The organism is Neobacillus niacini (genome assembly GCF_030817695.1).
Classification (GTDB): domain Bacteria; phylum Bacillota; class Bacilli; order Bacillales; family Cytobacillaceae; genus Neobacillus; species Neobacillus niacini_F.
Map to the genome: position 1 here is coordinate 1,438,016 of NZ_JAUSZQ010000002.1, position 57,671 is coordinate 1,495,686.

The 57,671-nt window shown below is 38.9% G+C and carries 50 protein-coding genes, 3 pseudogenes, 1 riboswitch and 1 other annotated feature (2 of these 55 running past the window's edge); of the genes and pseudogenes, 37 read left to right on the forward strand and 16 right to left on the reverse strand.

What is annotated here, in order from left to right; all coding sequences use genetic code 11:
- The 6 genes from QFZ28_RS07360 to QFZ28_RS07385 all read left to right on the forward strand — a co-directional run.
- Positions 1–165 carry the 3' end of a glucose-6-phosphate isomerase gene (locus QFZ28_RS07360; RefSeq protein ID WP_307194044.1) on the forward strand. The gene continues 1,182 nt to the left of window position 1, outside the view, so only the last 165 of its 1,347 coding nucleotides appear in the window; its start codon lies beyond the left edge, outside the window; the stop codon is at positions 163–165.
- A gap of 134 nt (positions 166–299) precedes the next feature.
- Entirely contained in the window at positions 300–704 is a 405-nt protein-coding gene (locus tag QFZ28_RS07365; RefSeq protein WP_307194045.1) for a YugN-like family protein, read from the forward strand.
- A gap of 138 nt (positions 705–842) precedes the next feature.
- A complete protein-coding gene (locus QFZ28_RS07370) occupies positions 843–1,007 on the forward strand; it encodes an aspartyl-phosphate phosphatase Spo0E family protein (RefSeq protein ID WP_307194046.1) in 165 nt (54 codons plus the stop codon).
- Positions 1,008–1,171: 164 nt separating this feature from the next.
- On the forward strand, positions 1,172–2,845 hold the full coding sequence (locus tag QFZ28_RS07375; RefSeq protein ID WP_307194047.1) for a DUF6044 family protein: 1,674 nt from the start codon (positions 1,172–1,174) through the stop codon (positions 2,843–2,845).
- A 19-nt stretch (positions 2,846–2,864) separates the two neighbouring features.
- Positions 2,865–3,902 (forward strand): glycosyltransferase family 2 protein, encoded by a 1,038-nt coding sequence (locus QFZ28_RS07380; protein ID WP_307194048.1) that lies wholly within the window; start codon positions 2,865–2,867, stop codon positions 3,900–3,902.
- Positions 3,903–4,043: 141 nt separating this feature from the next.
- Positions 4,044–4,670 carry a LysE family transporter gene (locus QFZ28_RS07385; RefSeq protein ID WP_307194049.1) on the forward strand — a complete coding sequence of 209 codons (627 nt, stop codon included), beginning with the start codon at positions 4,044–4,046 and terminating at the stop codon, positions 4,668–4,670.
- A gap of 39 nt (positions 4,671–4,709) precedes the next feature.
- Here the strand turns inward: QFZ28_RS07385 and QFZ28_RS07390 are convergent, their stop codons facing one another.
- Together QFZ28_RS07390 and QFZ28_RS07395 are read right to left on the reverse strand one after the other, a co-directional pair.
- Positions 4,710–6,071 carry an amino acid permease gene (locus tag QFZ28_RS07390; RefSeq protein WP_307194050.1) on the reverse strand — a complete coding sequence of 454 codons (1,362 nt, stop codon included), beginning with the start codon at positions 6,069–6,071 and terminating at the stop codon, positions 4,710–4,712.
- Complete coding sequence (locus QFZ28_RS07395) at positions 6,055–6,228, reverse strand: hypothetical protein (RefSeq protein ID WP_307194051.1); 174 nt, start codon at positions 6,226–6,228, stop codon at positions 6,055–6,057. Before QFZ28_RS07395 ends, QFZ28_RS07390 begins: the two co-directional genes overlap by 17 nt.
- A gap of 230 nt (positions 6,229–6,458) precedes the next feature.
- On the opposite strand from QFZ28_RS07395, the gene QFZ28_RS07400 reads away from it, so the two are divergent.
- The gene (locus tag QFZ28_RS07400; RefSeq protein ID WP_307194052.1) at positions 6,459–7,214 is read left to right on the forward strand and encodes a TraR/DksA C4-type zinc finger protein; all 756 of its coding nucleotides are present in this window, start codon (positions 6,459–6,461) and stop codon (positions 7,212–7,214) included.
- A 44-nt stretch (positions 7,215–7,258) separates the two neighbouring features.
- On the opposite strand, the gene QFZ28_RS07405 is transcribed toward QFZ28_RS07400, so the two are convergent.
- Positions 7,259–7,486 (reverse strand): YozQ family protein, encoded by a 228-nt coding sequence (locus tag QFZ28_RS07405; RefSeq protein ID WP_307194053.1) that lies wholly within the window; start codon positions 7,484–7,486, stop codon positions 7,259–7,261.
- A gap of 90 nt (positions 7,487–7,576) precedes the next feature.
- Between QFZ28_RS07405 and QFZ28_RS07410 the strand changes: the two genes are divergently transcribed.
- The 7 genes from QFZ28_RS07410 (at position 7,577) to QFZ28_RS07440 (ending at position 13,257) form a co-directional block, all read left to right on the forward strand.
- Positions 7,577–7,720 (forward strand): hypothetical protein, encoded by a 144-nt coding sequence (locus QFZ28_RS07410; RefSeq protein ID WP_307194054.1) that lies wholly within the window; start codon positions 7,577–7,579, stop codon positions 7,718–7,720.
- 26 nt (positions 7,721–7,746) lie between these two features.
- Positions 7,747–8,631: a cation diffusion facilitator family transporter gene (locus QFZ28_RS07415; protein WP_307194055.1), complete on the forward strand. Its 885-nt coding sequence runs from the start codon at positions 7,747–7,749 to the stop codon at positions 8,629–8,631.
- A 206-nt stretch (positions 8,632–8,837) separates the two neighbouring features.
- Entirely contained in the window at positions 8,838–9,776 is a 939-nt protein-coding gene (locus QFZ28_RS07420) for a magnesium transporter CorA family protein (protein ID WP_307194056.1), read from the forward strand.
- Positions 9,777–9,937: 161 nt separating this feature from the next.
- Complete coding sequence (locus QFZ28_RS07425) at positions 9,938–11,203, forward strand: S8 family serine peptidase (protein WP_307194057.1); 1,266 nt, start codon at positions 9,938–9,940, stop codon at positions 11,201–11,203.
- 149 nt (positions 11,204–11,352) lie between these two features.
- Positions 11,353–12,576 (forward strand): helix-turn-helix domain-containing protein, encoded by a 1,224-nt coding sequence (locus QFZ28_RS07430; protein WP_307194058.1) that lies wholly within the window; start codon positions 11,353–11,355, stop codon positions 12,574–12,576.
- 11 nt (positions 12,577–12,587) lie between these two features.
- Positions 12,588–12,743 carry a hypothetical protein gene (locus QFZ28_RS07435; protein ID WP_307194059.1) on the forward strand — a complete coding sequence of 52 codons (156 nt, stop codon included), beginning with the start codon at positions 12,588–12,590 and terminating at the stop codon, positions 12,741–12,743.
- Between the two features lie 103 nt (positions 12,744–12,846).
- Positions 12,847–13,257: a cytosolic protein gene (locus QFZ28_RS07440; RefSeq protein WP_283861974.1), complete on the forward strand. Its 411-nt coding sequence runs from the start codon at positions 12,847–12,849 to the stop codon at positions 13,255–13,257.
- A gap of 41 nt (positions 13,258–13,298) precedes the next feature.
- Here QFZ28_RS07440 and QFZ28_RS07445 read toward each other — a convergent pair whose 3' ends face one another.
- The 9 genes from QFZ28_RS07445 to QFZ28_RS07485 all read right to left on the reverse strand — a co-directional run bounded on the left by QFZ28_RS07445 (position 13,299) and on the right by QFZ28_RS07485 (position 25,616).
- Entirely contained in the window at positions 13,299–13,862 is a 564-nt protein-coding gene (locus QFZ28_RS07445) for an FAD-dependent oxidoreductase (protein ID WP_307194060.1), read from the reverse strand.
- A gap of 120 nt (positions 13,863–13,982) precedes the next feature.
- Positions 13,983–15,185 (reverse strand): MFS transporter, encoded by a 1,203-nt coding sequence (locus tag QFZ28_RS07450; RefSeq protein ID WP_307194061.1) that lies wholly within the window; start codon positions 15,183–15,185, stop codon positions 13,983–13,985.
- A gap of 13 nt (positions 15,186–15,198) precedes the next feature.
- Positions 15,199–15,612 carry a MarR family winged helix-turn-helix transcriptional regulator gene (locus QFZ28_RS07455; protein WP_307194062.1) on the reverse strand — a complete coding sequence of 138 codons (414 nt, stop codon included), beginning with the start codon at positions 15,610–15,612 and terminating at the stop codon, positions 15,199–15,201.
- 167 nt (positions 15,613–15,779) lie between these two features.
- The gene (gene metH / locus QFZ28_RS07460; RefSeq protein WP_307194063.1) at positions 15,780–19,229 is read right to left on the reverse strand and encodes a methionine synthase; all 3,450 of its coding nucleotides are present in this window, start codon (positions 19,227–19,229) and stop codon (positions 15,780–15,782) included.
- The gene (locus QFZ28_RS07465) at positions 19,207–21,069 is read right to left on the reverse strand and encodes a bifunctional homocysteine S-methyltransferase/methylenetetrahydrofolate reductase (RefSeq protein ID WP_307194064.1); all 1,863 of its coding nucleotides are present in this window, start codon (positions 21,067–21,069) and stop codon (positions 19,207–19,209) included. The genes metH and QFZ28_RS07465 overlap by 23 nt, the downstream gene beginning before the upstream one ends.
- Positions 21,070–21,071: 2 nt before the next feature.
- Positions 21,072–22,259, reverse strand: coding sequence for a cystathionine beta-lyase (gene metC, locus QFZ28_RS07470; protein ID WP_307194065.1), 1,188 nt, complete (start codon positions 22,257–22,259; stop codon positions 21,072–21,074).
- Positions 22,259–23,374, reverse strand: a complete 1,116-nt coding sequence (locus tag QFZ28_RS07475) for a methionine biosynthesis PLP-dependent protein (protein WP_307194066.1) — start codon at positions 23,372–23,374, stop codon at positions 22,259–22,261. The genes metC and QFZ28_RS07475 overlap by 1 nt, the downstream gene beginning before the upstream one ends.
- A 267-nt stretch (positions 23,375–23,641) precedes the next feature.
- Positions 23,642–23,757, reverse strand: a riboswitch (SAM riboswitch).
- 71 nt (positions 23,758–23,828) lie between these two features.
- Positions 23,829–24,533: a DUF421 domain-containing protein gene (locus tag QFZ28_RS07480; RefSeq protein ID WP_307194067.1), complete on the reverse strand. Its 705-nt coding sequence runs from the start codon at positions 24,531–24,533 to the stop codon at positions 23,829–23,831.
- Between the two features lie 27 nt (positions 24,534–24,560).
- A complete protein-coding gene (locus QFZ28_RS07485; protein ID WP_307194068.1) occupies positions 24,561–25,616 on the reverse strand; it encodes a lactonase family protein in 1,056 nt (351 codons plus the stop codon).
- Positions 25,617–25,770: 154 nt separating this feature from the next.
- Here QFZ28_RS07485 and QFZ28_RS07490 point away from each other — a divergent pair, with 154 nt between their 5' ends.
- Positions 25,771–26,484 (forward strand): DsbA family protein, encoded by a 714-nt coding sequence (locus tag QFZ28_RS07490; protein WP_307194069.1) that lies wholly within the window; start codon positions 25,771–25,773, stop codon positions 26,482–26,484.
- Complete coding sequence (locus QFZ28_RS07495) at positions 26,477–26,899, forward strand: disulfide oxidoreductase (protein WP_307194070.1); 423 nt, start codon at positions 26,477–26,479, stop codon at positions 26,897–26,899. Before QFZ28_RS07490 ends, QFZ28_RS07495 begins: the two co-directional genes overlap by 8 nt.
- A 27-nt stretch (positions 26,900–26,926) precedes the next feature.
- On the opposite strand, the gene QFZ28_RS07500 is transcribed toward QFZ28_RS07495, so the two are convergent.
- Positions 26,927–27,373 (reverse strand): Dps family protein, encoded by a 447-nt coding sequence (locus tag QFZ28_RS07500; protein ID WP_307194071.1) that lies wholly within the window; start codon positions 27,371–27,373, stop codon positions 26,927–26,929.
- A gap of 359 nt (positions 27,374–27,732) precedes the next feature.
- On the opposite strand from QFZ28_RS07500, the gene QFZ28_RS07505 reads away from it, so the two are divergent.
- Both QFZ28_RS07505 and QFZ28_RS07510 read left to right on the forward strand, forming a co-directional pair.
- Complete coding sequence (locus tag QFZ28_RS07505) at positions 27,733–28,326, forward strand: cell wall hydrolase (protein ID WP_307194072.1); 594 nt, start codon at positions 27,733–27,735, stop codon at positions 28,324–28,326.
- A 158-nt stretch (positions 28,327–28,484) separates the two neighbouring features.
- Positions 28,485–29,342 carry an MBL fold metallo-hydrolase gene (locus QFZ28_RS07510; protein WP_307194073.1) on the forward strand — a complete coding sequence of 286 codons (858 nt, stop codon included), beginning with the start codon at positions 28,485–28,487 and terminating at the stop codon, positions 29,340–29,342.
- A 106-nt stretch (positions 29,343–29,448) separates the two neighbouring features.
- Here the strand turns inward: QFZ28_RS07510 and speB are convergent, their stop codons facing one another.
- Positions 29,449–30,378, reverse strand: a complete 930-nt coding sequence (gene speB / locus QFZ28_RS07515; protein ID WP_307194074.1) for an agmatinase — start codon at positions 30,376–30,378, stop codon at positions 29,449–29,451.
- Between the two features lie 353 nt (positions 30,379–30,731).
- Between speB and QFZ28_RS07520 the strand changes: the two genes are divergently transcribed.
- The 13 genes and pseudogenes from QFZ28_RS07520 to QFZ28_RS07580 all read left to right on the forward strand — a co-directional run bounded on the left by QFZ28_RS07520 (position 30,732) and on the right by QFZ28_RS07580 (position 46,500).
- A complete protein-coding gene (locus tag QFZ28_RS07520) occupies positions 30,732–32,078 on the forward strand; it encodes an APC family permease (protein ID WP_307194075.1) in 1,347 nt (448 codons plus the stop codon).
- A gap of 188 nt (positions 32,079–32,266) precedes the next feature.
- Positions 32,267–33,557: pseudogene (locus QFZ28_RS07525) on the forward strand (Glu/Leu/Phe/Val family dehydrogenase).
- Between the two features lie 27 nt (positions 33,558–33,584).
- On the forward strand, positions 33,585–33,875 hold the full coding sequence (locus tag QFZ28_RS07530; protein WP_307194076.1) for an SAV0927 family protein: 291 nt from the start codon (positions 33,585–33,587) through the stop codon (positions 33,873–33,875).
- Between the two features lie 21 nt (positions 33,876–33,896).
- Positions 33,897–34,145, forward strand: a complete 249-nt coding sequence (locus tag QFZ28_RS07535; RefSeq protein WP_307194077.1) for a hypothetical protein — start codon at positions 33,897–33,899, stop codon at positions 34,143–34,145.
- 99 nt (positions 34,146–34,244) lie between these two features.
- Positions 34,245–36,381 (forward strand): annotated as a pseudogene (locus QFZ28_RS07540) (sigma 54-interacting transcriptional regulator).
- Between the two features lie 183 nt (positions 36,382–36,564).
- Entirely contained in the window at positions 36,565–38,058 is a 1,494-nt protein-coding gene (locus QFZ28_RS07545; RefSeq protein ID WP_307194078.1) for an aldehyde dehydrogenase family protein, read from the forward strand.
- 21 nt (positions 38,059–38,079) lie between these two features.
- Complete coding sequence (locus QFZ28_RS07550; RefSeq protein WP_307194079.1) at positions 38,080–39,453, forward strand: putrescine aminotransferase; 1,374 nt, start codon at positions 38,080–38,082, stop codon at positions 39,451–39,453.
- Positions 39,454–39,485: 32 nt separating this feature from the next.
- The gene (gene gabT / locus QFZ28_RS07555; RefSeq protein WP_307194080.1) at positions 39,486–40,853 is read left to right on the forward strand and encodes a 4-aminobutyrate--2-oxoglutarate transaminase; all 1,368 of its coding nucleotides are present in this window, start codon (positions 39,486–39,488) and stop codon (positions 40,851–40,853) included.
- Between the two features lie 40 nt (positions 40,854–40,893).
- Positions 40,894–42,316: pseudogene (locus tag QFZ28_RS07560) on the forward strand (NAD-dependent succinate-semialdehyde dehydrogenase).
- Positions 42,317–42,478: 162 nt separating this feature from the next.
- Positions 42,479–43,663 (forward strand): CaiB/BaiF CoA transferase family protein, encoded by a 1,185-nt coding sequence (locus tag QFZ28_RS07565; RefSeq protein ID WP_307196975.1) that lies wholly within the window; start codon positions 42,479–42,481, stop codon positions 43,661–43,663.
- Positions 43,664–43,675: 12 nt separating this feature from the next.
- Positions 43,676–44,884, forward strand: a complete 1,209-nt coding sequence (locus QFZ28_RS07570) for an acyl-CoA dehydrogenase family protein (protein ID WP_307194081.1) — start codon at positions 43,676–43,678, stop codon at positions 44,882–44,884.
- An 18-nt stretch (positions 44,885–44,902) separates the two neighbouring features.
- The gene (locus QFZ28_RS07575; RefSeq protein ID WP_307196976.1) at positions 44,903–45,220 is read left to right on the forward strand and encodes a DUF3870 domain-containing protein; all 318 of its coding nucleotides are present in this window, start codon (positions 44,903–44,905) and stop codon (positions 45,218–45,220) included.
- A gap of 140 nt (positions 45,221–45,360) precedes the next feature.
- Entirely contained in the window at positions 45,361–46,500 is a 1,140-nt protein-coding gene (locus tag QFZ28_RS07580; RefSeq protein ID WP_307194082.1) for an HAD family hydrolase, read from the forward strand.
- A gap of 32 nt (positions 46,501–46,532) precedes the next feature.
- Here the strand turns inward: QFZ28_RS07580 and serA are convergent, their stop codons facing one another.
- Positions 46,533–48,167 carry a phosphoglycerate dehydrogenase gene (serA, locus tag QFZ28_RS07585; protein ID WP_307194083.1) on the reverse strand — a complete coding sequence of 545 codons (1,635 nt, stop codon included), beginning with the start codon at positions 48,165–48,167 and terminating at the stop codon, positions 46,533–46,535.
- Between the two features lie 429 nt (positions 48,168–48,596).
- Positions 48,597–48,804 (reverse strand) — a binding site (T-box leader).
- A 257-nt stretch (positions 48,805–49,061) separates the two neighbouring features.
- Here serA and QFZ28_RS07590 point away from each other — a divergent pair.
- From QFZ28_RS07590 to thrB, 3 genes are read left to right on the forward strand one after another with little or no spacing between them, the layout of a single operon-like run.
- Complete coding sequence (locus QFZ28_RS07590) at positions 49,062–50,357, forward strand: homoserine dehydrogenase (RefSeq protein WP_307194084.1); 1,296 nt, start codon at positions 49,062–49,064, stop codon at positions 50,355–50,357.
- Positions 50,354–51,415 carry a threonine synthase gene (gene thrC / locus QFZ28_RS07595; protein WP_307194085.1) on the forward strand — a complete coding sequence of 354 codons (1,062 nt, stop codon included), beginning with the start codon at positions 50,354–50,356 and terminating at the stop codon, positions 51,413–51,415. Before QFZ28_RS07590 ends, thrC begins: the two co-directional genes overlap by 4 nt.
- Positions 51,412–52,311 (forward strand): homoserine kinase, encoded by a 900-nt coding sequence (gene thrB, locus QFZ28_RS07600; RefSeq protein WP_307194086.1) that lies wholly within the window; start codon positions 51,412–51,414, stop codon positions 52,309–52,311. Before thrC ends, thrB begins: the two co-directional genes overlap by 4 nt.
- 51 nt (positions 52,312–52,362) lie before the next feature.
- On the opposite strand, the gene QFZ28_RS07605 is transcribed toward thrB, so the two are convergent.
- Positions 52,363–52,506: a hypothetical protein gene (locus tag QFZ28_RS07605; RefSeq protein ID WP_307194087.1), complete on the reverse strand. Its 144-nt coding sequence runs from the start codon at positions 52,504–52,506 to the stop codon at positions 52,363–52,365.
- A gap of 145 nt (positions 52,507–52,651) precedes the next feature.
- On the opposite strand from QFZ28_RS07605, the gene QFZ28_RS07610 reads away from it, so the two are divergent.
- The 3 genes from QFZ28_RS07610 to QFZ28_RS07620 form a co-directional block, all read left to right on the forward strand.
- Positions 52,652–53,401: a glucose 1-dehydrogenase gene (locus QFZ28_RS07610; protein WP_307194088.1), complete on the forward strand. Its 750-nt coding sequence runs from the start codon at positions 52,652–52,654 to the stop codon at positions 53,399–53,401.
- 97 nt (positions 53,402–53,498) lie between these two features.
- The gene (locus QFZ28_RS07615) at positions 53,499–56,747 is read left to right on the forward strand and encodes a BTAD domain-containing putative transcriptional regulator (protein ID WP_307194089.1); all 3,249 of its coding nucleotides are present in this window, start codon (positions 53,499–53,501) and stop codon (positions 56,745–56,747) included.
- Between the two features lie 179 nt (positions 56,748–56,926).
- Positions 56,927–57,671: the 5' portion of a substrate-binding domain-containing protein gene (locus QFZ28_RS07620; protein ID WP_307196977.1), read on the forward strand. The gene runs 437 nt beyond the window's last position; only the first 745 of its 1,182 coding nucleotides appear in the window; it begins with the start codon at positions 56,927–56,929; its stop codon lies beyond the right edge, outside the window.

Here is a 57,671-nt window from a genome sequence, read left to right on the forward strand (position 1 = left end):
TACCTAGTCTATTTCTTTGAAAAAGCATGTGCAATGAGTGGATACCTGCTAGGCGTAAATCCATTCGACCAGCCAGGCGTTGAAGCTTACAAAGTAAACATGTTTGCTCTGTTAGGCAAGCCAGGATTCGAAGAGAAAAAGGCTGAGCTAGAAAAGAGATTGTAATAAATTTTTAGCACTCTGTTAATTGGAGCGGAAATTAACAGAGCAATTAAAAAAGTAGAGTACTGAAAAATTCAGTACTCTATTTTTTATTTTTTGGGAAAACTAATAAATAATCATGAAAAGGGGGCTGTATGATGATTGAAATACCATCAAGCGTAGAAGGTAAGCAGTTTGATTTGTATAAGCTCGAACAAATGCTAAAACCAATCGGATATTCAATCGGCGGTAACTGGGATTATGATCACGGTGCCTTTGATTACAAAATAAATGATGAAGTGGGCTATCAGTTTTTAAGGCTGCCGTTTTCAGCCATCGATGGTCAATTAGACGCACACAGCTGTACAATTGAGCTTGGAAGGCCATTCCTATTGTCTCATAAGTATCAAATTGGTCTTGATGACCAAGTCTCAGCCGGCACCTTAAATCAGTTCTCTGAACCCGTTGATAAGGATGCCAGTTTTCCCGAACAGTATATTGAAACAGGAAAAATTCTTGTCAAAGAGCTCGAATCCATATTGATTTCTGACCATCCATCATAGAAATGTGAATATTTTACTAGTATAATGTTCACGAAAGTTACAATTATTTTTATGTAGACTACTTGTTTTAAAGTGAAAAATTTCTTAAATTAAGGTTAATAATATTAATATGTTATAAACATGAAAAGAGGTTGAGCCGTGGAAACGAGCATGAACTATTTGTTATCGGATATTGAAAAAACACGAATGGAAATGATTAATTTAGCCCGACAATATGGATATTCAAATCCAAATGTTGTTCAATGCAGCCAAAAGCTCGATTTTCTTTTAAATGTTTACGAAAATAAACAGATAAAACACTAAATCAATACTAAAGATACCTTCCAATAACATGGAAGGTATTTTTTGCTATGACCGTTATTTGTATTAAGGCATGAATTTGGAAAACAATTGTTTAAAAGGAATAATTTCCACCCTAGATGCTAACTTTATTAAACAAGAGAAAGAAGGCTTACGAGGTGTAATAAGTGTTCACTGATAAGAAAAAAGAGCTAAGATGGATCATTTTTGCTTTACTAATTCTAACACTATATCTTTCCCCACTCTTTATTCTCCAAGAAAATGCTCATATACGTGTTCATGATAACTTGGATTCGAATTTAGCGTGGTACAAAGTTCTTGCGAAGAGTGGTCAAATGTTTGGGGATGTAGATGCAGTAATCCCCCAAATTATTAACGGGGTGCCAAGAAATGCATTTGGAACGGAATACAGCATCATAGTCTGGCTCTATGCGTTGTTTCCAACCATGATTGCGTATGGTCTCAGTCAAACTTTAACCAGGGTAGTTGCCTTTATTGGTATGTATTTACTATTAAAAAAACACTTCCTTCCTGGCCAAAAATGGGGCTTCCTACAAGTGGGCGTATCGCTGGCATTTGCCTTAACCCCGTTTTGGCCATCAGGCATGTTAAGTACGTTAGGAATGCCGCTGGCACTGTGGGCTTTCCTAAATATTCGAAATGGAGAAGGAACAAAGAAAGATTATATTGTCCTAACGCTAATTCCTTTTTATGCCAGCATCGTCTTAGGCTTTTTCTTCTTCTTAAGCGCAATGGGAATCTTTTGGCTTACAGATGTTCTTAGAGGAAAAGGGTGGAATCTTCGTTTCTTCTTATCTATTGCCTATATGACGTTTATTTTTATGCTTGTTGAATATCGATTGGTCAATTCCTTTTTGTTTTCGACCGAACCAAACAGCCGAGATGAATATTTTCATGCTTCCTTACCCTTATGGAGAGTAGTCAGGCTGACCTTTAAAAATTACGTTCTAGGACATACGCATGTAATGACTGTACACGGTCTATTTATTCTGCCTGTGATGTTCATAGCGCTTTATTTTGTTTACTCAAAAAAAACCTGGAAACAGGAGAAGTTATTTGTCTTTTTATTTAGTTTAAACTTTTTGCTATCTCTTTGGTATGCGTTTTGGTTTTATAAAGGCTGGCTGCCTTTAACTAAAAAATTTCATTTTATGGACACCTTCAATTTTGCCCGTTACCACTTTTTAAGGCCAATGGTCATTTATGCTGGGTTTGCCCTATCGTTAAAAATACTTTCACTTCAAGGGAGCAGTTGGGCGAATACTGCCAAATGGTTTGCCATCGCTCAAATCCTCTTGTTATGTTTATTTAATGATGAGATTATCTACCACAATAAACCAAGTGTAGGAGAATTTTATGCAGAGGAATTATTTACAGAGATAAAAGAACACATTGGTGAAGAACAAAAAAATTACCGGGTTGCCAGTATTGGCATTCATCCTGCGATATCACAGTATAATGGCTTTTATACATTGGATACCTATAATAACTTTTACCCATTATCCTATAAACACCAATTTAGGAAAATAATTGAGGTAGAGTTGGCAAAAAATAAAACCATTCGCAAATATTTTGATCAGTGGGGAGGCCGCTGTTACATCTTTACAGCACAGCTTGGAAAAAAATATATGATTAAAAAGGACTCCGAACGGAAATTAAAGGACCTGCAATTAAATACAACGGTATTTAAAGAACTGGGTGGTAAATACATATTGTCAGCACTGCCTATTTCTAATTCGGAGAGTATACAGCTAAAACTAGATAAGATATTTGAATCAAGAAATTCAGCATGGAAGATTTATTTATACAAGACTTTGTAAACAGCGGGGGTTATAACGGATGATGGAACCTGTCCTTACGATTGTAGTGCCTTGTTATAATGAAGAAGAAGTTTTACCTGAAACGATTAATCAGCTCGACCAGCTCGTAAAACAGTTAATAAGCGAACAGCTTGTTTCCAACAGAACAAAAATTTTGTTTGTGGATGATGGGAGTAAGGACCGAACCTGGGAAATGATTTATAAAGCGGGGTTAAGAAATGAGCGTGTTCGAGGTTTAAAATTATCAAGAAATGTGGGCCACCAAAACGCGTTATTAGCAGGTTTGTTCGCTGCTAAGGAGACTTCCGATTGTGTTGTCTCCATAGACGCTGACCTACAGGATGATATTGAGGTTATTCGTGAATTTATTCATAAGTTTAATGAAGGAAATGAGATTGTTTATGGCGTTCGAAAGCGCAGGGATAGTGATACCTTTTTTAAGCGGAGCACGGCTCAAGGTTTTTATAAGTTAATGAATAAACTGGGCGTCAATCTTGTTTATAATCATGCGGATTTTCGTTTAATGAGTAAACGAGCATTAATAGAATTAGAAGAATTTAAAGAAGTTAATCTTTTTTTACGCGGAATTGTTCCACTCCTTGGATTTCGGTCAGAAATCGTTTACTATGATCGCAAAGAAAGACAAGCAGGTGAAACGAAGTATCCGTTAAAAAAAATGCTTGCTTTTGCTTTTGATGGAATTACATCATTTTCTGTTACACCGATTCGGTTTGTATTATTTATCGGGTTTGTTTCCTTTTTCTTAAGCCTGTTATTTGGGTTATACTTCTTAATGTTAAAAGCATTGGGGGAAACTCAGACAGGCTGGACGTCAGTTATCACTTCTATCTGGTTAATTGGCGGCTTACAGTTGATTGCGATAGGTTTAATTGGAGAGTATGTAGGGAAAATTTATAAAGAATCAAAGCAGCGTCCCAAGTTTATTATTGATATTGATACCTTCTCAATGCCAGCATCTCGTCATCATTTAATTAGGGATAGTGATGAACAGGAGTTTTTTAAAATGGAGCATAGAAAATTATCTGAGACAAACTAACTCCTATACGTAACTTCTGCTTAAAGGAGTCTTCTTATCTAAAGAAGGCTCTTCTTTTTTTGAAATAAAAGTGGTACAAACCCTCTCTCCTGAATAAAAATTGATAGACAGGCTTCTATCTTGATTCAGGGAGAGATTACAATGAATGTATTTTTGAGTTATATTTTGCTGGGATTGTCGCTTGCTGCTCCGATTGGTCCAATTAATGCAGCTCAAATTGATAAGGGAATAAGACATGGTTTCATGCATTCATGGCTTATTGGAGTGGGGGCTGTCGCAGCAGATGGCGTTTATATGATGGTTGTTTACTTTGGAGTTGTTCACTTTCTAGAAACTCCTTTTATGAAAACCTTTTTGTGGTTATTTGGCTGCTTTGTGTTAATTTATACAGGAATTGAAACGATGCTATCAGCAAATAAACTGAAAATAGGAGAAAAAAGGCAGGAAGAGCCATTAGTAAAATCCTTTTTATCTGGTTTCTTTATGTCCATATCCAATCCGTTGACGATTTTATTTTGGCTTGGGATTTATGGCTCTGTTCTTGCCAAAACAGCTGCTACCTATGAAACGAGTCAGTTAATACTTTATAGCAGTGCGATCTTTATTGGATTACTATTATGGGATATTACAATGGCAGGTATAGCTAGTAATTTCCGTAAATATTTAACCTCCCGGCTGCTAGTAGGGATTTCACTTTTATCTGGAATATCATTGATTGGATTTGGTATTTACTTTGGATTTCAAGCATTCAATGTATTATTTGGATAACAAAAAAAGCCAGCATAGCAAACGCTGGCAATCGAGATTTCAAGCGGTTGGCCAAGGGCTAAATACCTTTCCTTTTTTCTTTTTCTTTTTCCATTTAAGATTCATAATCAAGGTTATGCAGCCAATAATACCCACGAATGCAAGACTGATAAAAAAGCCAGGCCGGCTTGTCCCATGAAATAGGGTACCACTAACTGCAACTAGTATGAACAGTATCCCTAAAGAGTATTTTATTTTATCCTTTGCGGTAACCTCTAATAGTTTCCACGAAGAAGCTAAGATAAAAATCCAATTGTAGAGAAGCATAAGCCCGGCAGCAGTAGTGATGTACTCATACACATGTCCCGGCATTAATAATGCGCAGACAATTGACGCTGATATTCCTAGTACTGTAATTAGCAAAGTAGGGATTGGAACCTTTAGTTTTCCTTGTTTGCAAAATAATCCAGGTGCATCCCCTTCTTCAGAAAGTGTAACAAGTATGCTGGTAACCGCAAAAAGGGAAGCAACCATCGTTGAAAATCCGGCAATAATTAATGCTCCATTAAAAAGATGAGGAATAAAAGTTAAATTGTAATTATCTAATGCGTTAACAAAAGGACTTTTCTCGCCATTAAATTGATTCCAAGGCACCATTAAGACAGCGAGACCAATCGAGAGCATGTAGATAATCATAAGCGTCAATAACATTACCTTTCCAGCCTTTGGAGCTTCCTTCGGATCCTTTAACTGTGTGGCCATTAATCCTAATATTTCGATGCCTCCAAACGCATAAAAGGCAAAAATAACCCCAGACCATAATCCTAAAACACCATGTGGAATTAAATCCTTTTGGCTGTCAGGATATTGTATTGGTCTGTCTCCATCAATGACTCCGAATATCGCCAGTAAAGCAATAATTACGAACATTAATATCGCTGCTATTTTTAAAATGGCAAGAACATTCTCTAATTTGTTTAGAATGCTTACGCCGATAAGAACGACAACAAGTCCTAGTAGGGCATACATTCCAGCAAAGATCCATAGAGGAATTTTGGGGAACCAGAAACGTGAAAAAATAGAAAGTGCAGTCATTTGACTCCCCATAATTAATACCTCTGACATCCAATAGACCCATCCGCTGCTAAAACCAGCCCATCTCCCGAAAGCTTTTTTCGCATAGGAACGAAAACCGCCTTTTAGTGGTTCTTGTGCTGTCATTTTTGCAAGGGCATCAAAGACAAAATAGGTTCCTGCGGCTGCAAGAATGAAGGCAATTAAAATGGCTGGACCAGTCATTTTTATGGCGATACTTGACCCTAGGAAGAATCCTGTACCAATTGTACACCCCACCCCAAATAACGAAAGCTGCCACCACTTCATATTGCCTTTTTCTTCTGCACCGCTACTCGGTTTTCCCATTATTGCCTCTCCCAGTTGCTCCTACTGCTTTATCCGTAATTTCCTGATTATTATAGTCAGGATCATTCTTCCCACGCTGCCGGTTGGCACCGCCTAAATATACACTTTGATGTTCCTGCTGTTCTTTCCTGAATTTATTAAAATTTTCATTTACCATGTATGTCCCCTCATTTCCTTTCTAATATCTTTCTATATGTTAAGATACACGCTCACAAAAAAGTTATTCAGTGAGTTCATGAGAGGAATTTAGGATTTTGTTGGAATCAGGAAATTGATTACATAATCGGCGGCTAAATCATTGAAAATAAAAAGGTACTAGACAAAGTTGAAATATATAAAAATGGCGATACTGAGAAGAAGCAATAAACCTTGAAAGGGGTTAATTATATGTTAACGACAGAGCAGCTTGCTGGGTTTCGTTTGCAATTATTAAAGGAAAAAGAGGAAATAGAAGAACGCCTCGAGCAAAATGATCACTATGGTTTTGAACGAGGGCATTATCATGAATCGATGGGGGAGTTATCTAGTTATGATAACCATCCCGCTGACGAGGGTACAGATTTGTACGAGCGTGAAAAGGATATTGCATTAAATCAACATACAGATTTGCAGCTATTGAATATAAAAAGAGCGCTAGAGGCAATGGAAAATGGGACGTATGGACAATGTGAGGTATGCGGGAAAGAAATCTCTTATGAACGTTTAGAAGCATTACCTAATACAACATATTGTAAAGAACACAGTCCAGATCAAGATATCTCACATGACCGTCCTATCGAAGAGGGGGTTTTAATGCCTCCATTTGGGAAGTTTGATATGGATTCGAAGGATGAGAATGTTGCTTTTGATGCGGAGGACTCCTGGCAGATTGTATCTCAATGGGGAACATCCGATACACCATCAGACTTAGCTTTTCCTCAGGAACATTATAACGATGTTAATAATGAACCTGATGAAAATGAGGGGTATGTGGAGGACTTTGAAAACTTTGTAGGTAATGATATGTATGGAAACAATATCACAGTGTATCCAAATCCACAGCATGAACGGTATGAAGAACAGCTAGACGAAGAAGGAATCATGACAAGCTTTGGAGATTTGCCAGCATACGAACATGCTCCATATGTCGAAGACGATAAATAAAAAAGAAAAAACAGCTTTCGATTGGAAAGCTGTTTTCTCTAATTTTATTTGTTTCTATAAGGTTTTTGAGCAATTGGCAGGTCCTTGGCATTTAAATCATCATCAACATCATCGATAACCGTGCCAATCTCACCTTCGGTATACGCATCTGTCGCCTGTTCGTGTGTGGTTGCTAAACCAGTAGAAATTATGTCGTTTTTTTGGTAGTCGCTCGTTTCATAAATACGTCCTGCGAGTTCAGTACTATTGTCGGCAGAATTCTTTTTATCCATGCTGCACACTCCTTTTTAAAAATAAGGTACAACCGTATTTTCTACTTATTATTCGAGGATTACTCATAAAAATATCAGGAGCTGAATTAGATGAACAAAGATAAATATCCATCAAGGGAAGAATTGGACGAAGCATTTCATTTTCTTCATGACGCTATTAACAGGATTACAGTCGAAGAAGAAGAGGAAGAAATGAAAATGGAGGCAAATGGAAATAATCAGATAGAGAAATAGATTTTTTTTTGAGGTGGACTTAAAAGATGAGGGAATCCCTAGCGAAGAAAATTGCCTGGATAAGCGTGATTAGTAATATCATCTTAACATTAGGAAAACTTTTTATCGGCTGGTATGGAAATAGTGATGGTGTTTTTGCGGATGGAATCCATTCAGCTGCAGATGTTTTTGCATCGGTCATCGTCCTCTTGGTGATTAAAATTGCCAACAAACCAGCTGATACAGAACACCCTTATGGTCATGGAAAAGCAGAGGTCATTGTATCAGGGATCGTAGGGATTTTGCTTTTTCTCGTTTCGATATATGTTGTATATGAAGGAATCATGGGCTTCTTCCATGAGGTAGAAACACCAAGCTTTTTAGCCATGTGGGTAGCCATTATTTCTTACATTACAAAAGTTATTTTGTATCGTTCATCATTAAAGGTGGCTAAGGAGCATAATAGTAAGGCAATTGAAGCGATTGCCTTCGACCATAAAGCTGATATTGTTGCTTCGATTGCGGCAGCTATCGGGGTTCTCCTTTCGATAATTGGTGAACGTTTTGATATTTTATTCTTGCATTATGGCGATAAAGCAGCAAGTATTTTTGTAGCCTACTTGATCTTTAAAATTTCAAAAGAGATGTTAATGGAAGCTTTTGATATCTTACTCGAAAGGAATATTGACGCAGGTACTCTACAGGAATACATTAATGTAGTGAATGAATTCCCAGAGGTGAAGAGGATTGATCGACTTAGAGCGAGGGAACATGGTCATTATATTTTAGTTGATCTTAGAATATCCATTGACCACTTTAAAACCATTAAGGAAGGTCATGACCTGGCCAAGTCAATCAAGGGGAGATTGATGGAGAGGTACGATAATATTGACGAGGTATTAATTCATTTAAATCCCTATTTTCCAGAATAAAATCTTGTTTGTACTTTTTTGATTTTGGGTTTATGATAATGAAGTAATTAAATGCTAAGGAGTTGATATTTTTGAGTTATGCAATAGACCCGGACCCTAGTAGTAAGGGGAAGTCAGCGTTATCTTTGAATTGGATTCTTCAGGAATATCAGCTCTTAAGAAGGTAGTTTGGCTTCCTCAAACAAAGTAAGTGAGGAGGTTTTATCATGTTGGAGATTTTTAAAAGCAGCGAAACAAAAGTCCTGGAACAGGTTGAGAAAATTTCAAAAGGCTGCTGGGTAAATATGTATGCCCCAACCGAAGAAGAAATTAACAGGGTTGCAGATGAAGCCAACATCTATGTTGACTTTATTAGAGACGCCCTTGATGACGAAGAACGCCCGAGAATTGAGCGTGAAGATGGGCAGGTTTATATCATTGTCGATTACCCTTATATTACGCACGATGATGCAGGATTTCCTATCTATGAAACGATCCCAATTGGGATTGTTTTAACAGATGAGTGTATCTTGACTGTATCTTTAAAGGATACGCCAATCTTAGAAGTTTTTAAGAATAATAAAATAAAAGAGTTTTATACTTTCAAAAAGAACCGATTTGCTCTTCAAATTCTGGCTATCATAACATCTTATTATCTTCGTTATTTAAAACAAATTAATAAAAGAACCAATGAAATTGAAAGAGAACTTCACCAATCGATGAAAAATAAAGAATTGTATGCCTTTCTAGCATTAGAAAAAAGTCTAGTCTATTTTACAACATCCTTGAAGTCGAACAAAGTGGTCTTAGATAAAATCCTTCGTTTTAGTTATATCAAAATGTACGAGGAAGATAAGGATTTATTAGAGGATGTAATGATTGAGAAAATCCAGGCGATAGAGATGGCTGAGACGTACAGCTCAATCCTCAGTGGAATGATGGACGCTTTTGCATCGATTATTTCCAACAACGTAAATATTGTTATGAAATTTTTAACATCATTCACGATTATTCTTTCTTTTCCAACGATCGTATTCAGTTTTTACGGCATGAATGTTGATTTACCCTTTCAAAATAGTCCACATGCCTTTTGGATATCCATAACCGTTGCCTGTGTTTTATCTACATTAACAGCACTAATTTTTTGGAAAAAGAAATACTTTTAACCAACAAAAAAAACCGTCATCACTCGTTGACGGTTTTTTTACTGGAATCAAAAAAATTTCCCAACTTTTCTGGGTAGTTTTTCATTTCTGTTTTCGGAAAATTCCGAATAAAATAAAGAAACAGGTACAGGCCTGGAGTTGAAAAATAGGGGAGAATGTGGATGAAAAAGAGAAAGGTAATAGGAGCGTCCGTACTTAGCCTTGTAATGGGGGTATCCATGTTTGCAACTGCAGCCTTCGGCCAGCAGCCGAACAGTCAGGAAGAGTCTATGCGCGTTGTTATTCAAGGAGCATCCGCTGATAAGGCTCAAGCTAAGAAGACTTATGGGGTACGCTGGGACTTTGGATCAGAGGGTTTTACCACAACTGTTAACAGCAAGCAATACCATGCACTATTAAAAAACAAAAATCTAACCATTGAAAAAATAGAGGAAGTTCAACTTACACCTAACATAGAAGCTGCAGCTAGACCAGGTGGTTCTACAAGTTCTGGTCCGAGTGATCAAACACCATGGGGAATTCAAGCCATATATAATGATTCTGCTATTCAGACAACCTCTGGAGGCAATGGAATAAAGGTGGCAGTCCTTGATACAGGTGCCAATACAAGTCACTCCGATTTAACAAATACAGTCGAGCAATGTAAGGATTTTACACAAGCTAAAACACCGCTTATCGACGGAAGCTGCTCAGATGGAAATGGTCATGGAACGCATGTTGCTGGTACAGTCCTAGCGGATGGAGGCAGCACTGGACAGGGGATATATGGTGTAGCGCCGGAAGCGGGTCTTTGGGCATATAAAGTATTAAATAACCGTGGCTCTGGCTATTCAGATGATATTGCTTCTGCCATTCGTATGGCAGCTGATGAGGCAACTAGAACTGGTTCGAAAGTAATTATCTCAATGTCTTTAGGCTCAAGATCAAAAGACTCATTAATTTCTAGTGCTGTAGATTATGCCTATGGTAAAGGAGTATTAGTAATTGCAGCCGCTGGAAATGATGGTCCTACAAGCAATACAATTGGTTATCCAGGAGCATTAGTCAATGCTGTAGCAGTAGCTGCTTTGGAAGATGTTCAGCAGAACGGTACATATCGTGTCGCTGATTTCTCTTCACGAGGAAATCCAAATACAGATGGTGACTATATCATTCAAGAACGTGATATAGAGGTCTCTGCCCCTGGCAGGGCAATTGAGTCCACATGGAATGATGGTTCCTATAATACAATTAGTGGAACGTCAATGGCTACACCACATGTATCAGGATTAGCTGCTAAAATTTGGGCTGAAAGTCCTTCAATGTCTCACACGCAACTTCGAAAAGAGCTTCAAGACCGTGCAAAACTATTCGATATTAAAGGCGGTACTGGGGCGGCAACTGGTGATGATTATGCTTCTGGATTCGGTTTTCCCAGAGTAAAATAATAGACAAAAGCCATCTGTTTATTGCGAACAGATGGCTCTTTTCTCTACTTTACAATTTTAAAAATTGTCTGAACAAATAGATGGAAGAGGTGGATTAGATGTTATAAAATGATAGGAAAAGGAAGAGCTTCTAGAGGGTGGTTTTTTCGATGGAATTTGGACCATTAATCAAATATTACAGGACCCAAAAAGGAATAACACAAAAGGAACTTGCTGCTGGAATTTGCTCTATCCCTCATTTAAGTAAAATTGAAAACAACTCAAAAGACGCAAATGAAGAGACTATTTCCTTATTGCTAGCAAGGCTGGAAGTCAGCTTTGATGAAATGGAGGAAAAAGAAGAATTAATTAAAACCTTATTAAGAGACTTTGGAGAAAAAATTAACTTTTATTTACGAGAAGAAATTGAAGAGATTTATCAAAAGTTAAAACAAATTGAACATGTTGTCCCTTTCTCTGCATATATGTATACATACGAATTATATAAATATCGGTATCTACTATTCAAGGGATTATTATCAGAAGCAGAAGTACAACGAGACATATTACATAAACAAAAGAAAAATTTTTCCCAACATGAGAAGTATTTATTTCGCTATTATAATGCTGTATTTTTAATATTAAAGGGTCAGTATAAAAAAGCAGATGCAATCTTCGATGAATTATTTGTTGAAAACAACAATGGATTTATAAATGGTGAATTTCTTTACCACTGGACTTTTGTAAAAAGTTCACTTGATCAACCCGGCCATGCTATTCACTTTGGCAGGCAGGCGCTGCAAATTTTTATGAATCAACATAATTTCTATCGAATTCTTCATACGTTAATGGTGTTAGGTATTAACTATTCTCGTTCCAGTATTTACGAAGAAGCTCAGGTCTGTTTTAACCATTTAATAAGGAATGCTGAACTTCTGAAGGAAGAAAAAATACTTCCACAAATCTATCATAATATGGGTTACCTGCAGAATAGAATGAATAACGTGAAGGATGCCTTAAGGTATTATGAAAAGAGTCTATCTTTACAGCCTATTAAAAATCAGCATTATTATGTAACTTTATATGCAATGGGCGAAATATATTATAATTTGAATATAATAGAAAAGGCAAGGGAATGTTTTCTTCTTATCAGTTCTCAATCCAAGGAGATTGTTGGCGTGAAAAAACAAAGTCTTCTGTCTACCTTTTATCTCATTCATATGGAATCACCTGAAAAAGCAATGAAATTTTTAGAAACAAAGGTAATTCCTTATTTAGAGAGTGCAAAAGAACATAAGGACGATTTAATCCGTTATTACAAACTACTTTCAGAGCACCACAATCAAAATGGAAGGTACTTGGAGGCAGTAAATTATCTATCCAAAATTACATGAGGAGGAAGAAAATGAAAAAGTCTATTATACTAATATTCTCACTCTCTTTACTTATACTTTTATCACCTGCTGCAAAAGATGTTAGCAGTCCATCTTCTTCGAATGAACTTGCGGCCAAAAGTATTCAATATCAACAAGCAGACCCAATTCACCCTCCTGTTGGATAAATAAAAAAATCCTTTTAGACTTTTTGTCTAAGAGGATTTTTTTTATTAAATTTAAAAATTAGGGGATAGTAATTTATATGTGCTTAATAAGGAGGAAAATTTTATGAAATCATTTGTTGTTGGCTTTCATCAAGAAGATAATGTGGATTCCATGCAGATTCAAAAGCTAAGCCAGGAGGATTTTGAAAAAGCAACAGAAGGGGGCACAAGGCATTTATTTGATTTAGATACTAACATTGGCTTTTTTGTCTTTTTTGATGCAGAGGATGCAGATGGAGATGTTTCCTATATGGTTCTTCAATATGAGGATCCAACTGGTGAGGATGGAAGTGAGGATCCAGTCGCATGCTATTCCTTCCAGTTGAAGGATTTTTATGAATTTACAGCCCTTTATCTAAACGATTTAGAATTCAACGAAGAGGTAAGCGAAGAGGAAGAAGATTATGGACCAATACATCATTTAGCTCATCTCCTGTTCCATATTGTGGAAGAAGGAAAAGATTTAGAGGTGTAAAGAGGGTGTCCCAAATCGGGACACCCTTCTTATAAATGAAATTAAGCTTTTAATACATCGTGGTCAACATAGCGCTCACCGTTTAATTCGCTAATCACATTGATCGCGACTCTCGCTCCGTCACCTGCTGTAACAATGGTATGTACGCTCACACCAGCAACAGTACCAGCTGCCCAAATGCCATCCACATTTGTTTTACCTTGTGCATCTACATCAAGGATCGTTTTTACTCTTGGCTCCGTACCAGGCTTGGTAGTTAAACCTGCTTTTTCAGCTAGGTCTACAAGGAAACCTGTAGCAACAATTACATGCTTTGCTTCATAATCACCATTTTCGGTTTCCACCTTAAAACCTTCGCCAACTTTGCTAATATTCGTAACAGTAGTTTGGACGATTTCTCCGCCAAATTTACTTACCTGCTGCTTGCCAATTTCAACCAGGTCAGGTCCAGAGATTTCCACCACGCCATAGTGGTTCTCCACCCAAGCACGTTTTGTAACTGTTTTGTCATTATCGAGCACCAATGTTTTCTTTCCTGCTTTAGCAGTCAATAACGCAGCACTCGCTCCCGCTGGTCCAGCACCAATCACAACAACATCTAACATGTAAAAACCTCCATTCGGAAATAAATATACAAAAAAAGTGTAACCTAATAAATCAGAAAAGTAAAAATCACTGCTCAGAATGTAGAAAAGAACCATCAAGTAAAAGATGGTTCTAGTCAATTATTGCTCTTTTGCTTTCAAATATTGCTGGCGCTTCATTACTGGTTTTCGCACTTGCATGAAATAGTATAGAACAGCTCCGATAAGAATATAGAAAGAACATAGGAAGTACAAGGAACTAAAGTCCATTTTTGCAGCGATTAATCCTATCAAGAATGAACCTAATGCAATACCAGTATCATAGATTGATAGAAAAGTAGCTGTAGCTAAACCACGTTTTCTAGGAGCGGCATTTTGGATGGCAATAGTTTGAAAGGTTGGAAAAAGAGTACCCCATCCTAAGCCAATCATCCCGGCTGAAACGAGGAAAGTAATCGCGCCTTCACTTTGGCTCAATACAAACATACCAATCGCAAACATGATGATAGAAGGGAATACAATCACATTGGGACCATATTGATCCAGCCATTTGCCTGTAAATGGTCTAGACATTAATAAAATAATCGCGTACACAACAAAGAAAAGACTTGAGACTTCTGAAACATGGATTTCATTTGCGTATATAGATACGAAAGAAAGCAGTGCAGAATATACAATGGCTAAAAAACCACCGACAATAGCAATTGATACTGCTGAAGGTTCAATAAAGTTTTTTAAGGAGAAGGCCGGAACAATTACCTGCTTTTTAGTTTCCTCTGCCTTTGATAACTTGACTGTGAGGCCGGTGATTAGCGCCCCTATGGCCACAATTACAGATAGGATGAACATTGTTTTTGCACCCCACTGCTGGATGGCTGTCAACCCTATAAATGGCCCTAGAACCATTGCCATGTTTGTCGACATTACAAAGTATCCCATTCCTTCTCCTCTTCTTGAACTAGGAATGAGGTCGGCAACAATGGCTCCTGCAGCGGTAGTGGCCATTCCAAAGCCCACTCCGTGTAATAAACGAATAACTAGGAATCCTGTTGCTGTTTTGGGGAAGAAGTATAATAGGGAAGCCGCAGCGAAAATAATAAGTGCGGTTAAAAGCACTTTTTTATTGCTGCCTCGTTCTAGCCATTGTCCAGCAAGCGGTCGTGAAAGAATAGCTGAGAGTAAAAAAACAGTTGTCATGAGTCCAGCTTGTGAGGCGTTGCTGTTAAATTCCTGTAATGCGTATATAGGCAGAGTTACGAGTAAAATATAAAAAGTTAAAAATAGGAAAAAATTACTCAAGGAAATATTAATAAAATCCTTCGTCCATAATTTAGGTTTGCTCATGTTTTTCACTCCTTTACAAAAGTTGTTTTAACCAAACACTTTGCAATTTTAATAATTCGTGTTGTGAACTTTCTGGGAAATGATTTAATAAAGTCTGATTACATTCCGAAACAGCATGCTCCCACTTAGGAAATTCACTCACTGCTAGCTCCGTTAATTGAATATACTTCTCCCGTTTGTCCTTGCCTGGTATTTGTGTTACATAACCTTGTTTAACAAGCCGTTGAATAGTACGAGTCATTGGAGGAGCTTCAACGAACAGATACTCAGAGAGTTCTTTTTGAGTTAGTGAACCTTTGGTATGTAAAACAAAGAGGACAGACCATTGGGCACTATATAATCCATATGGTTTTAGAGCTTCATTCAGTCTATTGGTCAATTGGCGGGAAAGTTGATGTAGAGTATGAAACAATGCGTGGTTGGTCAAATAAGTTCACTCCAGAATTAATATAGTTACGTTAGTTACCTGGGTAATCAAAATGTTTACCTAGGTAACTATAAAGGTTTGAGAGGAAAAAGTCAAGGAATGCTCACTACAGAAGCAGTTGAAAAAATTAAACAAAAAAAATCCGCGGAAAATTCCGCGGACTTTATTTATCTTAAAACATTAAAGTATCTTGCCTCAGGATGGGCAAATACCATGGCTGATACGGAAGCTTCTGGCTCCATCATACAGCCTTCTGTTAATTCAATCCCAATTTCCTCAGGATGGATCAACGCAAATAGTTTCTTCTGATCCTCTAAATCTGGACAAGCTGGATAACCAAAAGAGAAACGTTGCCCTTGATACTTAGCAGTAAAACGATCCTGCATCGTAAACGTTAGCGGATCTGGGAATCCCCAGCGATCGCGCATTTGGCGATGGATTAATTCTGCAAAACCTTCAGCAGTTTCGAGTGCTAAAGCTTGCAAGGCATGGCTCTCAAGAAAACGGCCTTCTGCCTTTAACTTATCAGCTTGTTCACGAATCCCTCTGCCAGCTGTTACTGTAAAGAAACCAACGTAATCTTTCTCTCCACTGTCAACGGATTTAATAAAATCAGCCAAGCATAAATGCGGTTCAGATTCTTGACGAGGGAAATCAAACGTCTCAATAATCCTAGCAGGATTTTCTGGATCGTAAATGTAGATTTTATTTCCGTCGGACTGTGCAGGGAAGAACTGATAGACCGCAGCTGGTAAAATCCAATTTTCTCTCTTAGCGTCGGCTAATAGTCCATCTACAACTTCTTTCACCTTTATTGCTTTTTCATCCTTTGCAGCAATCAGATTTGCTATTTTTCCTTTTACACCGAGATGATGGCCAATTAACATTTGCATATTAATATAAGGCTCAATATGGGATAAGGAGTAGGATTTTAAAATATGTTTCTTGGTATCCATCGGAGTGAAAACCGGAACTTCGGTTGAAACGGATGGCCTAGTTTTTACTGCTGTAGATACCGCTGAACGACTTGGCAGCTCCCGCGGCACTTCTAAAGCAGCAAGCTTTTCATTTTTTTCAGCAATCAGTTTTTCAAGCTCCTCCGGAGATTGAAGCTGATTCGCTAATGATAATCCTGTCATAGCATCCTTTGCATAAAGAACAAGTCCTTCATATTCCTTAGCAATTTTTGTATCAGTAAACTTTCTAGAAAGAGCTGCTCCACCTACAAGGATAGGTGTTGAAATTCCCGCTTCTTTCATATCTTGTGCTGTTATCACCATTTGCTGTGCTGACTTTACCAGCAAGCCTGATAATCCAACAATGTCCGGCTTTTCTTTTTGGATCGCTTGAACCAATTCATTAGGTGATACTTTGATCCCTAAATCTCGGACATCATAGCCGTTATTGCTAAGAATGATGTCTACGAGGTTTTTCCCAATATCATGAACGTCTCCTTTTACGGTTGCCAAAATGACTTTACCTTTCGAGGAAGAGACATCTCCTTTTTCCATATAGGGTTCTAGATAAGAGACAGCCGCTTTCATTACTTCAGCACTCTGGAGAACTTCGGCAACGATAAGCTGATTGTCATTAAATAGTCTTCCAACTTCTTTCATGCCTTCCATTAATGGTCCATTGATAATATCAAGCGGAGCAGGATAATTTTCAAGTGCTATAGCCAAATCAGGCAATAAACCTTCCTTTGTACCCTCAATCACATAGTAAGAGAGCCGTTCTTGTAAACTCATGTTAGGCACTGTACTTTTTGACTCTTTCTTTTTACCTCGATAAAATTCAGTAAAAGTGGCTAATGTTTCATCTGTTGTATTAAAAAGAAGGTCCTCAGCTAATTGTACTTCTTCCTTTGAAATAGAAGCGAAACGTTCTAGTTTTTCGGTGTTAACAATCGCGTAATCAAGACCAGCTAATGTACAGTGATATAAAAAGACTGAGTTTAGGATTTCTCTGCCGACAGGCGGAAGACCGAAAGAGACATTACTGATACCAAGAATGGTTTGTGTCTTAGGAAGATGTTCTTTAATTAACTTAATACCTTCTACGGTTGCTTTTGCAGAACCAATATATTGTTCATCACCAGTTCCTACAGGGAAGACTAGCGGGTCAAAAATAATATCCTGCGGCTTCAAACCATATTTATTGACTAAAATGTCATGAGATCGTTTAGCAATCTCTAATTTCTTTTCAGCTGTAACACCCATACCTTTTTCATCAATTGTACCAACGACGACAGCTGCTCCGTACTTATGAATTAGAGGAACAACTGCCTCAAATCTTTCTTCACCATCTTCAAGGTTAATCGAGTTAATAATCGCCTTTCCTTGTGAATATTTGAGTGCTTTTTCGATTACTTTCTCATCAGTTGAATCAATAACTAACGGAACCTTGATTTTTTTAACCACTTCTGGAATAAAATTCTCCATATCGCTAAGCTCATCACGATCGGGGTCTGCAAGACAAATATCAATAACATGCGCGCCGCCTTTAACCTGAGCCCGTGCAATCTCTGCAGCTTCTTCAATCTTACCTTCGTTAATGAGACGTTTGAATTTACGGGAGCCAATTACGTTTGTCCGCTCTCCAACCATGATTGGACGCAATGTCGGGTCATCGTAAACAAAGGGTTCAATCCCCGATACCATATGGAAATCAGAATGTTGTGCTTCCCGCGGTGAATATTTTTTCATTTCTTCTGAAATCGCACGGATATGACTTGGTGTCGTTCCACAGCAGCCGCCGACAATATTTAACCAGCCATGGGCTGCAAAATCAGCAAGCTTTTTCGCCAACGTTTCAGGTGTTTCATGATAATGACCTTCCTCATCAGGCAGCCCAGCATTTGGATAACAAATAATCGCGGTTGAAGAAAGATTGGAAAGCGATCGAATATGCTCCTGCATAAATTCCGGACCAGTCGCACAATTTAGTCCCACTGCAACAGGACTCATATGCTCTAAAGAAATGTAAAAGGATTCAATTGACTGTCCAGCAAGGGTTGTGCCCATCGGTTCAATTGTTCCTGATACAATTAATGGAAGAACTTTTCCTGTTTTACTAAAAGCATTTTTTATTCCAATAAAACCAGCTTTTACATTCAGCATATCCTGACTTGTTTCAAGAAGGAGAAGGTCGACACCACCGTCAATCAGCCCGATTGCTTGTTCTTCATAGGAAGCGGCGAGTGCTTCAAAAGTTGTCCCGCCCGTAACGCTTAAAGTCTTGGTGGTCGGTCCCATTGAACCTGCCACATATCGCGGCCACTCAGCTGTAGAAATTTTTTCAGCTTCCTTCTTGGCAATTTGACCAGCAATTTTATTTAATTCATAAGCCCTAAATCCTAGATTGTAGTCATCAAGAACAATGCTTGTGGCCCCAAAGGAGTTGGTTTCAATAATATCAGCACCAGCCTCCAAGTATTCACGATGAATTTTCGCGATTGTCTCAGGAGCTGTTACATTCAGATACTCATTACAGCCCTCGTATTGCTCACCGCCAAAGTCCTCTGCTGTTAAATTCTCCTGTTGAATCATGGTACCCATCGCACCATCCATCACAAGGATTCGTTTTTGTAGTTGTTCACTGAATGGAGCTTTCGACATAGATGTTCCCCCTAACTTGACTTGCACGCTGTCTGGCATATATTGCTAATTCTGTTGTTAGTTCGTAGCGTAAAAATGGTGTGATTAAATATATTCCATTGAATAAATCCAGTGCTGTGTCAATTAAAGATTTTGTTATTTCAATTCCTTCACGTGCAGCCTGTAATGGCTGATCCTTCAACGCTGCCATTCTGTCTCGAATCGGTTGCGCGATTTTAATCCCTGGTACTTCATTATGAAGGAATTCCGCATTCCTGCTGCCTGTTAAAGGCATTAAACCAATATAAATAGGAGCATTTAGGTGTTTTGTATGTTCATAGACTTCGATTAATTTTTCCTCAGAGAAGACAGGCTGTGAAATGAAATAATCGGCACCATATTCAATCTTCTTCTCAAGACGTTTAACGGCTTTTTCTACTGAACGGACATTTGGATTAAAGGCACCTGCAATACTAAAAGCAGTTTTTTGACCAAGGTCTTTCCCAGAGAATGACAAACCTTCATTTAACTGTTTAATCATTTGAATTAACTCAAATGATGATACATCGTAAACAGAGGAGGCACCCGGAAAGTCTCCGACTCGCGCAGGGTCACCGGTGATAGCGAGCACATCATGCATCCCAAGTGTATGAAGCCCCATTAGATGAGATTGCAAACCAATAATATTGCGGTCTCTGCAGGCAATATGGATCAGCGGGCGCATTCCTAATTCTTGTTTAACAAGATAACCTAAAGCTTCATTGGAAATCCTCACCTGAGCTAACGAGTTATCTGCCATCGTAATCGCATCAATTCCTGCTTCTTTCAATGCTTTTGCGCCTTCAAAAAATTTACTTGTATCAAGCTTTCTAGGAGTATCTAATTCTACAATAACTGACGGCCGTTCTTTCACAATTTCCTCAAGAGGCTGAAGTTCCCTTTTAGCAGCACTCTGTTCAATGATGATTTTTTTTGTTTCTAATCTAACCACTTTTTCGGTGACAGGCACGCTATTTTTTAGCTCTGCTGCAAAAGCCTGGATATGGGCTGGAGTTGTTCCACAGCAGCCGCCAAGCAAACGAACTCCCTCCTGACGGAAGCTTTGGGCCGATTTTTTAAAATAATCTGCATCCCCCTCATAATGGAATTTTCCATCTGTATAAGCTGGAAGACTCGCATTTGGGTAGGCCGAAAGATAAGCATGTTTAGGCAGTTCAATCTGCTCTAGTGTTTTCAACATGTGATGGGGCCCAAGCCGGCAGTTTAAGCCAATAACATCAGCACCGAGGTTTTCAAGAGTGGCAAAGGCATCATTAATCGGTGTCTGATCTTGTAAAATTCCTGGCTCATGAAGGGAAACCTGGGCAATAATTGGCAGCTTTGTTTCCTTTCGAGCAATCGTAAGGACCGTTTCTAGTTCCTCAAGGTCATAAAAGGTTTCTAATAAAATGCCGTCAACACCTTCTAGTAACAAACAGTACAGCTGTTCACGGAAACTGCGCTTTAATTCTTCTATTGATAAGGTACTAGGCTTAATCCCGCGGTTACCGCCGATTGTTCCCAGTACAAAAGTATTTTCTTGGGCTGCTAATTTTGCATTCTGGACGGCGGCACTATTGATTGCTTTAACGGAGTCCTCAAGACCATATCTTTGCAGTTTTAGATAATTCGCTGCATAGGTGTTGGTTTGAATAACATCCGCACCCGCTGTAATATAGGCTTTATGAATCTCTTGAACTTTTTCCGGATGAGAAAGGTTCAACTCTTCCAAGCAGCTATCTTTGCCGAATGAATAAAGAAGGGTGCCCATGGCACCGTCACCTATTAAAATTTGGCTTTTTAATTTTTCTAAGAAAGTCATGATTATTCTCCTTGCTGCAAGACCAATAGTTTTTCTTTCACCAGGTGTAAAGCCTGAGAGAAGTCATTAATGAGATCGTCTGGGTTCTCTAAGCCCACGGACAAGCGGATGAGGCTGTTTTTAATTCCTCGTTTTTCCCTTTCTTTTTGGGACATAGCTGCATGTGACATTTTTGCCGGATAGGACAGAATGGATTCGACCGCACCAAGACTAACGGCAAAAACAGGGATTTTTACATTGGAAAGAAAAACTTGAAGTGCTTGTTCATCCTCGAATTCAAACGACAAAACTGCACCTGGTCCAGCAGCCTGACTTTTTTGGAGCTCGTGCTGTGGATGATTTTTCAGTCCAGGGTAATAAACCTCTTCGATTAACGGATGATCCGCTAAAAATTCTGCTATTTTAATCGCTGATTTTTGTGACTGTTCGAGTCTGACATGCAGCGTTTTTATTCCTCTAAGCACGAGCCATGCATCCTGTGGCCCGAGTACAGCGCCAAAGGAATTTTGTAAGGAATACAGTCTTTTACCTAATTCTTCATCCTTTACAACCGCAAGACCTGCAACGACATCGCTATGTCCTGATAAAAACTTAGTGGCACTATGAAGAACAACATCTGCTCCAAGTTCTAAAGGTCTTTGGTATTCAGGGGTTAAAAAAGTATTATCTACATAAGTGATTGCGTTAATCTCTTTCGCCAAAGTTGTTATTGCTTTGATATCCGTCACCTTTAATAGAGGATTAGACGGTGTTTCAACATAAAAAGCTTTGGTGTTAGGCGTAATTGCCGTTTTTACTTGATCAAGGTCTGTCATATCAACAAAGGTATGTTCAATTCCGAAGCGGGTCAGTACCTGAGTGACCATTCGATAGGTACCACCATACACATCATCGGTAATGACGATATGATCACCGGATGAAAGAAGGAGGAAGGCTGTTGAAATAGCAGCCATACCTGATGAAAAAGCAAAGCCTCTCGTTCCACCCTCTAATTCCGCGATAACATCCTCTAACGCTTCTCTCGTAGGGTTTCCACTTCTAGCGTAATCGTATTTTCCGTAACTTTCTATATCAAATTGATGGAAGGTAGAAGCATGTTGAATTGGCACGCTAACTGCTCCCGTAGCCGGATCGACTTTATGCTGATTATGAAGGAGCTTGGTTTCAAAACTGTAATTTTCTGAACTCATTATCCAATCACTCCTTCTTTTAATTTTGCTAATGCTTGTTGCAGATCTTCAATAATGTCTGTTGGATCTTCAAGCCCTACTGAAAATCTTAATAGTCGATTACAAACACCTGACTGAATTCGAATCTCTTCTGGAATGTCAGCGTGGGTTTGTGTTGCTGGGTAGGTAATAAAGCTTTCTGTTCCGCCAAGGCTTTCAGCAAATGAAATGAGAGAAAGGCTTTGAAGGAATGGATTCACGCAAGCTTCATCTTGTAAGCGGAAGGAAACCATTCCTCCTTTTCCTGGATACAGCACATCTGTTATACCGTCATGGTTAGAAAGATATTCAACAATTGCCTTCGCATTGCTTTCATGTCGTTGCATTCTTAGTGATAAAGTTTTCATTCCGCGCATTACCAGCCAGGAATCAAAAGGACTTAGGACTCCGCCAGCCCCGTTATGATGAAAAGCGAGCGCCTCGCAAATTTCCTTTCCTTTTGCAACAACTAGTCCCGCTAGGACATCATTATGGCCGCCTAAGTATTTCGTCGCACTATGAATGACAATATCCGCACCCAATAGGATTGGCTGTTGAAGAAGCGGTGTATAGAACGTATTATCAACAATTAGAATAATTCCGTGCCTTTTCGCAATTTTTGACACAGCTGCTATATCTGACTGCTGCATAAGTGGATTGGTTGGAGTCTCAAGAAAAATCGCCTTGGTTTGAGGGGTAATCCTTCTTTCAATCTCTTCCGGGCTACAAGTATTCACATATTGGGTATTCAAGCCCCATTTTTTAAATCCTTTTTCTAGTAAACGATACGTTCCTCCGTACAAATCCTCACTCACAATCCATTCGTCCCCAGACTCAAAAAGAGAAAGAATCGTAAAAATCGCCGCCATACCTGAGCTACAGGCGAATCCTTGATCAGCACCTTCTAGGTCGGCAATCGCCTTCTCAAGAAGCTGGCGGGTAGGATTACCTGTTCTTGTGTAATCATACCCTGTTGATTGCCCGATTCCCTCGTGACGGTAAGCTGTTGAAAAATAAACAGGAGGATTAACGGTGCCTGTCACCGTATCGCTTCTATTTCCAATTTGAGCTAACTTCGTATCAATTTTATAAACCATTGCCTGTATCCTCCTTTTATATAAAGCTCTTTTCTTAAACAATGTACTTTTGGGGATTAAATACCCTTGAATGAGCTATAAATTGTCCAAAAGAACTTCCATTGTAGAAAAGAGCTTGCAAACTTAATTTCGAGCACAAAATAGTTTGTTCCGCGTTAAAATCGGCTTTAGGATTTTAACAACAAGATTAACGATACAATCTAATAAAACAAAAAAAGTCTTCTATAAGAAGAAGACTTTTGGATGCTTGGTACGCATAGGTCATTCTCCTTATCTCACAAGTTAACAAGTAACTTGATGGACTTAGCACCTTTTCAATGTAAATTCCATTGGAGGTTGCTGAGACTTCATAGGGCCATTCCCTCTGCCTCTCTTGATAAGAAAACAAGTATTTAGATTATTTATAAAATTTACTACACTAAAGCAGAAGTGTCAATTACTATTTTACGGAAAGCTATTTATATAAGAAAACTTTTAATTTATCTTTTCGATCAATAGTAGCGAGTAATACATTTGTAATAACTGTTTGATACTGATTTTTAAGCGTGGTAACAAGCCAATCCTCTTTCTTATTGAGTTGTGTTAATACTTCGAAATTAATTCTTCCTTCTTTAATGATTGTTTTAGGAAAATCAAATGGCTCAGTAGTTAAATTATATGTAGATGGGGTAATAGCTTCGTATTTTGGATCCAAAAAAACGGATAATTTCCCATCAGCCTCCCACAAGGCTAATGCAACTTTCTTAACATCTTCTACTTTTTCTTCCCGTAATTCTTCTAATAAAATATCGATAGATATTCTTGCTTTATTTAACCCTTTAATGATAATTTCTCCGTCTTGAACAAGTGTAATGGGTGCAGGAGTAATTAGCTTTCTTATCCGTGGAAATTTTAATATTGTATAAACACTGCCAATATACAATAGCACCAAAACCACTGTAGTCGTCAGAGAACCCTTTAATCCAAGGTGTTCATCTGACAGTGGATGGGCAATAATGTTCCCGATTATTAGAGCCATAGCAAAATCAATCAATCTGAGCTGAGCAATGGAACGCTGTCCCATTGCTTTTGCCACTATAATCAAAAAGAAATAGGCAACAATAGCACGTAGAATCCATTCGAATGTAGTTAAGGATTCCTGACTATGGAAGAAATTCATCGAAGACACTTCCTTCATTCGTTAAGTTTATTTTCCTAAAAACTTAACACAAACCGGGTGTGGTACCTTAATATCAGATTGTAAAAGAGTTAATTTTCCAGTATTTTCATCTCTCTCAAATAGTGTCAAGTTGCTGGATTCTTGATTAGAAGCAACAATAAATTTCCCGCTCGGATTGATTTCAAAATCCCTTGGCCAATCTCCTTCGGTGGAGGTATGTTCTAAGAAACTTAGTTCACCTGTTTCTTCTACATGAAAGACAGCAATACTATTGTGACCGCGATTTCCTGCATAAACGAAGCGTCCGTCCGCTGAAATATGGATAGCACTTCCTTGATTGTTTTCATTAAACTCTTCAGGAAGGGTAGAAATATATTGTACCTCTGTAAAATGACCATTTTCCGGATGATAGCGCAGAACAATTACCTCTGAACTAAATTCAGTCATTAGATATGCAAGTATTCCATTAGGATGAAAAGTTAGGTGACGAGGACCGCTGCCAGCTTTTAAAGGCAGAAGATGCACTTTTGTAAGTTTTCCATCTGGACTTACTTCATAAGTAGTAAGAGAATCTGTTCCTAAATCTACTGCGGCAAGATACTTTTCATCAGGTGTCAATCCAGCATAGTGAACATGTGGTTTTTCCTGTCTAGGATCTGGTCCAGAACCCTCATGCTGAATAATAGAAGATGCAGACTGTATTGAGCCGTCTTCCGGGTTAATTAAATAGGATTCAACCGTTCCTTTATGATAATTTCCACTAAATACAAACCGATTCTTACTATCAACGCTCACATGGCAAGGAGGAGAGCCCTCTGATAATTGATTATTAATTAGTGTTAGTTCTCCGCTATCAGTAATAGAGTAGGAAGCAAGTCCGCCAGAGTTACCTTCCTTGCCTACAGAGTATAAATATCTTTGATTATTGGACAGGGTTAGATAGGTTGGATTCTCAAGGGCAGCAACCGCTTTAATATCCGTTATTTTTCCTTCAGCAGTATTTAATGTGAAGCTGTAAATTCCTTTGCTTTCTCCTTTAGTATATGTACCAATATAACCAAGCTGTAAATGATTTGATTTCATATTATAAACTCCCTTAAAATTATTATTTCTTTATTTTAACCTTAGTATAGGACTTCAGTCTAATATGTGGAATTTTTATTTAACTCACTATATAGTTAATAACATAAAGCAGTGATTTAACAGATAAAAAATATATAGAATAAGGAGTTTCATTATGGCCCAGAAGAAAAAGAAAGTTAACAAACCACCAAAATCTTCTTCATCAAAATTTGTTTTTTGGATTATTGGATTAATCGCAATCGCTATTATTGGATTTATTTTTCTAGCCAACAACGAGAAATCAGATGATAGTGCAAAAGAAGAGATTGATTATGCAAATCAGCCATTTCTAGGTGAAGAAGACGCCCCTGTTTCAATTGTAGAATTTGGGGATTACAAGTGCCCAAATTGTAAAAACTTTGCGGACAACGTTGCGCCGCTAATAGTAAAAGAATTTGTTGATACAGGTAAAGCCAAATTTTATTATTTCCATTATCCATTTATTAATGTTGATTCGGAGCGTACAGCGAAATTTTCAGAGGCGGTCTTTCATGAGTTAGGGAACGAAAAATTTTGGGAGTTTCATGAACTTATTTACGATAAGCAGCCAGAAGATACACGTTATGAAACGATTGATGTTTTTACCGAGGAATTTTTAACAGAAACATTAGAAGAAATGGCTAGTGAGGAAGAGGTTAAAAAGGTAGTTGCTTATTTTGATACTAAAGCTCCGGAAGACGCTTGGGAAAGTGATGAGGCTCTTGGGGGGAAATTAGGAGTTACTGGAACACCAACCATTTTTGTTAATGGTAAGCGATTTGATGGACAAACCATGGACGATTTAAATGAATTAGTAGAGGAAGCTTCAAAGGAGAAAGGAAATGAATAAACCTTTACTGCTTGCTTGGGTTGCAGCCCTTATTGCAACCATTGGGAGTTTATACTTCAGTGAAGTACTCCTGTATATTCCCTGTACCTTATGTTGGTATCAGCGAATTTTTATGTATCCATTAGCGATCATATTGGGGATTGCTTTTTACCGAAATGATCACGATATTGTGAAATACACATTACCGTTGTCGATTATTGGAATGCTCATTTCGGGTTACCATACCGCTCTGCAAAAGATTCCTTATTTGCAGCAATTTGAAATGTGTAAAAGTGGTGTTCCTTGCTCAAAGGATTATATTAACTGGTTTGGATTTGTTACCATTCCAATCCTGGCGCTTACTGCTTTTACGATTATCACTATCTGCTTACTATTCATTGCTCGAAACCAAAAGGTAGAAGAGACTAATCGCTAGTCTCTTCTTTTTAGGTATTACAGGGTGTTAGATTGATTTTCCTAGGAATGCTGTTAACATCCATACATGTTTTTCTAAACCAGAATGAATGGCAAGGAGCATATCACCTGTTGTTTCATCGTCCTTTTCTTCAGCAAAGCTCATACCTTCTTTTAATTCTCCAATAATAATTGAAAAATCATTAATTATGGTTTGCACCATTTCTTCAGCAGATTCGCTGCCTTGTGCTTCTTGAATAGATGAAAGTTCAAGACATTCTCTCATCGTTGCAACTGGATTTCCACCAATTGCAAGTAACCGTTCTGCTAATTCATCGACATGCAATCCTGCTTCGTTATAGAATTCTTCAAATTTAGCGTGCAGGGTAAAAAACTGACCACCCTTCACATACCAATGGTAATTATGTAACTTGATATACAATACAGACCAGTTTGCAATTTGTTTGTTAAGTATGTTCACGAACTGACTTTCCATTTATAAACCCTCCATCATTTTGTCTTCTATTATATTATTACCAAAGATTTAGGGAGAAACCTGTGAAAAAACAAGGGATGTTTTGTCAATTTAGTGAAGATTATCTTTGTTACAAAGATATTTCATGAAATAAGCATGAAATAGAAGGTAATAATTTTTCCTTAGTTATCCATTAGTGGAAGGATTGTGGAAAAGATAATTAGTTGGTTTATTATTCCATTTAATAGATAAATGCTTTTATAGCAGGGGGCCATTTGTGCTATTTTTGCACTGGTTTTTTTTGGTTAATGAATAACTATGTTACAACTGATAGCCTTATTAGTAGAGAAAACAACGAGACTACTAGGAGGCTATTAAACATGAATAAATTGAAAAAGCTTTTAATTACAACAGGATTAATTTTAGGAATGTCAGCATTTACAGGTGTGACCAAGTCCGAAGCAGCAACAACCCACAAAATCCAATACGGTGAGACATACTGGAAAATAGCTAAAGGATTTGGTATTCCTGTTAATAGCTTAATGAGTGCAAACAATAGTAAGCCACTTATTGCAGGTCAAAATATGATTCTGCCAAACTCTCCAATTTCAGCGGCAGATGAAGAATTAATGGCACGATTAGTTCGTGCAGAAGCAGTTGGCGAGCCATATGCTGGTAAGGTAGCTGTTGCGACTGTTATTCTTAACAGAGTGAAAAGCCCAGACTTCCCTAACACAGTTCGTGGGGTCATTTATCAAATTGCAAATGGACACTATGCATTTACACCTGTTGCAAATGGCGAAATCAATAAGCCAGCTGACGCAGAGTCCAAAAGGGCCGTTAATGAAGCAATCGCTATGATGGGTCAAGGCAATGGTTCTTTATTTTTCTACAATCCAAAAACAGCTTCAAGTCAGTGGATTTTTTCACGTAAAGTAACCGTAACAATCGGAAATCATCGCTTTGCGCGGTAATTAAGCGACGCTTGGATACTATCCAAGCGTTTTTTCTTATGTAAAGGGTATTTAATCAAACGATTCTTTTTAAAATAAACCTTCATCATAGGATAGTAAATATAAGAGCAAAATAGCTTTGTCAGCCAAATTGCAAAAATAATGAAGGGGGTTTAAGAATGGATCAAGAAATGTCCTATGGCAGTGATTATAAATTTATTCCAACAACTTCAATAGGAAGTGGTATTGGCATAGAGGTACTGCCCGATTTATATAGCCATACAATTCAAATTGTAAATATTTGTTTAGTTGGAAATCCAGAAACTAAGAATTTTGTTTTAGTTGACGCAGGGATGCCTGAATCAGCTAACGAGATCATTTCTGTAACAGAAGATCGTTTTGGTGCTAATAGCCGGCCCCAAGCAATTATTTTAACTCATGGACATTTTGACCATGTGGGTGCCATTATTGATTTAGTCAATCATTGGAATGTACCGGTATATGCACATGAGTTGGAGTTGCCTTTTCTGACTGGAAAAATGAGTTATCCAGAGCCAGACTCTACTGTAGAAGGTGGTTTGGTTGCTAAAATGTCCCCAATGTTCCCAAATGAACCAATTAATTTGGGGAATCATATTCAAAAACTTCCTTCTGATGGAAGTGTACCGCTTTTGTCAGGTTTTCGCTGGGTACATACCCCTGGGCATACTCCAGGACATGTGTCATTATTTAGAGAAGAAGATCGGTCTCTAATAGCAGGAGATGCATTTGTTACCGTTAAACAAGATTCTCTCTATAAGGTTCTTACACAAGAAATGGAAATAAGTGGACCACCAAGATATCTTACAACAGATTGGCAAGCAGCCTGGGAATCTGTAAGAACACTAGAAGCTCTGCAACCAACTGTAGCTGTAACTGGTCATGGAATGCCTTTGTCAGGTGAAATGCTGGCAAATGGCCTTAAAAAGTTAGTTAGTGAGTTTGAGCAAATTGCCATTCCAGACTACGGTAAGTACGTAAATAAAAATAAACATTAGCAAGGGACTATTTTATAACTGAATAAATCACTAGCCGATTATTTATTATGGTTTTTATCAAAAAAGCAGTGGACTCGTAAATAAAGAGTACACTGCCTTTTTAGGTTTATTTAATTTTTAGTGCAACGAGGCTTGCAAAATCATGGATGATAGTTGCAGCGAGTAAGGAAGTAATCTGGGTTGGGTCGTATGGCGGTAAAACCTCAACTAGGTCAAAACCAATAAAATTAAAATCTGTTAGGGAACGAATGATTTGTAAGGTTTCAAAGCTGTTTAACCCGCCAACCTCAAGCGTCCCTGTTCCGGGAGCGCAGGAGGGGTCAACAAAATCGATATCAAAACTGAGAAAACATGGTGTATCCCCAATTTTTTCTTTCATTTCCCTCACAACATTTTTATAGCCACGTTCCTTTAATTCAGGAGTTGTAATCACATGATATCCTAAGTCACTACTTGAATCGATATCTCCAGGATGATTAAGGGTTCCGCGAATACCTACCTGAAAAACCTTATCGGGAATTAATAAATTTTCTTCGTATGCACGAATGAATGGTGAGCCATGCCAATATTTTTCTTCATAATAAGTATCCCAGGTATCTGTATGTGAATCAAAATGAATCAATGCGACAGGACCGTGGATTTTGGCTGCTGCTCTAAGATTTGCTAATGTAACAGAGTGGTCGCCGCCTAGTCCAATCGGGATAATCCCTTGCTCCATTAACTCCATCACTGCTTTTTCCATTACCTGATAACTTCGATGGATATTATGAGGAATTACAGATACGTCACCAATATCAATGGCTTTGCATGCCTCAAATGGATATACCTTATGAATTGGATGGTAGGGGAATAACGTCATTGAAGCTTGACGTATTGCTTGAGGTGCAAAGCGGGCCCCTACTCGGAATGAAGCCGCTGTATCAAACGGCAAGCCAACAATTGCTAATTTAGCATTTTCTCTGTTTGATGGTAACCTCATAAAGGTCCCTGTTGTACAAAACTCTGGTTTAACATCCGGTGTTAAAGGATATTGCATCGATTTTTTCCCTCATTTCCTATTTTACTTTTAATTAATGCAATTTTTTGTGCCATGATCAAATTCTTCATATAGCCATTCCTTCGTGACAGCCGCTATTTAATATGGAATAATGTATGCATTGATGAATAATTCCTAAAATTCCAAACCTTCTATCATTTGTTCAGTATAACGCATTAGTTTTTAAAAAAACGGATAAACACAACGGCTTTTAATGAAAATAAACTTTGGCATATAAATTGCATAAATACATAGTGAAATTAGAAATAAGTGGAGGGGGAATAAAAAATTTATTGTAGACAAAGAGGTAACATCAGAATGAAAACGTTTTAATTTAAAAGGGGGAATGATATGTGGAAAATGGCGTAAAGTTGAAAAGATCGTTAAAGCTATGGCAGGTTGTCATCATGGGTTTAGCATATATGACACCCATGGTAGTATTTGATACATTTGGAATTGTTTCTGGTGAAACAAACGGGCATGTACCTGCCGCATATGTTATTGCCTTAATTGGTATGCTTTTCACGGCGGTTAGTTACGGCAAGCTAGTAAGGGTTTTTCCACAGGCTGGATCGGCCTATACCTATACCCAAAAAGCAATGAACCGGCATCTCGGTTTTCTTGTTGGCTGGTCATCCTTGCTAGATTATTTATTTTTGCCAATGGTAAATGCCTTGCTAACCAAACTTTACTTAAATGCATTGTTTCCGTCAGTTCCGGATTTCATTTGGGTATTAGTATTTGTAGGAATTGTAACCTTCCTTAATTTACGAAGCGTCAATGTTCTAGCAAATTTCAATACACTTTTTGTTCTTGTACAAATACTAATTATGGTTGTTTTCATCATCCTGGTTATTAAAGGGCTTAATGCAGGAGAAGGAACGGGAACTGTTTTTAGTATGCAGCCGTTTTTCGTAGAGGGCATGAACCTGCCAATCCTGATAACAGGAGCAACGATACTCTGCTTTTCATTCCTTGGCTTTGATGCCGTTACGACATTATCGGAAGAAACACCAAATCCAGAAAAAACAATCCCAAAAGCAATTCTCCTTACAGCTTTATGGGGAGGGGTAATCTTTATTACTACCTCATTTTTTATCCAGGCATTTTTTCCAGATAATTCGAGATTCATTGATTCGGAGGCAGCTTTACCTGAAATCGCCCTTTATGTTGGCGGGAAGCTGTTTCAGTCGATCTTCTTATGTACAACCTTTGTGAATACACTTGCATCAGGACTTGCCTCCCACGCAAGTGTTTCCCGTCTCTTGTATGTTATGGGGCGCGATAAAGTATTCCCGGAAAAATGGTTTGGATACGTCCATCCAAAATGGAGAACACCTGCGATAAACGTTTTAATCGTTGGAGTGATTTCATTATCTGCCTGGTTCTTTGATTTAGTAACTGCCACTTCACTTATTAATTTCGGAGCATTAATGGCCTTTACGTTTGTTAATCTATCGGTGATTAGTCATTTTGCTTTCCGTGAAAAAATGCACCGTACTCCAAAGGGATTTTTTGATTACGTTATCATGCCGTTAATTGGAGCAGGATTAGTAGGGATCCTTTGGATCAATCTTGAGATTAGCTCTTTAGTCATGGGTGCCGGCTGGTTCCTCATTGGACTTGCCTATCTTGTATTTTTAACAAAAGCCTTCAAGGTAGCACCTCCTCAATATAAGGCAGAGGAAGCAGAAGTATAATAAGATGGAAAAAATACGCATTCCCCTCACAGGAATGCGTATTTTTTTATTTTTATAAATTATGCAAATTTGAATAAAACAGTCATTTTTTCATAATATCCATTCTATTACGCTAGAAAAACGTTAATAAATCATTTGGCACGGAACTTGCTAATTAGATTAATAACAATAATAAATGAGGTGTTATGATGGCGATCGAATCTTTAGATTTGAAAAAGAATGAGGGTGTAAAGGAAAAGGATAATTCATTTAGTGAGTTTCAGGAAATTCTCAAGGAAGCTGTTGACATACTGAACTATCCTCCTCAAGTCTTCGAATTCTTAAAGAAGCCAATGAGATTTTTAGAAGTGAGTATTCCTATTCGTATGGATAATGGGCAAACGGAGATTTTCCAGGGCTATCGGGCACAGCATAATGATGCTGCAGGACCGACCAAGGGAGGTATCCGCTTCCATCCAGATGTTACACCAGAAGACGTAAAAGCGCTGGCGGGCTGGATGAGTTTAAAATGTGGCATCACGGACCTTCCATATGGAGGGGCAAAAGGTGGGATTGTCTGTGACCCAAGGAAAATGAGTCTGGATGAGTTAGAACGATTAAGCAGGGGATATGTAAGAGCGGTCAGCCAAATAGTCGGACCGACGAAAGATATTCCGGCACCTGATATGTATACAAATTCGCAAATAATGGCTTGGATGCTCGATGAGTATGACCATATTCGTGAATTTGATTCGCCAGGTTTTATTACCGGGAAACCGATCGCTTTAGGGGGATCCAAAGGCAGGGAGACTGCTACTTCAAAAGGTGTACTATATACGCTTCAAATGGTATGCGAATTGAAGAGAATTCCTTTAACGGATATGCGGGTCATTATTCAAGGCTTTGGAAATGTAGGCAGTTACTTGGCTCAGTATTTATATGATCTAGGGGCAAAGGTAATTGGGATTGGTGATGCACTTGGTGGTTTATATGACGAAAATGGCTTGGATATCCCCTATCTCCTAGAAAATAGAGACTCTTTTGGTATCATAACAAACCGCCCTACTAACAGAATCACCAATCAAGAACTGCTGGAAAAAGAATGTGATATCTTGATTCCAGCCGCTATTTCAGGCGTAATCAACAAACAAAACGGCAGCAGGCTTAATTGCAATATTGTGATTGAAGCAGCTAATGGACCTACAACCAAAGAGGCTTTAAAAATTTTGGATGAGCGCGAAATTCTTGTTGTCCCTGATATTCTTGCAAATTCAGGTGGTGTAATTGTTTCCTATTTTGAGTGGTGTCAAAACAACCAAGGCTATTACTGGACAGAGGAAACGGTAGATACTCGATTGAAGGAAAAAAATAACAGACAGCTTTAAGAATGTGTATAACACCGCTGAAAGGTATGGAGTGAATATGAAAATTGCTGCTTATATTGAGGGAATTAAAAAACTGGCAGAAACCTCGAGGCTAAGAGGCTGGTTGAAATATTAAAATATCTACTGTAAAGGAGAAGAGGAAATGAAGCTTGATATTCTGTCTGAACAAAAAGATCAACAGCTCCTGCATTACTTTTGTCTCATTTCAAATAATCACCGCTACGATTTGGCCATTGGTTATTCTAATCATTTTTATGGCAAAGCAATGGTCACTTCCATGCAAACAGGGAATATGGTTTTACTTTGCCAGGAGGACACTAATGCTCCTCATTATTGGGCTGATCGTCTAGGAATCGAAGAAGAGGATATTGTTGAATTTCAAGACTTTTTTGGCCTGGTATTACAATCAGGTCCCTTTCTGGAACAATACTAGCAATAAACGGGGAGTGATACGATGTATTTTGGAGTGGTACTTAGTCCATGCCATGGGGTTGTTGAAAAAGTTTCAATCCAAAGAGAAACACGGATATATGAATGGGAACCATTATTCCAAATTAAAACGGCTGAGGGCAAGGTTCAAATGATTCAAACAGGTTTAAGCGGTGAGGTAGAATCATTGGAGGTTCAGGAAGGGGACTATGTTATTCCTGGCATGGTTCTTGCCTTTATAAAGGAAGATTTATTTGTAACGGGCAGTGATTAAATCCCGAGAAAGAAGATGGATACGCATCTTCTTTTTTCTATTTAAAAGATTCAAAATAGTGATAATATAAGAGTGAAAAGGATAAAGGGGGATAAAAAGATGTTTTCCGTCGCAAAGGATAAGATTAAGCCAATAATATCTATCACTATAGGTGAAGAAGTTGTATTGAAATCGACTCTAGACCAATGCAAAGAACCCTTTATATTCTTAAAAAAACAAGGTCAATTATTTGCCTATGTAACAGTCAATAATCCATTACTTGAGCTGCTTGAAAGCAAAATATTATTCCATAGAGGCTTTGTTAGATCAGGCCAAATCTATCAAAAGTATTTGTTTCCTTAGCAAAAATATTTCTTTCCCCTCCTTGTTCCAGATTATTGGTGAGCCGTTCGCGATTATAATAGGTGAGGATGGCGAACCATTAGGATACATACGAAGAGAAGATGTATTGGCAGAGCTTTTTAAACAAGAAAATAAAAGTGTAGATTTATTGAAAATCCTTCTTACCTCAATTCCTATGGGGATTTTTGTACTAGATAAGGAGAAACAAATTATTAATTGCAATGAATCCGGGTTAAAGATGATTAAATCTACTACTGAACAGGTGCTTAATTATCCAGGGGGAGTTATTTTTAGCGCTCAACAGATTAACAACGTGTTTGCTACAGGAAAAACGATTTTAAATCATCTAGAAATTACGAATGACACGGGAGTTCTCGTCGATTATTGTCCTATTTTAACCAATGATGATGAGGTTGAAGGGATGATTATTGTTGTTCAGGATCTGCCAATGGTCGAGGATATGGCCAACGAAATAGAATATATTAAGGATTTGAATCGAGACTTGAATGCGATATTGTCGAGTATTTATGATGAAATTCTTGTGGTAAATGCCATCGGGGAATTGATCAGATACAGTGACAACATTATTCAAGATTTCTGGAAGGTAGATCTTAAAGAGCTGATTGGAAAAAATATTCTCGAGCTTGAGGATCAGGGGCTTTTTACCCCATCAGTAACAAGATTAGTAATCGAAAAAAGAAAAAAGGTTTCCGTTGTCCAGGAAACAAAATCAGGCAGAAAAATACTAGCAGTTGGTAATCCCGTCTTTAATGAAAAAAATGAGCTGGACCGGATCATCATTGCCTCGAGGGATATTACGGAAACAACGCGATTAAAAAGTGAACTCCAGGAAATAAGGAAAATAACCGAACAATATAAAAAAGAATTAGATGACTTTAAAAGTAAAGATCGCTTTTTAAAAAAGCTCATTTATTGCAGCCCTAAAATGGAAAAGATTATGAATCAGGTTAAGAAAATTGCTGACTTTTCATCGACCGTCCTCCTTAATGGTGAATCTGGTGTCGGTAAAGAGGTGATTGCTCAAGCAATCCACCAATTAGGGAAACGCTCTGGAAAGCCATTCCTTAAACTGAATTGTGGGGCGATTCCTGAAAATCTTTTAGAAAGTGAATTGTATGGATACGCAAAGGGTTCGTTTACAGGTGCCGATAAAAATGGAAAAGAAGGTTATTTTAAACAAGCGGATGGTGGAATATTGTTTCTTGATGAAATCGGTGAAATGCCGCTGCACCTTCAAGTAAAGCTTTTGCGTGTTCTTCAAGAGCAAGAGGTTATTCCTATAGGCAGTACAGTACCTATTAAGGTGAATGTCCAGATCATTGCAGCCACCAATAAAAGGCTTGAAAAAATGGTGGAAAATGGGACTTTCCGAGAAGACTTATTCTACCGTTTAAATGTTATTCCGATTCAGATTCCGCCGCTCAGGGAACGGACTGAGGATATCTCTTTACTTGCCTTTCATTTTTTACAGCAGCTGAATGAAAAGTATGATCGGAATTATCATTTAACACCAGATGCGATTAATGTGCTTGAATTTTATTCCTGGCCAGGAAATGTCCGGGAATTACAAAATATTATTGAAAGATTAGTGGTTACCGCTGATCATCCTGCCATTGATGCTGAGTTTGTCAGTCAGTTTTTATCGCTGGGCTTTGATAATAAAAAGATAAAGCCTATGATTACTAGAGTTATTCCTTTACAAGAGGCGGTTGAACATGTGGAGGAGCAGCTAATTGTTTTGGCTATGAACCAATACAAAACAACCACAAAGGCTGCAAAAGCATTAGGAATCAGTCAATCCTCTGTTAGTAGGAAATATCAAAAAATACTAAATGAGAAAAATATTAAAATTGAAAACTTATCTTCCATCTAAATAAAAGCTGTTTCAGATTACATTCTGAAGCAGCTTTTTTATCTATGCACAACTAAATACAGTTATGCAATTTTGAATAACCTTCAGTCACTTTTTTGGAAAACACACGATAATGACCACTTTTCTACTTTGGCACGGTTCTTGCAACAATAGATAGTAAGGAGATTAAAGGAGGATTGTATAATGGTTGAGATAAAAAACCGCGTTGCTAACCTTAAGATGTTTATTGATGGTGAATGGAAAGAGTCTGAAACTCTGGAAACACGTCCAGTCATTAATCCTGCAAATGGAGAAGTGATTTCATATGCCCCTGAAGGAACAGCTGCAGATGCACGAGTAGCAATCTTTGCAGCACGGAGGGCTTTCGAAGAAGGTGTATGGTCAGGAATAACAGCCCAGGAGAGAGCCTCCTATTTATTTAAAATTGCTGACAAAATTGATGAGTATACCGATGAGTTAACTCAGCTTGAAACGATGGATAATGGAAAAACATTAAGAGAAGCTGGATTTGATGTCGGTGATGCGGCAGCGTGCTTCCGCTATTATGCAGGACTGATTACAAAGCCAGACGGCTATACCTATCACGTAGCCGACCCGATGCAGGCAATGGTTGTCCGCGAACCAGTTGGTGTCTGCGGCCTGATTGTTCCATGGAATTACCCTCTTTTAATGAGTGTTTGGAAAATTGCTCCGGCTCTAGCCGCTGGAAATACAATCGTTTTTAAACCGTCAGAAGTAACACCTGTTACACCGAAGAGACTTTTTGAAATCTTTGAGGAAGTGGGGCTGCCAAAAGGAGTAGCCAATATGGTAATGGGAGCAGGTCCTGTTGTTGGTCATGAAATTGCTTCCCACCCTGAAGTAGATTTGATTTCGTTTACCGGCGGTACGAAAACAGGTAAACATATCATGAAAACAGCAGCGGACACGATGAAGAAAGTGTCCTTAGAATTAGGGGGCAAATCACCCAATATTATTTTTGCGGATGCTGATTTTGAAACGGCAGTGGATTATGCACTATTTGGAATCTTTGCTGGTTCAGGTCAAGTGTGCTCAGCAGGGTCGAGAATTCTAGTAGAAGAAAGTATTTATGATAAATTTGTTGAACGCTTTGTTGAAAGAGCGAAGCAAATTAAAGTAGGGTCGGGGAATGACCCTTCAACAGAGATGGGGCCACTTGTAAGCAAGGAACATTTGGAAAAAGTCCTTCATTATATTGAGGTAGGAAAACAGGAAGGTGCAACGATTGCTTGCGGGGGGAACCGAATCGTAGGTAATGGACTAGATAACGGCTACTTTGTCGAGCCTACGGTGTTCGTTGATGTGAAGCAGGAAATGAGAATCGTCCAGGAAGAAATTTTCGGACCGGTTGTAGTCATTCAGAAGTTTAAGGATGAAGAAGAAGCAGTAAAGCTTGCTAATGGTACCGTTTATGGACTCGCTGGCGGTGTTTTCACGAATGATGGAGCAAAGGGCTTACGAGTCATTAAAAAGTTAAGATCCGGAATTACTTGGGTGAATTCCTATCACCCAACCTATAACGAAGCACCATGGGGCGGTTACAAGCAAAGCGGAATTGGACGAAGCCTTGGAACATTCGGGCTTGAGGAATTCCAAGAAATTAAACAAATCAATATTAATTTACAAGTAGAGCCAATTGGCTGGTTTTCCAACTAATAGATGATGAGGAGCGATAATATGAGTATCGATTTAAAACGAGAGACGAAGAGTGAGCAGAATCAACAAGTAAGCGAATACATTAATAAGGTTTTAAGTTTAATAGAAAAGGAAGAGGTTAATAAGGAAGAAGCAGCCTGGATTACAAAGGAAACGGTCGATGGATTCCGCGAACACGTTAACCCAGGATTTTTAACATACCGTAAATCGGTAACAAAGGATGGTCAATTTGCAGCAGTAGAATGGTCAGACAATGGTGCCTGCTTTAAGGATGTAAACGGCAAAGAATATATTGATTGTCTCGGTGGCTTCGGTATCTATAATGTTGGCCACCGTAATCCCAAGGTCGTCAAGGCAGTAACAGATCAACTGAAGCGTCAAGCACTTCACAGCCAAGACCTGCTTGATCCATTACGTGCAATGCTGGCGAAAATTTTAGCGGATATTACCCCTGGTGATTTGAAATATGCGTTTTTTACCAATAGTGGAACAGAAAGTGTTGAAGCAGCATTAAAGCTCGCGAAAATGTATAGTGAGCGAACTACCTTTATTTCAACGACACGTGCTTTCCATGGCAAAAGTCTTGGGTCGTTATCTGGAACGGCCAAAGGAATGTTCCGTAAACCATTCCTGCCATTAATCCCAGGTTTCCGTCATGTACCATTTGGTGATTTTGACATGATGAAAAAAACATTCGAGGTTTGCGCGGCGGTAGGGGAAGATGTTGCTGCAGTCATTTTAGAGCCAATTCAAGGTGAAGGAGGAATCATTCTTCCGCCAGAGGGATATTTAAAACAGGTTCGTGAACTTTGTGATGAATATGGCACTCTATTAATTTTCGATGAGGTCCAAACAGGCATGGGACGTACCGGAAAAATGTTTGCGGCTGAATTGTATGATGTCGTTCCAGATATTATTTGTCTTGCAAAAGCCTTTGGAGGCGGTGTTATGCCAGCAGGTGCGATTGTAGCAAGAGAAGAAGTGTTCAAAAGCTGGTTCCCAAATCCATTTATGCATACTACAACCTTTGGCGGCAATCCATTAGCATGTGCAGCTGCTATTGCCACCATTGGTGTTTTAATCGAAGAAAATTTACCAGTAAGAGCCGGAGTAGTTGGTGAATATTTCCTCAAGGAGCTAAAAGAAGCAGCGCAAGGACATGAAGATAAGGTCCTTGAAATTCGTGGCCAAGGATTGATGATTGGAATTGAATTCCATAAGGATGAAATCGGCTATGAGGTTTCAAAGGGAATGTTTGACCGCGGTATCCTTGTGGCAGGAACATTAATTAACTCGAAGACAATCCGAATTGAACCGGCATTAACGATTAGCTATGAAGAAGTCGATAAAGTAATCAGGACCTTTAAGGAAGTTTTAAATCTGGTAAAAGCATAGAGGTTTAACTTTGAATATGGGGGAGCACGGAAATGGAAAAGAAATATGTAAAGCTTCAAACAGAAATACCCGGGCCAAAATCCAAAGAAATACTAGAGTTGAGAAAAAAATATGTCCCAAAGGGAATCAGCAATAATTGTCATTCCTTTGTGAAAAAGGCACATGGTTCTCTGGTTGAGGATGTGGACGGAAATATCTTTATAGATTTTGCTGGGGCGATTGGAACTGTAAATGTCGGCCATTCCCATCCAAGAGTAGTCAGAGCCTTGCAGGAACAGGCAAGTCAATTTATCCATACGGGCTTTAATGTCATGATGTATGAATCATATATCAATCTTGCAGAGAGACTGTGTCAGCTTGCACCGGGAGATTTTAAGAAGCAGGCAGCTTTCTTTAACAGCGGTGCAGAAGCAGTTGAAAATGCCGTGAAAATCGCTAGAAAATATACAAAGCGCCAAGGAATTATCTCCTTTACACGAGGCTTCCACGGCAGAACGTTAATGACGATGACAATGACGAGTAAAGTCAAGCCATATAAGTTCGGCTTTGGGCCGTTTGCTCCAGAAGTTTATAAGGCGCCATATCCGTATGTATACCGCCGACCTGAAGGAATGAGCGAACAGCAATACAGTGAAATGATTATTGAGCAATTCGAAACGTTTTTACTGGCGGAAGCGGCCCCTGAAACGATAGCTGCGGTTGTAATGGAACCCGTTCAAGGAGAAGGGGGATTTATCGTTCCAGATAAAGCGTTTGTTCAAAGAGTTAGAAAAATTTGTACACAGTATGGAATTTTGTTTGTAGCAGATGAGATTCAAACGGGATTCGCCCGTACAGGGAAATATTTTGCAATCGAACATTTTGGAGTTGAGCCAGATTTAATTACCATTTCAAAATCAATGGGAGCAGGAGTGCCGATTAGCGGAGTCATTGGTCGAGCGGAAATTATGGATGCAGCAGAGGTTGGTGAGATAGGAGGAACCTATTCTGGAAGTCCACTAGGCTGCAGGGCAGCACTTACGGTCCTCGATATCATTGAGAGTGAAAACCTTAATGAAAGGGCCAAAAAAATAGGTACGAGGGCCACGGAAAAAATGAAAGAGCTTGTTGAACGTTTCGATAGCATTGGAGATGTCCGTGGTCTCGGTGCCATGTGTGCAATGGAAATCGTTAAAGACCGTCACAGTAAAACTCCTGATAAAGAGGCAGTTGGAAAAATAGTTAAAGCTGCAGGTGAGCGGGGGTTGATGCTACTTAGTGCAGGGCTATATGGGAACGTGATCCGCCTACTAATGCCGTTAACCATCACAGATGAGCAGTTGGAGGAAGGACTACAAATTCTTGAGGAAGCCTTTGAAGCAGTATACTTGAATAATCCTGCTTTGTCGGCTGGGAGGTAATGTAATGGGCATTGTAGAGCATAAATATCAAATCTATCCAATGTATTTAGATGGAAAATGGGTTGGCAATGATTATGAGGTTTTTACCGAGATTATTAACCCAGCAACAAAGGAAGTTTTAGGAGCGGTGCCAATTGGGGGTGCTTTTGAAGCGGAGCAGGCCATTAATGCCGCCCATAAGGCCTTTAAATCATGGTCGAAAAAAACGGCTGACGGGCGCTATCAGCTCCTGATGAAATGGTATCAATTGATTGATGAAAACAAACATGAAATTGCCAAGATTATGACGATGGAGCAGGGTAAACCTTTAAAAGAAGCATTGGGTGAGGTTCAATACGCTAATGGCTTTATCTCATGGTATGCGGAGGAAGGGAAACGAATCTATGGAGAAACGATTCCGGCCTCCCACCCAAATAAACGAATTCTTGTTAGAAAGGAACCTGTTGGGGTGGTTGCAGCGATTACACCTTGGAACTTCCCTGCAGCCATGATTACTAGAAAAGTGGCACCAGCACTCGCGGCAGGATGTACCTGCGTGGTAAAACCGGCCAATCAGACTCCGCTTACCGCGCTAAAAATGGCGGAGCTTGCCCATGAAGCAGGTATTCCTAATGGCGTAATCAATGTAATCACCGGCAGGTCATCAGAGATTGGCGACACTTGGCTGAAGGATCCTCGGGTAACCAAAATAACCTTTACAGGATCGACTGAAGTTGGGAAAACGTTGATGCGCGGTGCTGCTGAAAATGTTAAAAAGGTATCGCTGGAGCTTGGAGGAAACGCTCCATTTATTGTCATGGATGATGCGAATTTAGTGAAGGCTGCAGAGGGATTGGTACAATCGAAATTCCGTAATGCAGGTCAGACTTGTATATGTACGAATCGTGTATATGTGCAAGAAGGGATAGCTGATGATTTCCTCAAAATTTTCCAAGCTGAATTAGAAAAGCTGAAGGTTGGCAACGGACTCGAAGAAGGGACCGACATCGGACCATTAATTGATAAAGCAGCTTATAAAAAAGTAGAAGCTCTTGTGAAAGATGCAGTTGAAAAGGGAGGAAAAGTCACTTACAGGCGGGCTAAAACCTGCTGAAGATAATGGCTATTTCTATGCTCCTACAATTTTAACCGCTGTTCACGACGATATGGAATGTATGAAAGATGAAATCTTTGGTCCGCTGGCACCGATATCGACCTTCAAAACCGAGGAAGAAGTGATTGAGCGGGCAAATAATTCTCGGTTTGGCTTAGCCGCTTATGTTTATACAGAAAATCTAAGCCGTTCCTTCAGAATTACAGAACAGCTCGAATACGGAATCATTGGCCTTAATGATGCCCTGCCATCAGCTGTTCAAGTTCCATTTGGCGGCTATAAAGAGAGCGGCCTTGGCCGTGAAGGTGGTCACTTCGGAATTGAAGAATTTTTAGAAGTAAAATATATTTCAATAGGGTTGGATATTTAGTTTTCATTTTGTAGCTAACAAGGAAACTGCCAAATTCGTTTCATCCTCCAGCAAGAGGAAGATTCACGAATAAATGCCAGTGAAACCTTCAGTGACTTTATTTGTCATTGAAAGATTTCACTGGCTTTTTTAAAATTTCTATTAAAAATGAGGTGGGCAGGAGTGCCGGGACCATTAAATGGGATGAAAGTAATCGATTTATCCAGAGTTTTAGCCGGACCATATTGCACGATGATCTTAGGAGATATGGGGGCGGAAGTAATAAAGATTGAAAGGATTGATACAGGAGATGAAACGAGGGGATGGGGACCACCTTTTGTGGAAGGAGAAAGTGCCTACTACCTATGCGCCAACCGAAATAAGCAAGGGGTCACTCTAAACTTGAAGACGGAACAAGGAATAGAAATTTTACAAAAACTTGTTTTGGACGCTGATGTAGTTGTCCAGAATTTTAAGCCAGGTACTCTCAAGCGCCTGGGCTTCGGTTATGAGGAAATGAAAAAGTGTAATAAGGGAATTATCCTAGCATCGATCAGCGGTTTTGGTTCTAATGGTCCATACTCCCATCTGCCAGGCTATGATTATATTATTCAAGCAATGTCCGGATTAATGAGTATTACCGGAGACAAGGACACCGAGCCAGTCAAGGTCGGTGTAGCAATTTCTGATGTATTAACTGGGTTGTATACCTGTATCGGAATCTTAGGATCGATTCAACATCGAAACATGACAGGAGAGGGACAGGAAGTGGATATCTCCTTATTGGATTCCCAGCTGGCTGCGATGGTGAATGTTGCAAGTAATTATTTATGTTCGGGTCAAGTTCCAGAACGTCTTGGCAATGCCCATCCAAATATCGTTCCCTATCAGGTCTTTACAGCCTGCGATGGTGATTTTGTGATTTCGGTTGGAAATGACCAGCAATATCGAAAGCTGGCTGTTCTACTTGAAGACCAATCACTTCTCTCACAAAGGTACGTAACCAACGCCGGCAGGCTGCAATATAAGGACGAGTTAGTAAACCTTATTGCCAAGAAAATCAAAACGAGATCTAGAGCGGAATGGAAACTGCTTCTTGATGTGGCAGGCATCCCAAATGGTCCAATTCATAATGTCAAAGAAGCATTAGAGTCGGAGCAAGCGGCATCAAGAAATATGGTTGTAGATCTAAAGCATCCGATAATACCTGATTTAAAGCTGGTCGGTTCACCGTTAAAGTTTTCAAAAACAGCGGTAAAAATCGAACGTCACCCGCCATTGTTTAGCGAACACACGGACGAAGTCCTAATAAAACTGGGATATTCTAAATCTGAAATTCAGGCTATGAAACAAAACCAAATTATATAGGGGGAAAATTAAATGAATTTTTCATATACCGAAGAACAAAAAAGCGTGAGGAAGGTTGTTAGAACATTTGTAGATCGTGAAATTATTCCATTTATTAAGGAGTGGGATGAGAAGGGGCATTTTGAAACCAATATTTTGAAGCGCCTAGCCGATTTGCAGCTTATGGGTGTATGTATCCCTGAAGAATATGGCGGTGTTGGTATGGATTACAATACGCTCGCTATTATTTGTGAGGAGTTAGAGAGGGGGGATACCGCCTTCCGAACTGCGGTTTCTGTTCATACCGGCTTAAACAGTATGACGCTTCTGCAATGGGGAACAGAGGAACAGAAACAAAAGTATCTTGTTCCGCAGGCAAAGGGTGAAAAAATTGGGGCATTTGGGCTCACAGAACCAAACGCTGGCTCTGATGTAGCGGCAATGGAAACTACCGCTGTAAAAGATGGAGACGACTATCTAATAAATGGCTCGAAAACATGGATTTCATTATGTGACGTTGCCGATCATTTCTTGATTTTCGCCAAGACGAATCCAGGAGCGAAGCATAAAGGCATCTCCTGCTTTATTGTTGAACGAACCTTCCCAGGGGTGTCGACAAAAGCAATTAAAGGAAAGCTTGGCATTCGCGCAGGGAATACGGGAGAAGTTTTTTTAGACAATGTTCGGATTCCCGCAGAGAATATGCTCGGATATGAAGGCGAGGGCTTTAAAATTGCCATGGCTGCGCTTGACAATGGACGGTTTACTGTTGCTGCAGGGGCATGTGGGACAATCATGGCATCGCTGGAGGCAAGTATAAAATACTGTGAGGAACGAAAAACATTTGGGAAAGAAATCGGAAGGCATCAGCTCGTCCAGCAAATGGTTGCAAAAATGTCTGCAAACCTTGAGATTTCCCGCCTGCTGGTCTTTAAAGCTGGCTGGTTAAAAAATAGCGGTAAACGCAACACGCAGGAAACTTCATTGGCAAAATGGATTTCCTGTGATGCCGCCTATGAAGCAGCCAACGATGCCGTGCAAATACACGGTGCTTATGGCTTCTCTAATGAATTTCCGGTTGAGCGTTTTTTAAGGAATGCAAAAGCACCAGTTATTTATGAAGGGACAAGAGAAATTCATACGATTATGCAGGGGGAATACGCTCTTGGTTACAGAGAAGATAAACCACTGCGAAAAATGCTGCCTGCCTGGCCATTTGAAGGGATTTTAATAAAAGGATAGGTGATAAGTATGTCCGGAATAAAAACCTATTTCCTCGCTGGTCATGCCCGCCTGCCGCAGGGGATGGCAGCCCAAAGTGTATTTGACTCTTTAACGATCACCGTTGAGATTGATAAAAAATATGGGGTCATTATCCAGTCCTCCTGCACCCTTGCCACTGACCATGGGAGAGCATATATTCAACAAATTTTAAAGGGTCACAGCTTACAGGATGGGATTGATGAAATCGTTGAAATAATAAGAGAGGGGTATCGGGGAAAAGCAGTCAATGCGCTTATAGCAGCGGTAAAAGATTTATACAGTCAATATAGCGAACAAAATTTAAAAACAGCTTAACAAAAGTCATTAAGCTGTTTTCTTCTTTCTTCTTCTTTCATTTATTATTTGGTGTAGATTAAATTATTATATACTTTAAAAATAGGTCTTTGCTGTGTTACGATAACGGAATAAAGCGGACTGGAGAAGAGGGTGGTTAAATGATTAAGACAATATTGTTTGACGTTGATGGAGTATTGTTAAGTGAGGAACATTATTTTGATGCCTCAGCCTTGACTGTTTGGGAATTACTAATTAGTAATAATTATTTAGATTTAGCACCAGAAAAATTCAAAACAGATTACAGTGAAGCAGAGATTAAAACGATTCGGGAGACTGTATTTGGAAAGAATGATGAGGTACTAAAACTTATGAAGTCAAGGGGACTCAATGCCAATTGGGATATGATCTATTTATCCTTTACTCACCAATTAATCCATCTCTTATCACAAATAAAAGAACAGGAAAATAGCAGAATTAACGGGTGGCTGCAAGAACCGATTAATAGAGAAGTGCTGCTTGAGATAGGAAGTGTGTTACATAACTATTCAGTAAACACCGATTTTAATTTATTTGTTGCAGATTTTAAACGTTCAACAGAAACAAAGCAAGAACTGTTCAATTATCTAAATCAATTAGCGGAAGAGAAACTTGGGGTTACAACGACTATTTTTAGCGGAATTGGAGCACTTTGGTCAGTATGCGAGCATATTTGTCAGGAATGGTATGTAGGAGATGAAAATGTACAAAACTCCACTGGCAGGCCATCTGTGCAGTTTGGAAAGCAAGGTTTTTTAGCAAATGAAACCACATTGGCAGCTAAATCAGACATTAACGCACTTTTTACATTCCTTAATGAATCTGGGATAAAGATAGGAATTGGAACGGGGAGACCTGAACTTGAGACCATACAGCCTTTTCAACATTTGGACTGGCTAAAACATTTTGATCTCAATCATATTGTCACAGCAGATGATGTGTTAAAAGCAGAAAAAGAGCTGGCAGAGAGACGACCATTATCAAAACCTGATCCGTTTACATACATTATGGGACTGAATGGCAGGGATAGTTCCGTCAGGGATTGTTTAAATACCCACTTGCCAATTGAAAATGGTGAAGAGGTATTAGTTGTGGGGGATTCATTGGCCGACTTGCTAGCTGCGAGAAAAATGGGCTGCCAGTTTGCTGCAGTTTTAACAGGATTATCAGGAAAAGACGCGAGAAGGGACTTTGAAAAGCACGAGGCAGACTATATCCTTGATAATGTCCTCGATTTAAAAAATCTTATAGCTCCAAAATAAGAGGGATTGCAGCGCAATCCCTCTGTTTTTTCCTATTTAACTTTTTCTAGCTCTTGCTTTCCTGGATAAAATGAATCAACATTATCTAACTCTAAAGATTGGGCTTCGTTTAGACCGTTAATTTGTGTGAGGGCACGAATTACCTCTGTAGTAATTTGCTTATCAAGGGTTAACACCATAACAGCTTCCCCGCCTACTGTTGTTCTGCCCACTTGCATTGTTCCAATATTAATCTGATAATCCCCAAGAAGAGATCCAACCTTACCGATCATACCAGGGACGTCCTGATGCTTTACAAGTAAGAGGTGGCTTTCAGGTCTTACATCAATACGATAATCGTTGATTTTCACGATTCTTGCACCGTAGCCGTTTAAGACTGTTGCACCAATTTTAGCTGTTTCCGCGCCTTTTGTAATAGAAAGCTCCATATAGTTGGCAAAGCCTTTATTATTGGCATTTTTCTGGACATTGTAGGAAACTCCCTGTCCTTTTAAAAGATGCAGTGCATTAATCAAATTAACAGAATCACTTAAATGATGAGAAAGGATTCCTTTAATCATCGTTCGAGTTAATAGTTCCGTGTCTTCTTCAATTAAATCACCATAATAATTGATTTCTATTTTAGAAGGAGCATGTTTTAATAATTGTACGACTAGCTGCCCCATTTGTTCTCCAAGGAGTAAGTATGGCTGCATTTTTTGCTGTGCCTCGCCAGACATTTGCGGCATATTTACTGCATTGCGGATGGATTGTGTTTCAAGAATTTCTATGATTTCTTCACTTACTTCTTGCGCAACCTTTTCCTGCGCTTCCACAGTAGATGCTCCTAAATGCGGGGTTACAATTATATTAGGGTTATCTAACAATTCTGGATTGGCCACAGGTTCCTTTTCAAAAACATCCAGTGCTGCTCCTGCAACATGGCCTGCTTGAATCGCCCTTACCAAAGCCTTTTCATCGATTATTCCGCCGCGTGCTACGTTGATAAATCGTACACCCTTTTTCGTTTTGCTTAAGTAATCGTCGTTAACTAAACCTTTTGTATCATTTGTAAGTGGTGTGTGAATGGTAATGAAATCGGACTCACGTGCGATTAAATCGAGACTAGCTTTTTTCATTCCAAGTTTCTCGGCTCTTTCCTCTGTTAAATAAGGATCGTAACCTAAGATATTCATGCCAAAGCTTTTAGCACGCTTTGCTACTTCAGTTCCGATTTTACCCATTCCAATGACACCAAGAGTTTTTTTGTATAATTCTACTCCCTTGAAAGAATTTCTGTCCCATTCTCCGCCAACAGTTTTTTTGTGAGCTTGAGGAATCATTCTCGCCATAGAGAGCATCATTGCTAAGGTATGCTCTGTAGCGGCAATGGTGTTGGCACCAGGAGCATTTATGACGATGATTCCTTTACCGGTGGCAGCATTCACATCGATATTATCTACACCTACACCAGCTCTAGCAATTACCTTTAGCCTGTCAGCGTATTGAAGCAGTTCTGCAGTTACCTTCGTCTGGCTGCGTACAATTAAAGCCTCATAGTCTCCAATGATATCCTTGAGCTCTTCGAACTTTAAAGTAGGCTGGCGCTTTACAATAAAATTAGGGTGGTCAAACAAGCTCTTTAATCCAGTATCGCTAATGCCATCTGTTACAAGTACCTTAAACATTCTCAACTCATCCTCTCATATCTAATTTTAAAATAAAACTATCCAGCTCTAGCGCCTAGGGGATCGGGGTCATAAGCCCCTGAACCAGGCGCTTCCGCTTTAAAAAATTAGGATCTTTTAAAACTGAATGTTGATTTCACTGTGTTTGGAAAATAAGCGGAGAATTTCCGTTTAAATTGGGAAATACCCATATTTCCTTAAAAATAAGCGGAGTTTTCCCGCTTATTGTATCCAAATCCTTGGATTTTGTCTTATTTAAAGCAGTTAACCGGAATATCTCCGCTTATATCTGCTTCTTAAGCTTCCTCTATATATAATAGCCGGAAATTCTCCGCCTATGAATTCTCAATCCTACACGAAAATCAACAATGAATAATAACAGAGCCTAAAATTAAAAAGCCCCCCATAACAGGACAGATTTGTCTTGTTATGAGGGACGTGATCTACGTGGTGCCACCCTCTTTTGCTGCTTAACGCTGCAGCCTCAATAGGTTAACGGGTTATCCCGGGCATTCCTACTAAAATTTCAGTCTGCCAGTTCAGAAGGGCTGGGCAAAGTTAAGAAATTGCACCGGTTCACAGCAGCCACCGGCTCTCTGAAGCATTCTCTTAATGCCGTCTTCATCATCACATTTCATTTGAATATTACCTGAATTTAAAGAATATTCTACATGGATACCTTTACTATTGTAAAGGGTTAAATAAATAATTTTTTGATTATTCAAATTTAAAATTTTTTTAAAAAAAGTGAGGCCAATACTGGTATAGGGGTAAGCGATTACATTGAATTTTTAAAAAAATTAGTCTATTGTAAATATATTAAGAGAATAATATAATGTCTACTATATAAATACAATTGTACGTATGTGGTAGACAGAGCTGGAGGGATCTATTATGAAAGCAATCCAAATTGGGTTACTCGGTTTAGGAACAGTTGGTTCAGGGGTTGTAAAAATTATCAAAAATCACCAAGATAAATTAATGCACCAGGTTGGTTGTCCTGTTGTCATCAAGAAAATCCTGGTCCAAAATTTACATAAAACAAGACCTGCTGAAGTGGATCCAGCATTGTTAACTTCTACCCCATCTGATATCCTGCATGATCCTGAGATAGATGTTGTGATTGAAGTAATGGGCGGGGTTAACGAAACAAAGGATTATTTGCTTGGTGCGCTCCGTCAAGGAAAGCATGTTGTAACAGCAAACAAAGATTTAATGGCTCTTCATGGATCAGAATTGTTGTCTGTTGCTTCTGAAAATGGCTGTGATTTATTTTATGAAGCCAGTGTTGCCGGTGGTATTCCAATCTTAAGAGGTTTAGTTGATGGTCTTGCTTCTGATCGTATTACCCAAATGATGGGGATTGTAAATGGAACCACTAATTATATTTTAACAAAAATGAGCCAAGATGGAAGTCGTTATGAAGATGTTCTTAAAGAAGCCCAAGAGCTTGGGTTTGCAGAATCCGATCCAACTTCAGATGTAGAAGGACTGGATGCTGCCCGGAAAATGACAATATTAGCCACTTTAGGCTTTTCGATGCATATAGATCTTGATGATGTAAAGGTATCTGGAATATCTACTGTAACAGAAGAAGATATTCGATATGGAAAACAGTTAGGTTATACAATGAAACTGTTAGGATACGCTCACCGTGAAGGGGAAAAAGTAGAGGTAAGCGTCCAGCCTACCTTCTTGTCGGATAACCATCCATTGGCTTCGGTTCAAAACGAGTATAACGCTGTTTATGTGTATGGCGAAGCTGTCGGTGAAACCATGTTTTACGGACCAGGTGCAGGAAGCCTGCCAACTGCAACGGCAGTGGTTTCAGATTTAGTCGGAGTAATGAAAAATCTACGACTTGGAGTGAATGGACGCAGTGCGGTAACACCACAGTATCCTAAGCGCTTAAAGGATGATAATGAAAAGTACTCTAAATACTTCTTACGAATCCATGTACAAGATGAAGTTGGTGTATTTGCTGAACTTACCTCCATTTTCGCGAAGTATGGTGTCAGCTTTGAAAAAATATTACAGCTTCCCGTTAAGAAAAATGAAACTTCAGAAATTGTCTTAGTTACACATAAAGCATCACTTACAAATTATGACGCAATCCTTTATGAATTAAATGATTTACCAGCGGTTAAAGAAGTTAAAAGTGCATACAGAGTGGTGAGAAAATCATTATGAGATGGCCAGGATTGATTAAAGCATATAAAGAATTTCTACCAGTAAGTAATGAAACACCTGGTTTAACATTAAATGAAGGAAATACCCCGTTAGTCAAATTAGAGCGACTTTCAAAAGAATTGGATGTAGAGCTTTACGTTAAGCTTGAAGGAGCAAATCCGACCGGTTCCTTTAAAGACCGTGGAATGGTTATGGCGGTAGCTAAGGCAGTGGAATCCGGAAGTAAAACGGTTATCTGTGCTTCTACAGGAAATACTTCTGCGGCAGCTGCTGCATATGCGGCTCGTGCAGGCTTACACTGTATTATTGTTATTCCTGAAGGTAAAATTGCCTTAGGAAAGCTTGCACAAGCCATGATGTATGGAGCAGAAATTATCTCCATTGAGGGTAATTTTGACCAAGCATTACAAATGGTCCGTAATATTAGTGAGGAAGAACCGATCACCTTAGTCAATTCGGTTAATCCATTTCGATTAGAGGGGCAAAAAACCGCAGCGTTTGAAGTGTGTGATCAACTAGGGTTTGCACCCGACATTTTAGCGATCCCAGTTGGAAACGCTGGTAACATTAGTGCTTATTGGAAAGGGTTTAAAGAATACGCAGCTCATAAGGGAACTGGACTTCCGAAAATGTATGGATTTGAAGCAGCAGGGGCGGCAGCAATTGTTCATAATACCGTATTTGAAAACCCAGAAACCATTGCAACAGCAATACGAATTGGAAATCCGGCAAGCTGGGACCTAGCTGTATCTGCAGTTGAAGAATCAAATGGTCTTTTTGATGAAGTCAGTGATGATGAAATCGTAGCTGCCTATAAAAAAATTGCTGCCTCTGAGGGAATCTTTGCTGAACCAGCTTCATGTGCATCAATCGCCGGTGTGATGAAGTCCTTACAAAAGGGAAGAATTGAAAAAGGATCAAAAATCGTCGCTGTCCTTACTGGAAATGGCTTAAAAGATCCGGATACGGCTATTAAAAGCAGTTTTGTAGATGTTAAAAAATTGCCAAATGATGAGCGAGCAGTGACACAGCATATCAAGGGAGTTGTCAATCGATGACTCTAAATGATGGGAAGTTCATAATTAAAGTTCCAGCAAGTTCTGCTAATCTTGGTCCTGGCTTTGATTCAATTGGTGTTGCACTTACTCTATATTTGAGTTTAGAAGTAGAGAAAAGTGAGAAATGGGAATGCTATTCCACATCGGAGGAATTAAAGGATTTGCCATCAGATGAACAGAATTTTATCTGTCAAATTGCTCTGCAAACAGCAGCGAAATACGGCAAGGAATTGCACCCTTGTAGAATAAAGGTCGAGAGTGACATTCCACTGGCACGTGGCCTTGGTTCTAGTGCATCTGCTATTATTGCCGGAATTGAGCTTGCTGATTATGTTGGAGAGTTAGGATTAACAAAACAGGATAAGCTATTACTTTCTACAGAGATAGAGGGTCATCCAGATAACGTCGGCGCCTCTTTATATGGGGGCCTTGTCATTGGCAGTTATCAGCAAGGTGAGGTGGATATTATCCCTATCTCAGGACTTTCTTTTGAAATGGTTGCTGTAATCCCAAAAGAAAGCTTATTAACGAAAGATTCCCGTGGTGTACTGCCAACAGAATTATCCTATTCAAATGCGGTTCAAGCTTCCTCTACTGCTAATGTGTTAGTTGCAGCACTTCTTAGTCAAAACTGGGATTTAGCAGGTAAAATGATGGAAATAGACCTTTTCCACCAGCCTTATCGGAAACCGTTAATTCCTTTTTACGGTGAGGTAGAAGTTTTCGCTAAGTCTGAAGGGGCGTTCGGTGTCGCCTTAAGTGGTGCAGGTCCCACCGTTTTATGTTTTTGTGAAAAAGGGAAAGGGCAAATTCTCGAACAATCGATTCAATCAACTTTTCCCGACATGACAGCTAAACTGCTATGCATAGACTATACAGGAAGCAACGTATTCTAAGTTAATAATTGCAGAGCAAATTAGGGCCGAGAAATCGGCCCTTTATTTATTTTACCCTTTAACTCCTTGCAGCCACTCACGATAACATTCATCACAAAGGATCTCATCTCTTTCAGTATTTGAACTTAAAAAGGTAACATAGTGATGTTGTTTTTCCTCAATCTCATTGACACAATAGAAACATTTCTCTTGCATATTTCTTTTCTCCTTTTCCTAGAGGTTTCCTTAGTTTTTTCTAGAAAATAATATTTGTTACATAGAAAAAATCCCCACCATATTTCTATTTAATGGGATTAATAAGTTAAACTACATATAAAACCATTATGAGGAGGATTAGTAAATGAATTTTATAAATAAAGTAGTGGTAGTAACCGGGGCTGCTAAAGGAATTGGACGCGGCATAGCATCTGCTTATGCCGAAAATGGAGCAAAAGTTTTGATCGCGGATGTTGATGAAACTGCAGGTAGACAGGCAGAATCTGAACTTAAACAAATGGGAGCAGATGTGCTTTATATCAAAACGGACGTAAAAAGTGAAGTTGATATTATTAACCTTATGGAAACAGCAAAAAAGACCTATGACCGGATCGATGTGCTAATCAATAATGCTGGTAAAGGATTATTTAAATCACTGTATGAAGTAACTGTTGATGAATGGGATGATATTATCCAAACTAATTTGAGAAGTGTTTTCCTATGTTCACGGGAGGCAGCAAAGTATATGCGTGAGAATGAAGAGGGGGGAGCGATTATTAACATGGCTTCGACCCGTGCCATTATGTCTGAGCCGAATTCGGAGGGATATGCAGCAACAAAAGGAGGAATTGTTGCCATCACTCATGCATTAGCGGCATCCCTTAGTGAGGACCAAATTACTGTAAATGCAATTTCACCTGGCTGGATTCACACAGGCGACTACTCGCAATTAACAGACATTGATCATCATCAGCATTTTTCAAAACGAGTTGGTAAGCCAGATGATATTGCAAGGGCATGTTTGTATTTAACTGACAGAGAAAATAATTTTGTTACAGGGATTAATTTAGTAGTTGATGGCGGTATGACGAAAAAAATGATATATGAAGAATGAAATTTGGCCACTTTTTAGAAACCTATTTCTGCCACAAGCGTTTATTATATGATAAAATAGTGTAAAAATTGGAAAAACTTGAAGGGAGGATAAATAAATGAAGCTGCCTATTATTCAAACAAAACTACGAATTCCCGTTATCAAAGACGAATTTATAAGACGGGCAAGACTTACTAGGAAAATGAAGAAAATACCCGAGTATCCTTTGACGATTATTCATTCAGGTGCTGGTTTTGGAAAAAGTACGGCACTGGCTTTATTTATGAGGGATGAAAAAATCCCGGGCTGCTGGTACTCCATTTCTTCAATGGACGACGACATCCTTCCGTTCCTTTCCTATATCATCCATTCAATAAGAGGTGTTATTCCTGAATTCGGGCAGGATATTGAGAAGTATATCGAAACAATAGACCGCTACATAAGAGAGGAAGATTTAAGCTATTTATGTTCACTATTTATTAATGAAATTCTTAAAGTTAATTCAGATATCACATTAATTTTAGATGATTACCATCAAATTGAACATTCATATACCATTAATAGCTGGATTGAAAAATTACTGCAGCATATCCCCGCAAATTTACATATGGTCATTTCCAGCCGGAGTCGTCCAGGCTGGAGGCATTTAACAAAAATGAGGGTAAACGGGCAGTTATTGGAAATTACACGGGAAGATTTAGTGTTAACCATTGATGAAATGGAATTGTTATTAATCGATCTTTATGGACTAGAAATTGAGCCAACTCATTTAGAAAGTATTTATCAGTTAACAGAAGGCTGGATTATTGCATTGTGTATGATTGCACAGCAAATTCCGCTTACTGGAGATATTTCAACCCTTTTAGAACATTCCTCCTTTTCACTCCAAGACCTATTTGACTACTTAGTTATGGAAGTCTTTTCGAAACAGCCTCCAATGATTCAGCAATTTTTGGAACAAACATCCATCTTAGATGTAATGGAAGAAGAGCTTTGCGATGAAGTAATTGGAATACCTGGTGCTTCTAATATGCTCGAGCAATTAAAGGAAAGAAATTTGTTCATCCAAAAAATTGGATTAAAGCATTATCGCTACCATGCACTTTTCAAAGATTTTTTAGAAAATGCGTTCCTGAAAAACAACCCCACTGCCTATTTGGCGCTTCATGAGAAATGTGCCAGATTCTATGAAAAAAGATTGCTATGGGAAGAGGCCCTCTTTCACTATAAAAAGATTAATCACTTTAAAGCGATCGCCTCCATTTTACAGGACCATGGTGTTAACATGCTTGAGGGCGGGAAGCTAAAAAGCTTATCTGATCATTTAATGTTGATTCCTGTCAATGAGATGGACACATATTATTTTCTCTGGTTTTTAAAAGCAGAGGTCCTCAGGTATCGCTCCCAATATCAAGAGGCAGAGAAATGTTATGATAAAACGTATTTAGAGGCCGGGAAGAGGAATGATTATCTCGGGATGAGCAAGGCATTAGAAGGAAAAGCAAAGATTTATTTAGATACCATCCAGCCTCATCAAGCAGAAAAGTTATTATATGAGGCCATTGATGCCAGAGAAAAAAGTAGTAGTCCTGAAGCGGAAAAGGCGAAGCTATACTATTTGCTATCTGAAAATCTTTTGAATGCTGGAAAATCAACCAATGCTGAAAAATGGCTGCAAAAGGCAAAGGAATCCAGCCCGTCGATAGTAGATGGAAATATTGAAGCAAGATTGTATTTACGAACAGGCCGGTTTGAGGAAGCAAAAAAGGTTCTTTACAACCAAAAAGAGGAACTATCATCCAAAAGTAGTACCGCTCTACCAAATTCACACAGAGAAACTGATTTGTTATTATCCCTAATAGAAGCCTTTACGGGTGAAGGTGTGAAGGCAAAAGATTTAGCACAAGCAGGCATACAACAAGGTATTAGTTTAAAGGCACCTTTTGTGGAGGCATGCGGCTGGATTCGGATGGGGCATGCGGTCCAAATTCTAAATAATTATGATTCTGATTTAGCCGAACAGTGCTACAATACAGCTTTGGATATTATGGATACACTTAATGTAGAAAGGGGAAAAGCCGAACCATTAATGGGACTTTGTATCCTGTATGGAACCAGGGGAGAATACGAGCGTGCCATAGAGGCAGGAAAAAAAGCATTGCTGGAAACGGAAAAAGTACAGGATATCTGGCTTTCCGCTCTTATTAGTCTGTGTATGGGGATTACTTGTATTTATAATGAAAGAGTAAATAAGGGACTAGATTACTTAGAAAAAACAAGAAAATTATTTTATCAATGTGAGGATTCTTTTGGACAAATGTTATCCAGTTTCTGGATCGCCTATATTTACTTTCTAGAAAAAGAAGAAGATATGTTTAGACAAACATTCGATAAGTTTTTATATATGATTCAAACCTATGAATTTGAGTTCTTTTTCCATAAAGTGTCATTATTTAGCCCAAGGGATTTACAAATGGTCGTTCCGTTGTTAATAGAATGTGCAAAAGGAGACATTCAACGTTCATATGCGATAAAAATTCTTCAGGATATGGGGATTACCGGATTGGATTCGCACCCTGGATATTCAGTCAGAGTTCAATCACTGGGACAATTTAAGATTTGGCTTGGGGAAAAGGAAGTGGGAGAAAAAGATTGGCAGCGTGAAAAAGGCAAGGAATTGTTTCAGCTTTTTATTACCGTTAACGAACTTATTTCTAAAGAGGAGATACTCCAGATTCTTTGGCCGAATCAAGATACAAAAAATGCTGACCGTGATTTTAAAGTTGCATTAAATAGTCTTCATCATGTCCTAGAACCAATGCGGAAGGCAAGGGCAGCTCCCTTTTTTATTATAAGAGACGGAATGTTTTATGGATTAAATCCCCATGCGAAAATTGAATTAGATACAAATCAATTTCAAACATTGATTCAAAATGGGCTAAATGAAACATCCCAAGAAAAGGTGATCCCTCTTTTGGAAAAAGGCTTAAAACTTTATCAAGGGGAATACCTTCCAGAACGAAGGTATGATGATTGGTGTATAAGTAAGCGAGAGAGTATGCTGGTTTATTTTTTACGAGCTGCTGAAAGAATTGCACAAATCATGGTCCGCCAAGAAAATTATGATCATGCGATTTATTGGTGCGAAAAAATACTTAAGCGCGACCGGACTTGGGAAGAAGCCTATCGATTATTAATGTATTGTTACTACCGAAAAAACAATCGTCCACAGGCCATGAAATGGTTTCAAAAATGCAAGGTGGTGTTAGAAGAAGAATTAGGAGTTTCACCTCTAGAACCAACAAAACAGATGTATGACATGATTATCGAATCAGAAAAATATTTAGATCAAATCGAACAGCCTTAATGACGGGCTGTTTTTTTGTTTCTTTATCTAGTTTCTCTTGCTTGTAACTTCCCTGTAACTCTACTTTTTTATTATTAACTCAAAGCTTTGCACGTTTTTATTTTTTAAAAAAATAAGGGGGAAAAGCAGTGAAGGCATTTCGTGGAAAAGGGTTTTTAGTAGGGTTTCTTATTTTTCTAATGATTTTTGCTACAGCATGCAGTTCAGACAAGACCGAGGGAGATACTAGTGGTAATGGAGAAAAGGCAGAGAATAAGGAGCCAATAAAAATTGGTGTTCTTGCATCCACAACAGGTGCCTTAGAATCTTACGGTAAACAAACATTACGAGGTTTTGAGCTTGGTCTTGAATATGCAACGGAAGGAACAATGGAAGTAGAAGGCAGAAAAATTGAGTTTGTGGTTGAGGATACAGAAACAAAGCCAGAAGTTGCTGTCCAAAAAGCAACCAAGCTTTTAGAAGAAGATGAAGTCGACTTTTTAGTAGGATCATCCAGCTCTGCAGATACATTAGCAGTCCTGCCTCTTGCAGAAGAGTATCAAAAGATTATGATTGTTGAACCTGCGGCAGCCGATAGTATTACTGGCTCCGAGTTTAATAAATACATTTTCCGTTCAGCGCGAAACTCCTCACAGGATGCCGTTGCCGGTGCGGCTGCGATTGCTGATAAAGGTGTAAAAATTGCTACCCTGGCTCCAGATTATTCATTTGGACGTGATGGTGTTGCTGCCTTCAAAGAAGCGGCTGAAAAGCTAGGTGCAGATATCGTATTAGAAGAGTATGCTGATCCGGCTGCAACAGATTTTACTTCAAATATTCAAAAAATCATTGATGCAAAACCTGATTATTTATTTGTTGTTTGGGCGGGTGCAAACTCTCCTTGGAAGCAGATTTCTGATATGAAGGTGCAAGACAAGGGAATCA

Bases quoted from the DNA above. Each gene is read 5' to 3' on its own strand.
- QFZ28_RS07365 (WP_307194045.1), top strand. From the start codon at position 300: ATGATTGAAATACCATCAAGCGTAGAAGGTAAGCAGTTTGATTTGTAT.
- QFZ28_RS07380 (WP_307194048.1), top strand. From the start codon at position 2,865: ATGATGGAACCTGTCCTTACGATTGTAGTGCCTTGTTATAATGAAGAA.
- QFZ28_RS07385 (WP_307194049.1), top strand. From the start codon at position 4,044: ATGAATGTATTTTTGAGTTATATTTTGCTGGGATTGTCGCTTGCTGCT.
- QFZ28_RS07390 (WP_307194050.1), bottom strand. From the start codon at position 6,071: ATGGGAAAACCGAGTAGCGGTGCAGAAGAAAAAGGCAATATGAAGTGG.
- QFZ28_RS07395 (WP_307194051.1), bottom strand. From the start codon at position 6,228: ATGGTAAATGAAAATTTTAATAAATTCAGGAAAGAACAGCAGGAACAT.
- QFZ28_RS07400 (WP_307194052.1), top strand. From the start codon at position 6,459: ATGTTAACGACAGAGCAGCTTGCTGGGTTTCGTTTGCAATTATTAAAG.
- QFZ28_RS07405 (WP_307194053.1), bottom strand. From the start codon at position 7,486: ATGGATAAAAAGAATTCTGCCGACAATAGTACTGAACTCGCAGGACGT.
- QFZ28_RS07410 (WP_307194054.1), top strand. From the start codon at position 7,577: ATGAACAAAGATAAATATCCATCAAGGGAAGAATTGGACGAAGCATTT.
- QFZ28_RS07415 (WP_307194055.1), top strand. From the start codon at position 7,747: ATGAGGGAATCCCTAGCGAAGAAAATTGCCTGGATAAGCGTGATTAGT.
- QFZ28_RS07420 (WP_307194056.1), top strand. From the start codon at position 8,838: ATGTTGGAGATTTTTAAAAGCAGCGAAACAAAAGTCCTGGAACAGGTT.
- QFZ28_RS07425 (WP_307194057.1), top strand. From the start codon at position 9,938: ATGAAAAAGAGAAAGGTAATAGGAGCGTCCGTACTTAGCCTTGTAATG.
- QFZ28_RS07430 (WP_307194058.1), top strand. From the start codon at position 11,353: ATGGAATTTGGACCATTAATCAAATATTACAGGACCCAAAAAGGAATA.
- QFZ28_RS07435 (WP_307194059.1), top strand. From the start codon at position 12,588: ATGAAAAAGTCTATTATACTAATATTCTCACTCTCTTTACTTATACTT.
- QFZ28_RS07440 (WP_283861974.1), top strand. From the start codon at position 12,847: ATGAAATCATTTGTTGTTGGCTTTCATCAAGAAGATAATGTGGATTCC.
- QFZ28_RS07445 (WP_307194060.1), bottom strand. From the start codon at position 13,862: ATGTTAGATGTTGTTGTGATTGGTGCTGGACCAGCGGGAGCGAGTGCT.
- QFZ28_RS07450 (WP_307194061.1), bottom strand. From the start codon at position 15,185: ATGAGCAAACCTAAATTATGGACGAAGGATTTTATTAATATTTCCTTG.
- metH (WP_307194063.1), bottom strand. From the start codon at position 19,229: ATGTCGAAAGCTCCATTCAGTGAACAACTACAAAAACGAATCCTTGTG.
- QFZ28_RS07465 (WP_307194064.1), bottom strand. From the start codon at position 21,069: ATGACTTTCTTAGAAAAATTAAAAAGCCAAATTTTAATAGGTGACGGT.
- metC (WP_307194065.1), bottom strand. From the start codon at position 22,259: ATGAGTTCAGAAAATTACAGTTTTGAAACCAAGCTCCTTCATAATCAG.
- QFZ28_RS07475 (WP_307194066.1), bottom strand. From the start codon at position 23,374: ATGGTTTATAAAATTGATACGAAGTTAGCTCAAATTGGAAATAGAAGC.
- QFZ28_RS07480 (WP_307194067.1), bottom strand. From the start codon at position 24,533: ATGAATTTCTTCCATAGTCAGGAATCCTTAACTACATTCGAATGGATT.
- QFZ28_RS07485 (WP_307194068.1), bottom strand. From the start codon at position 25,616: ATGAAATCAAATCATTTACAGCTTGGTTATATTGGTACATATACTAAA.
- QFZ28_RS07490 (WP_307194069.1), top strand. From the start codon at position 25,771: ATGGCCCAGAAGAAAAAGAAAGTTAACAAACCACCAAAATCTTCTTCA.
- QFZ28_RS07495 (WP_307194070.1), top strand. From the start codon at position 26,477: ATGAATAAACCTTTACTGCTTGCTTGGGTTGCAGCCCTTATTGCAACC.
- QFZ28_RS07500 (WP_307194071.1), bottom strand. From the start codon at position 27,373: ATGGAAAGTCAGTTCGTGAACATACTTAACAAACAAATTGCAAACTGG.
- QFZ28_RS07505 (WP_307194072.1), top strand. From the start codon at position 27,733: ATGAATAAATTGAAAAAGCTTTTAATTACAACAGGATTAATTTTAGGA.
- QFZ28_RS07510 (WP_307194073.1), top strand. From the start codon at position 28,485: ATGGATCAAGAAATGTCCTATGGCAGTGATTATAAATTTATTCCAACA.
- speB (WP_307194074.1), bottom strand. From the start codon at position 30,378: ATGCAATATCCTTTAACACCGGATGTTAAACCAGAGTTTTGTACAACA.
- QFZ28_RS07530 (WP_307194076.1), top strand. From the start codon at position 33,585: ATGAAGCTTGATATTCTGTCTGAACAAAAAGATCAACAGCTCCTGCAT.
- QFZ28_RS07535 (WP_307194077.1), top strand. From the start codon at position 33,897: ATGTATTTTGGAGTGGTACTTAGTCCATGCCATGGGGTTGTTGAAAAA.
- QFZ28_RS07545 (WP_307194078.1), top strand. From the start codon at position 36,565: ATGGTTGAGATAAAAAACCGCGTTGCTAACCTTAAGATGTTTATTGAT.
- QFZ28_RS07550 (WP_307194079.1), top strand. From the start codon at position 38,080: ATGAGTATCGATTTAAAACGAGAGACGAAGAGTGAGCAGAATCAACAA.
- gabT (WP_307194080.1), top strand. From the start codon at position 39,486: ATGGAAAAGAAATATGTAAAGCTTCAAACAGAAATACCCGGGCCAAAA.
- QFZ28_RS07570 (WP_307194081.1), top strand. From the start codon at position 43,676: ATGAATTTTTCATATACCGAAGAACAAAAAAGCGTGAGGAAGGTTGTT.
- QFZ28_RS07580 (WP_307194082.1), top strand. From the start codon at position 45,361: ATGATTAAGACAATATTGTTTGACGTTGATGGAGTATTGTTAAGTGAG.
- serA (WP_307194083.1), bottom strand. From the start codon at position 48,167: ATGTTTAAGGTACTTGTAACAGATGGCATTAGCGATACTGGATTAAAG.
- QFZ28_RS07590 (WP_307194084.1), top strand. From the start codon at position 49,062: ATGAAAGCAATCCAAATTGGGTTACTCGGTTTAGGAACAGTTGGTTCA.
- thrC (WP_307194085.1), top strand. From the start codon at position 50,354: ATGAGATGGCCAGGATTGATTAAAGCATATAAAGAATTTCTACCAGTA.
- thrB (WP_307194086.1), top strand. From the start codon at position 51,412: ATGACTCTAAATGATGGGAAGTTCATAATTAAAGTTCCAGCAAGTTCT.
- QFZ28_RS07605 (WP_307194087.1), bottom strand. From the start codon at position 52,506: ATGCAAGAGAAATGTTTCTATTGTGTCAATGAGATTGAGGAAAAACAA.
- QFZ28_RS07610 (WP_307194088.1), top strand. From the start codon at position 52,652: ATGAATTTTATAAATAAAGTAGTGGTAGTAACCGGGGCTGCTAAAGGA.
- QFZ28_RS07615 (WP_307194089.1), top strand. From the start codon at position 53,499: ATGAAGCTGCCTATTATTCAAACAAAACTACGAATTCCCGTTATCAAA.